Source organism: Alteromonas sp. S167, from assembly GCF_036864375.1.
GTDB lineage: Bacteria > Pseudomonadota > Gammaproteobacteria > Enterobacterales > Alteromonadaceae > Alteromonas.
Genome location: NZ_JAZETR010000003.1, coordinates 115,343 through 173,013, shown reverse-complemented (window position 1 = coordinate 173,013; position 57,671 = coordinate 115,343). Strand labels below are relative to the sequence as shown.

52 protein-coding genes (2 of these 52 running past the window's edge) are annotated in these 57,671 nt (G+C 44.1%); 30 read left to right on the top strand and 22 right to left on the bottom strand.

What is annotated here, in order from left to right; genetic code table 11:
• Positions 1-732, bottom strand: the 5' portion of a protein-coding gene (locus V7R35_RS06705) for a serine hydrolase domain-containing protein (protein ID WP_334013958.1). 414 nt of this gene lie to the left of the window's left edge; only the first 732 of its 1,146 coding nucleotides appear in the window; its start codon is at positions 730-732; the stop codon falls past the left edge of the window.
• Between the two features lie 356 nt (positions 733-1,088).
• Between V7R35_RS06705 and V7R35_RS06700 the strand changes: the two genes are divergently transcribed.
• Genes V7R35_RS06700 through V7R35_RS06690 form a run of 3 tightly spaced genes read left to right on the top strand, consistent with a single transcriptional unit; the run spans position 1,089 to position 3,933 of the window.
• A complete protein-coding gene (locus V7R35_RS06700; RefSeq protein WP_334013957.1) occupies positions 1,089-2,585 on the top strand; it encodes a DNA-3-methyladenine glycosylase 2 family protein in 1,497 nt (498 codons plus the stop codon).
• A gap of 2 nt (positions 2,586-2,587) precedes the next feature.
• The gene (locus V7R35_RS06695) at positions 2,588-3,058 is read left to right on the top strand and encodes a methylated-DNA--[protein]-cysteine S-methyltransferase (RefSeq protein WP_334013956.1); all 471 of its coding nucleotides are present in this window, start codon (positions 2,588-2,590) and stop codon (positions 3,056-3,058) included.
• Positions 3,049-3,933, top strand: coding sequence for a DMT family transporter (locus V7R35_RS06690; RefSeq protein WP_334013955.1), 885 nt, complete (start codon positions 3,049-3,051; stop codon positions 3,931-3,933). Before V7R35_RS06695 ends, V7R35_RS06690 begins: the two co-directional genes overlap by 10 nt.
• Before the next feature lie 18 nt (positions 3,934-3,951).
• Here the strand turns inward: V7R35_RS06690 and V7R35_RS06685 are convergent, their stop codons facing one another.
• Positions 3,952-5,373, bottom strand: coding sequence for a diguanylate cyclase domain-containing protein (locus tag V7R35_RS06685; RefSeq protein WP_334013954.1), 1,422 nt, complete (start codon positions 5,371-5,373; stop codon positions 3,952-3,954).
• Positions 5,374-5,591: 218 nt separating this feature from the next.
• On the opposite strand from V7R35_RS06685, the gene glmU reads away from it, so the two are divergent.
• The 11 genes from glmU to V7R35_RS06630 all read left to right on the top strand — a co-directional run bounded on the left by glmU (position 5,592) and on the right by V7R35_RS06630 (position 21,927).
• Positions 5,592-6,950: a bifunctional UDP-N-acetylglucosamine diphosphorylase/glucosamine-1-phosphate N-acetyltransferase GlmU gene (glmU, locus tag V7R35_RS06680; RefSeq protein ID WP_334013953.1), complete on the top strand. Its 1,359-nt coding sequence runs from the start codon at positions 5,592-5,594 to the stop codon at positions 6,948-6,950.
• A 210-nt stretch (positions 6,951-7,160) separates the two neighbouring features.
• Positions 7,161-8,201 carry a Gfo/Idh/MocA family oxidoreductase gene (locus V7R35_RS06675; RefSeq protein WP_334013952.1) on the top strand — a complete coding sequence of 347 codons (1,041 nt, stop codon included), beginning with the start codon at positions 7,161-7,163 and terminating at the stop codon, positions 8,199-8,201.
• A gap of 137 nt (positions 8,202-8,338) precedes the next feature.
• Positions 8,339-9,142 (top strand): DeoR/GlpR family DNA-binding transcription regulator, encoded by an 804-nt coding sequence (locus tag V7R35_RS06670; protein WP_334013951.1) that lies wholly within the window; start codon positions 8,339-8,341, stop codon positions 9,140-9,142.
• 2 nt (positions 9,143-9,144) lie between these two features.
• Positions 9,145-10,977: a glutamine--fructose-6-phosphate transaminase (isomerizing) gene (glmS, locus tag V7R35_RS06665; protein WP_334013950.1), complete on the top strand. Its 1,833-nt coding sequence runs from the start codon at positions 9,145-9,147 to the stop codon at positions 10,975-10,977.
• Positions 10,978-11,331: 354 nt separating this feature from the next.
• The gene (locus tag V7R35_RS06660) at positions 11,332-12,339 is read left to right on the top strand and encodes an ABC transporter substrate-binding protein (RefSeq protein WP_334013949.1); all 1,008 of its coding nucleotides are present in this window, start codon (positions 11,332-11,334) and stop codon (positions 12,337-12,339) included.
• A 19-nt stretch (positions 12,340-12,358) separates the two neighbouring features.
• A complete protein-coding gene (locus tag V7R35_RS06655) occupies positions 12,359-14,254 on the top strand; it encodes an ATP-binding protein (RefSeq protein ID WP_334013948.1) in 1,896 nt (631 codons plus the stop codon).
• 116 nt (positions 14,255-14,370) lie between these two features.
• Positions 14,371-15,438, top strand: coding sequence for a GGDEF domain-containing protein (locus tag V7R35_RS06650; protein ID WP_334013947.1), 1,068 nt, complete (start codon positions 14,371-14,373; stop codon positions 15,436-15,438).
• A gap of 250 nt (positions 15,439-15,688) precedes the next feature.
• Positions 15,689-16,996: an OmpP1/FadL family transporter gene (locus V7R35_RS06645; RefSeq protein WP_334013946.1), complete on the top strand. Its 1,308-nt coding sequence runs from the start codon at positions 15,689-15,691 to the stop codon at positions 16,994-16,996.
• A gap of 179 nt (positions 16,997-17,175) precedes the next feature.
• A complete protein-coding gene (locus tag V7R35_RS06640; RefSeq protein ID WP_334013945.1) occupies positions 17,176-18,180 on the top strand; it encodes a 5'-methylthioadenosine/S-adenosylhomocysteine nucleosidase family protein in 1,005 nt (334 codons plus the stop codon).
• Positions 18,181-18,282: 102 nt separating this feature from the next.
• Entirely contained in the window at positions 18,283-20,454 is a 2,172-nt protein-coding gene (locus tag V7R35_RS06635) for a TonB-dependent receptor (RefSeq protein ID WP_334013944.1), read from the top strand.
• Between the two features lie 180 nt (positions 20,455-20,634).
• The gene (locus V7R35_RS06630) at positions 20,635-21,927 is read left to right on the top strand and encodes an NAD(P)/FAD-dependent oxidoreductase (protein WP_334013943.1); all 1,293 of its coding nucleotides are present in this window, start codon (positions 20,635-20,637) and stop codon (positions 21,925-21,927) included.
• 68 nt (positions 21,928-21,995) lie between these two features.
• On the opposite strand, the gene V7R35_RS06625 is transcribed toward V7R35_RS06630, so the two are convergent.
• Entirely contained in the window at positions 21,996-22,562 is a 567-nt protein-coding gene (locus V7R35_RS06625; protein ID WP_334013942.1) for a YceI family protein, read from the bottom strand.
• A gap of 22 nt (positions 22,563-22,584) precedes the next feature.
• Positions 22,585-23,112, bottom strand: a complete 528-nt coding sequence (locus tag V7R35_RS06620; protein ID WP_334013941.1) for a cytochrome b — start codon at positions 23,110-23,112, stop codon at positions 22,585-22,587.
• 326 nt (positions 23,113-23,438) lie between these two features.
• Here V7R35_RS06620 and V7R35_RS06615 point away from each other — a divergent pair, with 326 nt between their 5' ends.
• Together V7R35_RS06615 and V7R35_RS06610 are read left to right on the top strand one after the other, a co-directional pair.
• Positions 23,439-23,885 carry a hypothetical protein gene (locus tag V7R35_RS06615; RefSeq protein WP_334013940.1) on the top strand — a complete coding sequence of 149 codons (447 nt, stop codon included), beginning with the start codon at positions 23,439-23,441 and terminating at the stop codon, positions 23,883-23,885.
• 81 nt (positions 23,886-23,966) lie between these two features.
• On the top strand, positions 23,967-24,404 hold the full coding sequence (locus V7R35_RS06610) for a hypothetical protein (RefSeq protein ID WP_334013939.1): 438 nt from the start codon (positions 23,967-23,969) through the stop codon (positions 24,402-24,404).
• Positions 24,405-24,414: 10 nt separating this feature from the next.
• On the opposite strand, the gene V7R35_RS06605 is transcribed toward V7R35_RS06610, so the two are convergent.
• Complete coding sequence (locus V7R35_RS06605) at positions 24,415-25,359, bottom strand: alpha/beta fold hydrolase (protein WP_334013938.1); 945 nt, start codon at positions 25,357-25,359, stop codon at positions 24,415-24,417.
• A gap of 179 nt (positions 25,360-25,538) precedes the next feature.
• On the opposite strand from V7R35_RS06605, the gene arfB reads away from it, so the two are divergent.
• From arfB to V7R35_RS06590, 3 genes are all read left to right on the top strand, one after another.
• Positions 25,539-25,955 carry an alternative ribosome rescue aminoacyl-tRNA hydrolase ArfB gene (arfB, locus tag V7R35_RS06600; RefSeq protein ID WP_334013937.1) on the top strand — a complete coding sequence of 139 codons (417 nt, stop codon included), beginning with the start codon at positions 25,539-25,541 and terminating at the stop codon, positions 25,953-25,955.
• A 126-nt stretch (positions 25,956-26,081) separates the two neighbouring features.
• Positions 26,082-27,035 (top strand): hypothetical protein, encoded by a 954-nt coding sequence (locus V7R35_RS06595; protein WP_334013936.1) that lies wholly within the window; start codon positions 26,082-26,084, stop codon positions 27,033-27,035.
• Positions 27,036-27,218: 183 nt separating this feature from the next.
• On the top strand, positions 27,219-28,229 hold the full coding sequence (locus tag V7R35_RS06590) for a hypothetical protein (RefSeq protein WP_334013935.1): 1,011 nt from the start codon (positions 27,219-27,221) through the stop codon (positions 28,227-28,229).
• A gap of 61 nt (positions 28,230-28,290) precedes the next feature.
• On the opposite strand, the gene V7R35_RS06585 is transcribed toward V7R35_RS06590, so the two are convergent.
• Entirely contained in the window at positions 28,291-29,670 is a 1,380-nt protein-coding gene (locus V7R35_RS06585) for a S8 family serine peptidase (protein ID WP_334013934.1), read from the bottom strand.
• A gap of 261 nt (positions 29,671-29,931) precedes the next feature.
• Here V7R35_RS06585 and V7R35_RS06580 point away from each other — a divergent pair, with 261 nt between their 5' ends.
• The 3 genes from V7R35_RS06580 to V7R35_RS06570 are packed head-to-tail and all read left to right on the top strand — an operon-like array spanning position 29,932 to position 31,806.
• Positions 29,932-30,429, top strand: coding sequence for an RNA polymerase sigma factor (locus V7R35_RS06580; RefSeq protein ID WP_334013933.1), 498 nt, complete (start codon positions 29,932-29,934; stop codon positions 30,427-30,429).
• Complete coding sequence (locus V7R35_RS06575) at positions 30,426-31,283, top strand: anti-sigma factor family protein (protein WP_334013932.1); 858 nt, start codon at positions 30,426-30,428, stop codon at positions 31,281-31,283. Before V7R35_RS06580 ends, V7R35_RS06575 begins: the two co-directional genes overlap by 4 nt.
• On the top strand, positions 31,273-31,806 hold the full coding sequence (locus V7R35_RS06570) for a CC0125/CC1285 family lipoprotein (RefSeq protein WP_334013931.1): 534 nt from the start codon (positions 31,273-31,275) through the stop codon (positions 31,804-31,806). The genes V7R35_RS06575 and V7R35_RS06570 overlap by 11 nt, the downstream gene beginning before the upstream one ends.
• A gap of 212 nt (positions 31,807-32,018) precedes the next feature.
• On the opposite strand, the gene V7R35_RS06565 is transcribed toward V7R35_RS06570, so the two are convergent.
• On the bottom strand, positions 32,019-33,206 hold the full coding sequence (locus tag V7R35_RS06565; RefSeq protein ID WP_334014161.1) for an MFS transporter: 1,188 nt from the start codon (positions 33,204-33,206) through the stop codon (positions 32,019-32,021).
• Positions 33,207-34,192: 986 nt separating this feature from the next.
• Between V7R35_RS06565 and V7R35_RS06560 the strand changes: the two genes are divergently transcribed.
• Genes V7R35_RS06560 through V7R35_RS06550 form a run of 3 tightly spaced genes read left to right on the top strand, consistent with a single transcriptional unit; the run spans position 34,193 to position 35,970 of the window.
• Positions 34,193-34,738, top strand: a complete 546-nt coding sequence (locus tag V7R35_RS06560) for a DUF3299 domain-containing protein (protein ID WP_334013930.1) — start codon at positions 34,193-34,195, stop codon at positions 34,736-34,738.
• 5 nt (positions 34,739-34,743) lie between these two features.
• Positions 34,744-35,226 carry a hypothetical protein gene (locus tag V7R35_RS06555; protein WP_334013929.1) on the top strand — a complete coding sequence of 161 codons (483 nt, stop codon included), beginning with the start codon at positions 34,744-34,746 and terminating at the stop codon, positions 35,224-35,226.
• A gap of 51 nt (positions 35,227-35,277) precedes the next feature.
• The gene (locus V7R35_RS06550; RefSeq protein WP_334013928.1) at positions 35,278-35,970 is read left to right on the top strand and encodes a DUF3299 domain-containing protein; all 693 of its coding nucleotides are present in this window, start codon (positions 35,278-35,280) and stop codon (positions 35,968-35,970) included.
• A 54-nt stretch (positions 35,971-36,024) separates the two neighbouring features.
• Here V7R35_RS06550 and V7R35_RS06545 read toward each other — a convergent pair whose 3' ends face one another.
• From V7R35_RS06545 to V7R35_RS06530, 4 genes are all read right to left on the bottom strand, one after another.
• The gene (locus tag V7R35_RS06545) at positions 36,025-36,810 is read right to left on the bottom strand and encodes a 5'-nucleotidase, lipoprotein e(P4) family (protein ID WP_334013927.1); all 786 of its coding nucleotides are present in this window, start codon (positions 36,808-36,810) and stop codon (positions 36,025-36,027) included.
• A gap of 59 nt (positions 36,811-36,869) precedes the next feature.
• Positions 36,870-37,799, bottom strand: coding sequence for a GTP cyclohydrolase FolE2 (folE2, locus tag V7R35_RS06540; RefSeq protein ID WP_334013926.1), 930 nt, complete (start codon positions 37,797-37,799; stop codon positions 36,870-36,872).
• 48 nt (positions 37,800-37,847) lie between these two features.
• Positions 37,848-38,306 (bottom strand): MerC domain-containing protein, encoded by a 459-nt coding sequence (locus V7R35_RS06535; protein ID WP_334013925.1) that lies wholly within the window; start codon positions 38,304-38,306, stop codon positions 37,848-37,850.
• 68 nt (positions 38,307-38,374) lie between these two features.
• Positions 38,375-38,911, bottom strand: a complete 537-nt coding sequence (locus V7R35_RS06530; RefSeq protein ID WP_334013924.1) for a ZrgA family zinc uptake protein — start codon at positions 38,909-38,911, stop codon at positions 38,375-38,377.
• 129 nt (positions 38,912-39,040) lie between these two features.
• On the opposite strand from V7R35_RS06530, the gene V7R35_RS06525 reads away from it, so the two are divergent.
• Together V7R35_RS06525 and V7R35_RS06520 are read left to right on the top strand one after the other, a co-directional pair.
• Positions 39,041-41,485, top strand: coding sequence for a TonB-dependent receptor (locus tag V7R35_RS06525; protein ID WP_334013923.1), 2,445 nt, complete (start codon positions 39,041-39,043; stop codon positions 41,483-41,485).
• A 31-nt stretch (positions 41,486-41,516) separates the two neighbouring features.
• Positions 41,517-42,917 (top strand): 5-methyltetrahydrofolate--homocysteine methyltransferase, encoded by a 1,401-nt coding sequence (locus tag V7R35_RS06520; RefSeq protein WP_334013922.1) that lies wholly within the window; start codon positions 41,517-41,519, stop codon positions 42,915-42,917.
• Between the two features lie 50 nt (positions 42,918-42,967).
• On the opposite strand, the gene V7R35_RS06515 is transcribed toward V7R35_RS06520, so the two are convergent.
• The 6 genes from V7R35_RS06515 to V7R35_RS06490 form a co-directional block, all read right to left on the bottom strand.
• The gene (locus V7R35_RS06515) at positions 42,968-43,819 is read right to left on the bottom strand and encodes a pirin family protein (RefSeq protein ID WP_334013921.1); all 852 of its coding nucleotides are present in this window, start codon (positions 43,817-43,819) and stop codon (positions 42,968-42,970) included.
• A gap of 12 nt (positions 43,820-43,831) precedes the next feature.
• A complete protein-coding gene (locus V7R35_RS06510) occupies positions 43,832-45,592 on the bottom strand; it encodes an amidohydrolase (RefSeq protein WP_334013920.1) in 1,761 nt (586 codons plus the stop codon).
• Positions 45,592-45,966 (bottom strand): c-type cytochrome, encoded by a 375-nt coding sequence (locus V7R35_RS06505; RefSeq protein WP_334013919.1) that lies wholly within the window; start codon positions 45,964-45,966, stop codon positions 45,592-45,594. Before V7R35_RS06505 ends, V7R35_RS06510 begins: the two co-directional genes overlap by 1 nt.
• A 69-nt stretch (positions 45,967-46,035) precedes the next feature.
• The gene (locus V7R35_RS06500) at positions 46,036-46,746 is read right to left on the bottom strand and encodes a hydrolase (protein ID WP_334013918.1); all 711 of its coding nucleotides are present in this window, start codon (positions 46,744-46,746) and stop codon (positions 46,036-46,038) included.
• A gap of 247 nt (positions 46,747-46,993) precedes the next feature.
• Positions 46,994-47,170 carry a hypothetical protein gene (locus V7R35_RS06495; protein WP_334013917.1) on the bottom strand — a complete coding sequence of 59 codons (177 nt, stop codon included), beginning with the start codon at positions 47,168-47,170 and terminating at the stop codon, positions 46,994-46,996.
• Between the two features lie 148 nt (positions 47,171-47,318).
• On the bottom strand, positions 47,319-47,759 hold the full coding sequence (locus tag V7R35_RS06490; RefSeq protein WP_334013915.1) for a hypothetical protein: 441 nt from the start codon (positions 47,757-47,759) through the stop codon (positions 47,319-47,321).
• A 165-nt stretch (positions 47,760-47,924) separates the two neighbouring features.
• Between V7R35_RS06490 and V7R35_RS06485 the strand changes: the two genes are divergently transcribed.
• Positions 47,925-48,686 carry a sulfite exporter TauE/SafE family protein gene (locus V7R35_RS06485; protein ID WP_438823450.1) on the top strand — a complete coding sequence of 254 codons (762 nt, stop codon included), beginning with the start codon at positions 47,925-47,927 and terminating at the stop codon, positions 48,684-48,686.
• Between the two features lie 59 nt (positions 48,687-48,745).
• Here V7R35_RS06485 and V7R35_RS06480 read toward each other — a convergent pair whose 3' ends face one another.
• The gene (locus V7R35_RS06480) at positions 48,746-50,836 is read right to left on the bottom strand and encodes a TonB-dependent receptor (RefSeq protein WP_334013913.1); all 2,091 of its coding nucleotides are present in this window, start codon (positions 50,834-50,836) and stop codon (positions 48,746-48,748) included.
• A gap of 58 nt (positions 50,837-50,894) precedes the next feature.
• Positions 50,895-51,320: a hypothetical protein gene (locus tag V7R35_RS06475; protein WP_334013912.1), complete on the bottom strand. Its 426-nt coding sequence runs from the start codon at positions 51,318-51,320 to the stop codon at positions 50,895-50,897.
• Between the two features lie 374 nt (positions 51,321-51,694).
• Here V7R35_RS06475 and V7R35_RS06470 point away from each other — a divergent pair, with 374 nt between their 5' ends.
• On the top strand, positions 51,695-53,287 hold the full coding sequence (locus V7R35_RS06470) for a S8 family serine peptidase (RefSeq protein ID WP_334013911.1): 1,593 nt from the start codon (positions 51,695-51,697) through the stop codon (positions 53,285-53,287).
• A gap of 52 nt (positions 53,288-53,339) precedes the next feature.
• Here V7R35_RS06470 and V7R35_RS06465 read toward each other — a convergent pair whose 3' ends face one another.
• From V7R35_RS06465 to V7R35_RS06455, 3 genes are read right to left on the bottom strand one after another with little or no spacing between them, the layout of a single operon-like run.
• Positions 53,340-54,905: a sugar porter family MFS transporter gene (locus tag V7R35_RS06465; protein ID WP_334013910.1), complete on the bottom strand. Its 1,566-nt coding sequence runs from the start codon at positions 54,903-54,905 to the stop codon at positions 53,340-53,342.
• Between the two features lie 4 nt (positions 54,906-54,909).
• A complete protein-coding gene (locus tag V7R35_RS06460) occupies positions 54,910-55,911 on the bottom strand; it encodes a LacI family DNA-binding transcriptional regulator (RefSeq protein WP_334013909.1) in 1,002 nt (333 codons plus the stop codon).
• Positions 55,912-55,934: 23 nt separating this feature from the next.
• Complete coding sequence (locus tag V7R35_RS06455; protein WP_334013908.1) at positions 55,935-57,305, bottom strand: GH1 family beta-glucosidase; 1,371 nt, start codon at positions 57,303-57,305, stop codon at positions 55,935-55,937.
• 216 nt (positions 57,306-57,521) lie between these two features.
• Between V7R35_RS06455 and V7R35_RS06450 the strand changes: the two genes are divergently transcribed.
• A protein-coding gene (locus tag V7R35_RS06450; protein WP_334013907.1) for a sugar MFS transporter crosses the window boundary here: on the top strand, positions 57,522-57,671 show its 5' end (the start). 1,113 nt of this gene lie beyond the right edge of the window; 150 of the gene's 1,263 nt are visible here — the first part of the coding sequence; it begins with the start codon at positions 57,522-57,524; the stop codon falls past the right edge of the window.

Sequence of the window (57,671 nt, the reverse complement as noted above, 5' to 3'; positions counted from 1 at the left end):
GCCCTCGCGCCACTTGTTACGTGCAATTGCAATATGGGGCTGCGCCCACGACGACGATGCTAGCAACTCACCTTTACCCACACTGGCCGTTTTCATGCCTAGCGGTGCAAAAAGTTGGCTGTGTAGCTGCGCTGAGTACGAGGTGTTGTGGTTGCTAAAGTAGTATTCCAGCGCCCCAAAGAGTGCGTTTTGATAGGTATAACATTCACCGGGGCTACAAAGAGGTTCAAGTTCACCTAGCGAAGTTAATACGCGCTCTAGAGAATAGTCTGCCTCAATAAGGTTGTCGTAAGCGTTTGGCATAAAGCCGCTTGATTGCCCAACAATATGCTGAAGCTGAAGGTTTTGCATACCCTTACCGGTAAATGGAATAGTCGGCAGTAACGTTGTAATAGGGGTTTGCCAAGACAATTGGTTTTGTTCTACCAATTTTGCAGAAAGAATAGAGGTGAAGGTTTTAGACACAGAAGCTAAACGGAAAACCGTGTCTTTGGTTATGCTGCTTCCATTGCGTTTACGCGTTTTACCATACACATAAACGCGAGGCGCCTTTCCTTGCTCGTAGAACACAAAGGCGTATCCAGGAACATTGTATTTGGTGGCTTCTTTTTTTACATAGCCAGCATAGTCGTCAAGCCAATCTGCTGAGGTGTGCGAGGTAAACAACAAGCACAATAGTGCTATGCACATAAACGGTAAGCGCCACTTCAATATGCGCATGTAATTCAGCATAGGTTTAGTTCGTTAACCTCGGTGATGTATGAATAAAAAATATAGGCGCGTTGGATTTTTGTTTGCAATCTCTTTATTTGCAATATTATGCGGATAGCGCGCTCAATGATCAAATGTGCTTCAAATTGAATACTTTGCTAGCACACTGAAAACTTCAGTTGCAACGCATAATAGTGAGTTCTGATTTTGTCGCACGTTGCTGATTAAAGCGCGTTACACTTGTTTGCACATTACAGAGTGACAAGGCCAGTGGCGCTGAACTAATGTTCGTTAGAGTATTTTGAATACTATTGACTTCGTAAGCTAAGGCGCTCAAAAGCTATTGATCTCCAAAACAAGGGTGCAAGAAAATACCAATGCAAGAGAAAAGCCTCGCAATAACTAAAGTTAACCAAGGTGTTTATGCTAAAGCGCGCTTAAGTCGCGACCCCAGGTTTGACGGTCAATTTTTTGTGGCGGTAAAAACCACAGGTATCTTTTGCCGACCTATTTGCCCAGCCAAATTGCCAAAAGAGGAAAATGTAACGTATTTCACCCATGCTACAACGGCGATGGCGAAGGGTTTTCGGCCGTGTTACCGATGTCGCCCCGACAGTGCACCACAATCAAGTGCATGGGAAGGTGTAAATACAACGTTAAGCCGTGCTATGAAATTATTATCAGCATTGCCCATACAGTCTGTCGCGCATATTTCATCGCGCCTTGGCATTAGCGAACGCTACCTAAATAAACTAATGATTAGCGCTGTCGGCATTTCGCCCAAACAGTTTCAAAACATGCAGCGAGCGCTGTTTGCTAAGCAGCTAATTCAACAGTCTGCGCTTTCGTTTACCGACATCGCGCACACCGCGAGTTACGATTCGCTTCGCCAGCTTCAGCGCGCCATTGCACAGTACTGCAATACCACGCCATCTGCACTGCGAAAAACTAAGGCATCAGCGCACAATGACATAACACTTTTTCTATCTTATCGACCGCCCTATGACTGGGCGTATGTGAGAGCGTTTTTAAGTATGCGCGCTATCTCAGGCATGGAAAACGTAACCGAAAACAGTTACCAAAGATGGTTTAACCTTCAGGGTGACGTAGGATATGTTCGCGTTGAGCATGTAAACGCTAGAAACGGCTTTGCGGTAACCATCAACATACCTGATTTATCGCATTTACACAGTATTATTGAAAACATTAAAGGCATGCTAGACCTTAATGCCGACCCCGCGCTTATAAAGCACAGCCTAGTTCAGGCGGGCTTATCGGAAAACGAGGTTTTAAGTGGCATTCGACTGCCCAGTGCATGGAGTGTTTTTGAAAGCGGTTGTAGAGCTATTTTAGGTCAACAAGTAAGTGTAAAAGCCGCTATTGGGCAGGTTTCTTTGTTGGTACATACGTTAGGTGCTAAAGCCAAAACCGCAAAAACGGATAATCCTGACACTATTCACACTAACGCCAGCAATTGCAGTGTTAGCGGTGAAAACGCCTATTGTTTTCCTACACCTGAATCTGTTGCTTTAGCTGATTTACGTTTTCTACGAATGCCTGATGCACGCCGTGAAGCCTTGAGGCGCTTTGCTCAGCTTTTTACAGAGAATAGTTCACCAGAACACAGTGAGATATTGGCCTTGAAAGGGGTTGGGTCTTGGACGCTAGACTATATAAAAATGCGCGGCGAGCGACAGCCAGATGTGTATCTAGAGGGCGACCTAATTGTAAGAAAAATGGCCGCATTACATCCCGTTGAGCCTGAAAAAGCTGCACCATGGCGAAGCTATTTAACGCTTCAACTTTGGAAATTAAGCGATAACGCGCAGGGCAAAATAGAAAACAAAGAACGAAAAAAAGAGAAGGATAAATAGCCGTGGAATTCACGCAATGTATTGATACAGCAAAAGGCCCACTGCTGATAACAGCAAACGATGAAGGCGTTACGGCAGTCGCTTTTTTAGATATGGCGCCAGAAAGCGTGTGCCCGAATACCATTACGCAAGAGGCGTCACGTCAGCTTACAGCGTATTTCAGTAGGAAGCTTCAAAAATTCGATTTGCCGCTTAAACCCAATGGAACAAAGTTTCAGCAACAGGTATGGCACGCATTACTACAAGTACCCTATGGTGAGACAGCCAGCTACCTTGATATTGCCAAAGCAGTTGGTAACCCTAAAGGTGTTCGTGCTGTAGGTATGGCGAACGGTCGTAATCCTATTGCTATTATAGTGCCTTGCCACCGTATAATCGGCAGCAACAAAACATTAACTGGCTATGCTGGTGGGCTTGAACGAAAGCAGTATTTGCTAAATTTGGAGGGCGCCCAAGGGGTACTATGGCAGTAAAACATATTATCGCGCTTTTGGTACTGGCAGGTATTTGGGGGGCGTCGTTTATTTTTATGCGAGTTGCAGCGCCTGAATTTGGTATTTATGTGCTGGTTGCCATCCGAACATTGTTGGCTACCGCTGTGTTATTGCCGCTGCTATTACTCACCGGTTCGGTGAAAGATATAAAACAGCATTGGCTTGCAATTATGCTGGTGGGGCTGGCAAATACCGCAATACCTTTTGTACTGTTTAACTACAGCAGTTTGCATTTAGAAGCCGGCGTTAATGCCATTTTAAATGCTACTGCACCTATGTTCGGTGCCATTGTCGCGTGGAGCTGGTTAGGCGATAAACTAAGTAAATCGGCTATTGTCGGCTTGTTTATCGGGTTTGTAGGTGTCTCGGTCATTAGTCAGCAAAAGCTAGGCGAGGACGAGATAAGCTTTCTGCCCATTTTAACCGCCCTATTGGCAACGCTAGGTTACGGTATTGCAGCCAGTATGATGAAGAAATGGCTGCAAGGCGTGAAGCCATTAGTGGTTGCAACGGGGAGTCAGGCAATGGCAACGGTTGTGTTGGCCCCCTTCGCACTAGCAACACTTCCAGATGCTATGCCCAGTACTAATGCGTGGTTTAGTGCGGTAGCGTTAGCTATTGCAGGTACAGGTGTTGCGTACATTTTGTACTTTAAACTAATAGCTGATATTGGCCCAGCCAAGGCTATTACTGTGGCTTATTTAGTACCACTGTTTGGCATTATTTGGGGCGTGGTGTTCTTGCAAGAGCTGCTTTCTGCTCAAACTATTGTGGGTGGTAGTATGATTTTGCTGGGTGTTGCACTAACTACTGGTGTTGCAAAAAAGCCGCGATTCAAAGCGAAGCGCGGCTAGTGAAGACATAAAGTATGCTTAGTCGATAAGTTGAGAGCGTACTAAATTACAGCCGTCTCTTTTAGCTTGGTAAAGCGCATCTTCAGCGTGCGCTGTCACCTCTTGCATTGGGCGAGTTGACGCGGTGTACGATATGCCGATTGACGCAGTAATTTGCAAATCAGGGTGTTCCACCAAAGGAGGCAGCGTAGCAACGCCATGACGTAAGTTTTGCGCAAGATCAAAGGCTACGTGAGGGCCTGTGTTAGGTAAAAGTACGATAAATTCAGTGCTGCTCCAACGGCCTAAAATATCTTGTTCGCGAAGCTTTTCTGCTAAATAAGACACTACTTTTTCTAATATATCGTCGCCGGTGTTTCGGCCGTGCGCATCAATGATGTCAGATAAATGGTCTACATTAATCAACATCACGCTAAGTGAATTATGCTCTGAAAGAAGATTTTTGTAGATAAACTCTAAGTTGTCTCTTTCTGGAAGGCGTGCAGTATGCCTAACCACTAATTCAGGCTGCATGTCTTTTCTAAAGTAGTACAGCAAGTTGTAAATAAGCAAAAACAATGAAAACACTACAACCAGCAAGGTTACAACGCTAAATATGAACGCTTGAGAAATTTCAGCTTGTCTATCTTCTAACGGGCTTAACAGAAATACCGTCCAGCCAAACTGGTTCAACTTAACTTCAGCTATTAAATAGTCTTTTTGATCGATGGTAACCAATTTATTGTTAAGCGCTTGTTCGTTTTGAATAGTTAACGGAAGGCTTGAATACCAAGGAAGCTCAGATAGGTTGGTAAAGTCTGAGTACGATGCAATTAGCGACTCGTCAGACGACAGCATAATATCGCCAGAACCGTCGACAAACAAAAAGTCGTATCCGTACTCTTGCTTGTATGTATCAAAAATCTCTATAAAACTACGCAAGCTTTTGCCCACACCGAAGAACCCTAAAAAACGTTCTGCTTCGTCGTGTATTTTTATGTCGATATAAAAATGCGTGTCTTCCCATTTACCAATATCGGCAACCGAGTCTTGTGGGGCGTCTTTATATTTAAAATACCAGCTTACTTCACCTTCAATAAGGTCAATGATGCTGCCGTCTGAGTTATATTGTTTGCGTTCTGCTTCACTGGCGATAAAAAAGGATAAGCCAAATTCTTTTTCAAGACGATCCAGTGTCTTAAAAACGGCGGATTCGTTAACCTTTTCACCATCCATTAAGTCAACCAGTTCTGTTGAGTGGCCTAGTGCTTCGGAAATATGCAAAGGCTTAAGTATCTGCTCAACAATAAGCGAGATAGCAGGCGAAAGAGACTGCTGTTGTGCGCGGCTTTGCTCGGCAACAATTTTTGAAATACTGAAATGAACCAGCGTTACAATTGCGATTACCACTACCGCAAATAGCACTAGTATGCTTCGATGAAGTGTTCTAAATGTGTTCACAGACTGCGCATGCTCCCTTGCCTGACTGAACTTCTCTTAATGTCAAGTATACCTGCTGGTAAAATGAACTACTAGGTAAATAGCTTAAACTTTAGATTAAAAACTTTTTTGTCCTTTTCACCCTCCTCGTGTCATTAAAAACAATGAATCGCTGACATCTCTATGCGCCTTCGTTAAACTATGCGCGTTTTTATTATTTTGCACAAAAAAGGAATGATATGGCTTTCTCAGTGGTTGTTTTGGCGGCGGGCAAAGGTACGCGAATGAAATCTGACTTGCCCAAAGTACTACATAAAGTTGGCGGTGTACCGATGGTTCAGCGCATAATCAATACTGTGAAGTCGTTGGGTGCAGATGATATACACCTAGTTTATGGACACGGTGGAGAGCAGCTTCAAGCCACAATTAAAGAAGATAACCTAAACTGGTGTTTACAGGCAGATCAGTTGGGTACAGGTCACGCAGTGCAGCAAGCCGCTCCGCACATTAAAGACCAAGAAGACGTATTGATTCTAGTGGGTGACGCCCCGTTAATTCGCGAAGAAACATTAAGCGCATTAAAAGCGGTGAAAGCCAGTTGCGATTTAGCGCTGCTTACTGTTGAACTAGACGACCCAACAGGTATGGGTCGTATTGTGCGTGAAAACGACAACATCACCGCTATTGTTGAGCACAAAGATGCTACAGACGCGCAGCGTGAAATTAAGGAAATAAATACTGGCATGATGATGATGTCAGGTGCCGACCTTAAGCGCTGGTTAGGTAACTTAAGCAACGACAACGCACAAGGCGAATACTATCTTACCGATGTAATCGCAATGGCTGCTGCCGAAGGCAAACGTATTCAGTCGGCACAGCCTGAATCTCCTGTTGAGGTAGAGGGCGTGAATAACCGATTACAGCTTTCTAATTTAGAGCGTGCTCTACAGCGTCGTCAGGCAAATGAGCTTATGATGAACGGCGTAACCCTTCTTGATCCTGCGCGTTTCGACCTTCGCGGTACACTACACACTGGCAACGATGTTGTTATAGACGTAAACGTAATTGTGGAAGGCAATGTTACGTTAGGTGATAACGTGACCATTGGTGCAAATTGTATCCTTCGCAACTGTCATATTGCCGATAATGCGGTAATAGAAGCTAACTCGATAATAGAAGAAGCGCAGGTGGGTGAAGCATGTAATGTGGGCCCCTATGCACGACTTCGCCCGGGTGCAGTTATGCACAAGCAGGCGAAAGTTGGCAACTTCGTTGAGATGAAGAAAACCGTATTAGGCGAAGGTGCAAAAGCGAATCATCTTACTTATTTAGGCGATGCAGAGGTTGGACCTAACGCGAATATTGGCGCAGGCACTATTACCTGTAACTACGACGGTGTTAATAAGTCACAGACACGTATCGGAGAGAATGCGTTTATAGGCTCTAACTCTTCATTAGTAGCGCCTGTTGTAATAGGCGATGGAGCTACGGTAGGTGCTGGTTCGGTGATTACCACCGAGGTTGAAGACAAAGCGCTTGCAGTTGCGCGCGGCAAACAGCGCAACATCGCTAACTGGCCTCGACCTACAAAGAAGTAAAAACAAAAAGTTAAAAATAACTAGCTACTCACCAGCGGCAAAACCTGTTTCCTTGGTGTTAAGTTACGGTTTCAAAAGCGGCACACATTATCTTTTCAATGCGTGCCGCTTTTTTATTCCGCTATATTCCACTGTCTGATTTACGGATGTGTAAAATGGGTTTGTCTGCTTTGAATATGCTTTACTAAGGCTTAAATTTAAGGAGTCGCTATGATTTCTACACTGTTAGTTGGGTTTGGCTTTTCTGCACAAACCTTTCATCTTCCTTTTCTGTCCTATCTTTCTGATTTCTCGATTGATGGAGTAGTGTCATCGCGACCAAGTGAAGTAAAACACGTATTACCCTTGGCAAAGGTTTACAGTTCTCTAGACGAAGCACTTGAAACAAATAACCAAGCTCACCCTGCGTTCGATTTAGTCATCATCACCACACCTAATCATTTGCATGCGCCACAGGCAGAGCTTGCACTTAACCATGGTTGCAACGTTTTAGTGGAAAAGCCGTTTACGCTAAACGCCGCACAGGCTAGTGCATTAGTTAATTTAGCCAAAGAAAAGCAAAAGCATTTGTGTGTCTATCACAATCGACGTTTCGATGGCGACTTCATTACCTTGCAATCACTTATCAAAGAAGGCGCTTTGGGCGAAATCAAGCGCTTTGAAAGTCGCTTCGACCGCTTTAGACCCATACCTAGAGACCGCTGGCGTGAAAATGCAGGCCCTGGCAGCGGCATTTTTTGGGATTTAGGGCCTCATCTTATCGACCAAGCGCTTCAGTTATTCGGAAACCCTTTGTCAGTGTCTTCCGATATTTATACATTACGCGACCAAGGGCAAAGCGACGATGCGTTCGACATTACGCTTTACTACGCAGATAAGGTGGTGAAGTTGGGGAGCTCTGCATTTCAAGGAGGGCAAACCCTTCGATTTGATATACAAGGTACAAAAGCAAGTTACCGCAAGTTCTATTTAGATCCTCAAGAAGACCAATTGCGCCAAGGTAAGGAAATAAACAGCAGTGATTGGGCAAATACACCTAGCGCGCAACACGGTGTATTGGCTAACGGCGAGTCGAGTTCAGTGATTACAACTAAACATGGAAAGTATTTAGCATTTTATGAAAAACTCGCCAACGCTATACAAAATGACACGCCGCTGCCAGTTAGTGCAGAGAGTGTTATGCCCGTCATTCAGATAATAGAAATGGCTATAGAGGCAAACAAACAACAGCAGCGACTGATGCTTATATAAACAAAAAGCTTGCACTCTGTTTCACATTAAATTACGATTCTTTCGGTTTGAAAATCATAACTTTCGTTTTGAAAGTTATGATTTGGTTTCAGTGAATATATTTTTATAAATTATTAAGTATTGTGGGTGCTTGTTAAGTGAAAAGCAGTAAATCGGTCGAGCTACGTCGCAATAACATTGTTGCTCACGTGAACCAGCACGGCCATACGCAGGTCGAGACACTTGCATCTCAATTCAATACTTCTGAAGTTACCATCCGTAAAGACTTAGCTGCACTTGCAGAGCAGGGCAAGCTTATTCGTCAGTTTGGCGGGGCGGTACCCGCTTCAGGTTACACAAATAGTGCAATAATCGAGGGTGATGCAACAGAAAATGTTCATCAAAAATCAACAACATCCTTATCGCCTATCGGTAAAGCCGCAGCCGGCTTAATTAAGTCAGGGCATAAGCTAGTGATTGACTGCGGTTCAACAACAGCAAGCTTGTTGCCATTTTTATCAAATATAAACAGTTTAGTGGTTATGACCAATGCGCTGGCTACCGCGAACTTTCTTACTCGTTGTGAAACCGAGCCCACGGTGCTGATGACCGGAGGTACTTGGGATGCACAATCACAGTCTTTTCAGGGCGCAATGGCCGAACAACTTGTTAGTGCATACAACTTCGATGTTGCCTTTGTTGGCGCGGCAGGTATTGACGTAAACCGAGGCACAACTACTTTTAATGAACTCACTGGCGTAACTCGCGCGATGGCGAAGGCGGCTACCAAAGTGGTCGTAATGGCCAGTTCATCAAAACTCAATCACAAAATGCCTAATTTAGAGTTAGGTTGGTCACAAATTTCAGTCTTGATCACCGATGAAGGTATTCGGGATGAAGATAAGCAAAATATAGAAAATCAAGGCGTTGCAGTTATTGTTGCACCGCAAAATGGAGAATAACTATGTGTGGAATCGTTGGCGCTGTAGCCGAACGTAATGTTGTTGAAATACTTCTTGAAGGATTAAAGCGTCTTGAATATCGAGGCTATGACTCGGCTGGTGTTGCGTTACTTCAAGATGATGGCAGCCTGAAGCGAATTCGTCGTACAGGTAAAGTACAAGAACTGGCTGATGCCGTAGCACAAGAAGAGGCATTAGGCGGCACAGGTATTGCGCATACACGTTGGGCAACTCACGGCGGCGTAACTGAGGCGAATGCACACCCTCATTTCTCTAATGACCGCGTTGCAGTTGTTCACAACGGTATTATTGAAAACTACGTAAACCTTAAGGCAGACCTTGCTGATAAGGGCTACACATTCACTAGCGACACTGACACTGAAACTATTGCCCACACTGTGCATGAAGAGCTTAAATCGGGCAAAGCGTTGCTAGAAGCTGTGCAAAGTGCGGTTAAGACCTTCCACGGTGCTTACGGCACGGTAATTATGGATAAAGAAGACCCAAGCCGTGTGGTAGTAGCGCGTTCTGGCAGCCCATTGGTGATAGGTCTTGGTTTGGGCGAAAACTTTATTGCTTCAGACCAGATGGCACTATTGCCCGTTACCCGTCGTTTTATCTTCTTGGAAGAAGGTGACGTTGCAGAAATTACGCGTCGTGAAGTGAAAATTTTCGACAAAGACGGCAATGCCGTTGAGCGTGAAGTTATTGAATCTAATATCGAGCATGATGCCGGTGATAAAGCAGGTTACCGTCACTACATGCTTAAAGAAATTCACGAACAACCTACCGTTGTACGCAATGCACTTCAAAATCGTATAGACGAGAATGGCCTAATGTCTGGCGTATTTGGCGAAGGTGCGGCAGAAATCTTTAGCAAAGTAAAACACGTTCAAATTATTGCCTGTGGTACTAGCTATCATGCCGGTATGACAGCACGCTACTGGCTTGAACAGTACGCCAATGTTTCATGTAACGTAGAGATTGCTTCTGAATTCCGCTACCGCAAGTCGGTGGTACATCCTAACAGCTTGCTCATTACTATTTCTCAGTCGGGTGAAACAGCAGATACCCTTGCAGCATTGCGCTTAGCAAAAGAGCTAGGCTATATGTCTAGCCTTACAATTTGTAACGTACCTGGCTCATCTTTGGTGCGTGAATCAGACCTTGCGTTTATGACCCGCGCAGGTGCAGAAATTGGCGTAGCTTCAACCAAGGCATTTACCACTCAGCTAACCGCGTTCCTAATGCTTACGTTAGCGCTGGGTAAAGAAAATGGCATGACCGATGCCGACAGTAACGCCATTGTGTCTGCCCTTCACAGCTTGCCGGCAAAACTTGAAGAAACCCTAGCAATCACAGGTGGAATTGAAGATTTAGCAGAAGAGTTTGCTGATAAACACCACAGCTTGTTCTTAGGTCGTGGCGATCAGTACCCAATTGCAATGGAAGGTGCGCTTAAGCTTAAAGAAATTTCTTACATTCACGCTGAAGCGTACGCGTCTGGCGAGTTAAAACACGGTCCACTTGCGCTTATTGATGACGAAATGCCGGTAATTGTTGTTGCACCAAACAATGAGTTGTTAGAAAAGCTTAAGTCGAATGTGGAAGAAGTAAGAGCACGTGGCGGCATTATGTATGTGTTTGCCGATAAAGATGCTGCTTTTGCGGGCGATGAGACTATGCGTGTTATTGACGTACCGCATTGTGAAGAACCCATTGCACCGATTATCTACACGCTTCCGTTACAGCTTCTGTCTTACTACGTAGCGTTAATTAAAGGTACCGATGTTGACCAACCGCGTAACTTGGCAAAGTCAGTTACGGTTGAATAAGCTGCGCAGTAAATTTAATACCCTTTAAAATCTCGAACACCATTTTTATCGTGCTCTCTGTCAGTACGTGAAGGTGGTGTTCGTGTTTCTGCTTAGCCCAGAAGCATTCATTGCGTCACTTTTGATTACGCTTTTGTACAGCGTGAAATTTCTTTTATTACCTCTTTGTTCTCTTGCCTCAATAGCCAGTAACAGCACGTTGAAAACGCTGTTTTTTAATAGCGACTACGCTAAAAGCGCCCAAGTTGTGAGGAAAAGGCCAATATTCGCTACGAACTTCCTTTGAAACCTAAGCGATTAAACATATGATGCACAATATATTCTGTTGTTTTCATTAAATTAAATGGGCAAGCAATGATAAGAATTTTAAGTGCCTTGTTCTTTTTGTCGTTTAGTTCTCTCTTAGTAGCTAAAGAAACGGTGAACATTGCCATTATTGAAACGCTTTCTGTTGATATTGTGACAGAGTCTCGCCAGGCATTTATTGATGAGTTGCAGCGTTTATTACCCGATAAACACATCCGGTTTTCTGTTCACAACGCACAGGCTTCAGAGCAAACTGCAGCCGATATTCTGGCTTCAATAGCGTCGCAACCTTTACCTGATCTTGTGGTTTCTGTGGCAACACTGGCAACAAGAGCGCTGCATAGTGCCGATGCACTTATTCAAACACCAAAACTCTTTATGGTGGTTTCTGCACCTGTAGAAGAGGGTATTGTTTCCGCATTAGGTGAAGTCAGTTCTCGCAATATTACAGGCGAGGCTCATGTGCTTGATGCAAAGGTTAAATTAGACATGCTTGACGGTATCTTAAGGGCATCCAATATCTCTGAACCGCTATCGATTGCCCTTATTCACTCAACATATCCTTCATCCACCAATTCGGTGAATCAGCTGATGGCGCTTGAACATGAGTATGAGAACATTGACCTAGTGGCCATTAGTACGCCCTTTATAGAAGGGCGCGACGGCCTATTACGCATGTCATCAGACATAACCACGTCGCTGCATCAATTTGAGGGAAGACTTGATGGATATTGGCTGTCATCTGGCCCGTTGGTAGAACTAGACGGTTTGGTAGATAACATTTTTAACGAGACTGAGTTACTGCCGCTTTTTGCTGAAAATATAGAGGCAGTGCAAGAAGGCGCACTGCTTGGTGTGGTGTCTGAGCCTCAAAGTATTGGTAAGTCAGCGGCAAAAAAAGCAAAGCGCATTTTAGAGCGTAAGTCGGCAGAGGGTATTCCAGTTACAAAAATGGACACTTACACGGTTGCTGTTAATGTTTCTACCGCCATAAAACTAAAGCTGCCAATTCCTTCGAATTACCTCAAGCTTTCGAAAAATCACATTTATCAGTAGGGCCGTTAAAGAAATTTTTATGCGTATTAAGTCAAAGCTTCTTGTGATGTATATCCCTATTCTGTTAATCGGAATGGCATTAACGGGTTACTGGGCGTATTTAACTGCGTATGAATCGGTGCGAGAACGCGAATACAAGTTGCTAACTCAAACACTCACCCTCTCTGTGTTAGCGTTGATAGAAGAGCGTAGAGAACTGTTGATTGATTCTGGGTTGGAAAATGAACCTGTATTTATTACGGCTTATCAAAAAGAGGTGTTTGAAGAATTAAACGCTTTGCATATCGCTACCGGTAGACATTTTTCGATAAGCAGCAAAGAAACAGATACTATCGTTTTTAGTACCTTAGATGAGAGCTTCAGGCCAAATACAGGAGGTGCACAGAAATCAACAATTAGCGGGCACTTGGTGGCCTTTGGTGAGTCGCTATCAAATGGACAAGATGTACTTTTTGCGTGTGCTGAATCCGACCCATGGAAATGGAAAGTTACGGTTATACAACAGGCCGATGCACTACAAGCGTCTTTATCAAAAATTGCGTGGATGACGGTACTGGTCATATTGTTCGCTGTGGCTACTGTAAGTTTAATTATGGGGCGTGTTACACAAGTATTGGTGCTATCTCCCATAGAAAAAATTAAGTCTGCAGCCAGTCGAATAGCAAGCGAGCACAAAGCAGTACAGATTGACTTAAATCAGGACGATGAATTGGGCGAGTTAGCCCGTGATGTTGAGTTAATGTCTGCCAAAATTGAACAATATGTTGACCAGGCTCAGCAAGCCAACAAAGCCAAAACGGATTTCTTGGCGGTAATGAGTCATGAAATAAGAACCCCACTTAACGGCATTCAAGGTTTGGCAACGCTGCTTTTAGACACTTCTCTTTCCGATAAACAGCATAAATATGCTACTGATTTACGGGCTTCATCGACTATTCTTGCTAACGTTATTAATGACGTACTCGATTTGTCAAAAATTGAATCGGGTATGTCAGAAGTTGATGTTACGGAATTTGATTTAGACACTATGCTGAGCGACCTCATCACGCTTCTAGGTACCAATGCCAGCGCAAACAGTACGTCGTTAAGTTATCAAAGCAAAAACTTGGCATCTGTTCGGGTTACCAGCGATATCACTAAGCTGCGTCAAATTGTGATCAACTTAGTAAGCAATGCTATTAAGTTTTCTCACAAAGGCAGTGTTTTTGTGTCTGCGAAACTGAAAAAGCCGGTTACAGCCTTATCATCACCGAATAATCTTGTGATTGCTGTGAAAGATACGGGTATAGGTATTGAGCCTGAACGCCTGAGTCACATTTTCGACAAGTTCACACAGTCTGATTCGTCTATCACTCGAAAATACGGTGGAACCGGCCTTGGACTATCGATTGCCAAGGAGCTTGCGCAGCTTTTGGGAGGCGATATTAAAGTAGTGAGTACCGTTGGCGAGGGGTCGTGTTTTACGGTAAGCGCCGAGGTGCAGGCTAGAAGCTTACCCGAGAATACACTATTAGAGTTGGACCCGGGCGCAAAAGGTATTAAAAGTGTACCTGAGGGGCTACGTGTACTTCTTGCTGAAGACAACGCAATTAATGCAGTGGTTGCTCAAGCCTTACTTGAGCAGCTTAAGTGTAATGTAGAGCATGTAGACAACGGCTTAAAAGCAGCATCTCGGGTTGAAGAGGGTGGCATAGATGTAGTCTTTATGGACGTGCATATGCCGGTTATGGATGGCATTGAGGCCACACGTCGCATTCGCAAAATGAATAGCGACAACGCAAAGGTACCTGTTATTGGCCTGACGGCAGAGGCGTTTAAAGAACGTCATACGCACTTTAAAGAAGCAGGAATGGACAGTATCGTTACCAAACCTGTTACGTTAGAAGCACTTAGGGAAAGCTTACAATCGCTCTAGCGAGTTAACCTTTATTGTTAGCAAGCAGGCAAAGGCACGATTTGCACGTTATACTCATTTAAGAGTATTGCGACACCAGTCGATAACATAAGCGCCAATTGCTATGGGTGAAATACGTGAAGCTAAATAAAGCCAGTGAATTAATTCGCCTGCGTATTGCGCTTATTATCGGAGGATGTCTTGTTGTAGGCTTTATGGTGGCTGACTATATGTTACTGCCAGCAGACATGCACCAGCTGTATACCTTCGACCGCCTTCTTCTTCAATTACCAATTATCTTCTTAATGGTTGCGGGCTCATATTGGCGTGGTTTTGCGCAGTATAAGCACTACCTTTTTACCTTTCTCCTTATTGCGCTTACCTACAGCAATTACTGGCTTATTTGGGTATGTTGGCATAATTTTAAGTTCGATTTCCCCTACGAGGGCACAATTCTATACGCCTATTACTGTGTTTTTGCGTTAGGCATTCCATTTAAAATGGCGCTAATGGCCAGTACCGTAAACGTCATTGGCTTTGCCGTTTTAATGTACATTGCGCCTGTGTATGGCGATAGAGTGCTTATATCGACGGCATTTGTCAGTGGTTCGCTTTTTGTGTGTGCTTACGCTAAGTATCGATTAGATAGAGGCCTTGCCCTACTTGAAAAAACAAATCACAAGCTACTAAAGCTAAGTAAATACGACCCCCTATCTAACCTCTTGAATAGAAGAGCGTTGCGAGAAGAAAGTACTAAATTACTTGCGTTCAGTAGACGTCACAATGCATCTATCGCTATTTTAATGATCGACCTAGACGATTTTAAAAAATACAACGATAGTTTTGGCCACCAACAAGGTGATGAAGCAATTCGACGTCAGTCAGCCATGATGAAGGCGGTTTTTAAACGAGAGGCAGATATACTGGGCAGATACGGCGGTGAAGAATTTATCGTAGTGTTAAGTGGTGTGACTGAAGCACAGGTAAAAGAGCGTTGTGAAGCATTATTACAGGCGTGGGAAGACGAAGAAATGCCCCATGCAAAGGACGCAAAGCATAATAATATGAGCTGTTCTATAGGCGCTGTTCTAATAAACAATACTGAAAGTACAAACATAGACTTGCTCATTGATGATGCCGATAAAGCGCTGTACCAGGCTAAAGAAGCAGGGAAAGCGTGCTACGTGCTTTCGCCTCGTCGATAACATCCTCTTTTCCTCCGATGTTATCAAACTTTAATAAGCCTTAATCAAGCGCCATTAAAGGTTTGTTAACAAGGTTGTGATCCCAGATTAACTTTGTATTATCAACTTTGTTCGTAAATGCATCGAAGTTGCAGCTAAAGTTGTGAAAAATGCGATAAATAAGCGTAAATGTCGTTAACTTACATTGAACAAAAGAACTCATGTCCGTAGAATGCCCGCTGCATTTTTTCCCGTCAACCATGAGTATTTTATGACGCAACAGTTCTCTTTACGTACCTCAGTATGCATAGCGTTAGCTACACTAGCTTCTTCTTCTGCGCTTGCTGCTGGCTTTCAAGTTAACGAACACAGTGCAAATGGCTTAGGGCGTGCTATGGCCGGTCAGGCAGCGAAGCCAGAGAATGCTTCAATCCTTGCAACAAACCCTGCCGCCATTGGCGTATTCAAAGATGCTGAATTTAGCAGTTCAGTAAGTTTCATCGACCCAAATGTTGATGTAAATGGAACCGTTAACTATGCGGTAGGTGGCCAAGTGATTGCAGTGGCTGACGCAAGCGAAGATGACATTGCCGACACAGCCATTGTGCCTAGCTTTTTCTATACGCTCCCTATTAATGAACGCGTTTCTGCAGGTGTAGGCGTTTTCACTACCTACGGCTTAACATCAGATTATTCAGACGACTTCAATGCATTGCATTTTGCAGATACAGCCGAAGTTAAGTCGGTAACCTTCAATCCAGCGGTTTCATACAAAGTAAACGATACGTTGATGATTGGCTTAGGATTAAGTGCCACCTTTGCTGACGCTCAAATTAACTCTGCAGTATCGGAAAGCCTGTCACCAATTTTAAGTGCAAATGCGCAGACAACCATCCCTGCTACTGCGTCTATCTTCAAGCTTGAGGGTGATGATTGGGGCTATGGTTGGAATGTGGGTGTGTTTTGGCAACCTACAGAGATGACTAACATCGCATTGTCACATCGCGCTGAAACTAAGTTAACACTTGATGGTGAGGTGACGTCTAGCTTAACAGCATCACTAAATCAGCCTGGTAGCCTAGATCTAAATTTAGCTGCTAGTACAGAATTCGCTATCGATCAGAAAATAAATCAGCAATGGTCGGTACAAGCAAGTGCTGTATTCACTGACTGGAGCACATTTGAAAAGCTTGAAGCAAACCTAGCGGACGGTACTGATTTTCTTATTAAGCAAGAGAACTTTGACGATTCGTGGCGTGCAGCGTTTGGCGTTACTTATATACTCAACGACGAGTTTACGCTTCGAGCAGGCTATGCCTATGACGATGGCGTTGTGACGGTAGAGAATCGCTCATTGAGTATTCCTGACACAGACCGTCATTGGGTGTCGGCTGGCTTAACGTATACTGTAAGCGAAGATACGTCTATCGATGCGGCTTATGTGTACATCAATGGTCGTGAAGCAAATATTGATAAAACGCGCGCGCTAAATGCAGAAGGTACATTCACTTCGACATATACCGGAACGCAGTCGGCAACAGCCCACATCTTAAGCGTTCAGCTGAATACGCGTTTCTAAAATCGCGTTTATTTCCATTTCAATCAAAGGCAGCAATTTATGCTGCCTTTTTTAATTTAAGCTTCTTACTCTCCTGTTTTTCATATCGTTTTAAAACGCATCCTCGCTGTTTTTGTCATTTTTTAATCTGCATTTAGTGATACGTTATGTGTACATTGAAAATGTATAGCGAGAAAAGAATGAAACGCATTGAAAACACAGCCTTTATTTTACTTATTTTATTTTTTCTAAACGGCTGCGTCATTGTTCATAAATCGGCAAAGCCGTCGTTTGGCACGCAGGATTTTACCCAGCCAAGCTTTACTGCAATTACAGTAGCCTATGCGCCAGAAATGGACGGTATTTTAAATCGTATAGAGGCCGACCCTAATGCCGACATTCATACTACTACCACCATTAAGGGCGTGACCTATCGTTTAGGTACTTATCACGACGAGCCTATTTTGGTTTTTGCAACGGGAATGAGCATTGCGAATGCGGCCATGACAATGCAAATGGCGCTAGATTACTTTCCCGTAAAGCAAGTGGTGTATATGGGTATTGCTGGTGCCGTAAACCCCAAGTGGCAGCCTGGTGATGTGATTGTGCCAGAGCGTTGGTACTACCATGACGAGAGTGTATATACCAACGCAGATCCAAAGAGACCTGGCGAATACATTTTGCCTGAGTATTACGCCGTGTTTATGAGTGAGCAGGAAGAAAGACGTGCTAAAGACCCACACATTCCAAACTACAAGCCTTTTCATTTTATTCACCCTGACGAGGTACTAATTGTAAAGGATGGTATGGATGAGCCTAAGGATACGGCATATTTCAGTGCAACACCTACGCTTCTAGACGCTGCGAGAAACGCTATGGCAAATATGCAAACTCAACGTGTGCTAGATGAGCGCGACGCCAAACTGCATGTTGGAGGAAACGGCGTTACCGGCTCGGTATTTATGGATAACCGTGAATATCGCAAGTGGACACATGAGGTTTTTAATGCCGAAGTAACAGAGATGGAATCTGCCGCGGTGGGACAAGTGTGCACGGTTAACAATGTCGACTGGGTAGTGATACGTGCAATTAGTGACTTAGCCGGTGGTCAAGAAGGTGTGAATGTAGAGCACCAATATGACAAAGAGGTATCGCGAATTGGCGCAAACGTACTGTTCTCTGTGCTGGATGAATTGGCAAAATAAACACAGCTTCGTCTTTAAATTATAGAGTTTTAACGTATGCAAACACGCTTATGTTGCACAATGTTCTACATTACCGCCGATTTAAATTTGTAAGGATAAAAGATGACCGCAAAGCCGTTGTTTCCAAGGTCGCTTCTAGCGCTATGTTTTACCTCTATTTATGGGGCTGCATTTGTGCCAGCCATTGCCTATGGGCAAGACACATCCACTGCGCCGCAAACAAATCGCGCAGAGCTTACTGAAAGCACTCCACGCGGAATACAACGTTTTGGCAGTGACGCAGAAAACATTGAGCGTATAGAAACAACGTCGTCGCGCTTAATAGGTAAAGCAAATGCAAACGGCTACGTTGTGTCATCTATTAATGAAGATACGTTGTCTTTTTTATCCTTTCAGCATATTCAAGAAAGCCTTAACTACGTTGCAGGTGCAGGTGTTCAGCGTGGTAATGGCCAAGAATACTTACCCGCACTTCGCTCGCCCGTGTTAACAGGTGCCGGTGCCTGTGGCGGCATTTTAGCCGCTGAAGACGGCGTTCCTTTGCGTGCCGCTGGGTTTTGTAACATTAACGAGCTTTTTGAAGCTCATGGCGAAATGGCCGAACGCATTGATGTAGTAAAAGGGCCAGCCTCTGTTTTGTATGGTTCTAATGCTATACACGGCGTTATTAATGTTATAACCCCAGATACTACACGAGGCGGTGGGCTTGCGGCTTTTGACTATGGCTCGTTTGGATATCATCGACTTAAGTTTCGCCAAGGGAAAGACTTTGGCAACAGCGGTATAGGCATTAATGCCAGTATCACGCGCGACACTGGTTATAGAGACAACGAGGGTGTCGATCAAGAAAAAGTAAATATTCGCCATCGTTTTGAAAGCGATGCCTTTTCTGTCACTACGGGAATGACCTACACCAACCTCGAACAAGACACAGCGGGTTTTATTGTTGGTGAGGATAGTTACAAAGATGAAGATATAGCACAAAGCAACCCTAACCCTGAAGCGTTTCGCGATGCCACCAGTTTGCGATTGTGGAGCAAGCTAGATATGACATTTGACGGTGGGCATGCGCTTACTTTTACACCGTATATTCGCGATCAAGAAATGGATTTTCGTATGCATTTCTTACCCGGCAAGCCGCTTGAACAAAATGCACAAGACGGTTTTGGTGTGCTGTCGCAGTTCAATTATGTAGTGAATTCCGCGTTTAATATCGATATGGGTTTAGATGCAGAATCTACTGATGGTGAGCTTATGCAGGCACAAGATAGTGAAACTGTTGGCTCAGCGTTTTTGGTCGAAACAGTGCCTGTTGGAAAGCATTACGACTACACCGTTGATGCAAGGTTAATCGCACCGTTCTTTGCTTTAAATTGGCAGCAAAATACATGGTTGTTGTCACTTGGCGGTCGTTATGAGGATATGCAGTACCGCTACACCAATAATATGAATGTTGGGCGCGTAAGAGAAGATGGCACTGCCTGTGGATTTGGTGGTTGCAGATATTCACGCCCAGAAAGTGGCGAAAACAGCTTTAGTAATTTCAGCCCCAAGTTTTCAGCAAGCTATAAACTTACCGATAAAACCCAATTGTACCTGGGAGCATCGCGTGGTTATCGTGCGCCGCAGGCTACAGAGCTTTATCGTCTGCAGCGAGCGCAACAGGTTGCCGATTTAGACTCAGTTAAAGCAACAAACTACGAGGTAGGTGTAAAAGGGTTAACTGAAGGTGGACGCTATACAGTTTCTTTATATAGCCTTAGAAAAGATAACGTTATCTATCGCAGCAGTGATTTCTTCAATGTAAGTAACGGAGAAACATGGCACCGCGGTATAGAGCTAGAGTTAAGCCAGGCTTTCGGTAACAGCTGGCGTATTGATTTCGCGGGCAGCTATGCGAAACACACCTACGAGCATAGCCAGCTTTCAGGCGAAGTTGATATTAAAGGCAATGACATTGATACCGCACCAGCGCTCCAGTTTAATACTAGGGTGAGCTATGCGTTTAGCGACGCATTACAAGGCCAGTTAGAATGGCAGTATGTTGATGACTATTTCACTGATGCAGAAAATCAGAATAGCTACGAAGGTCATGACCTGCTGCATGCTCGCATTAGCTATGCACTGAGCGACACAATTACCCTATTTGCTAGAGTAAATAACGTGCTAGATACGCAATATGCAGAGCGTGCCGACTTTACTAGTTTTACTGGTCCACGCTTTTTTCCTGGGCGTCCTCGAAACGTTATGTTTAGCGCGTCTGTCGCATTGTAATTTACCAAAGCTATTGCCTGAACTACTTGTTATTCAAGCGGTTCAGGCGTAATCTTAGCGTTATTAATACCTACACATTTAGTATCCGTAACGCCTATTCGCATGGGTTACAGTCTTGCCTCGTATAACGGTTTTCAACGCAGTCGTTATACGTGGAATGATTGTTAATAGGTAAAACCCATGCAAAAAATAGTTGTCGTTGGTGGCGGTGCTGGTGGCCTTGAGTTAGCCAGCCGTTTAAGCCGCACGCTCGGGAGAAAAAAACACGCTGAAATCACATTAGTCGACCGTAGTCGAACGCATATTTGGAAACCCTTGTTACACGAAGTAGCAGCGGGCGTCATAGATAAACACTCAGACGGTGTGGATTACGCTATTCACGCTGCGTCTCACCACTATCGTTTTCAGCTAGGCGAAATGTGCGCCTTGAATACCGATAATAAAACCATAACGCTGTCGCCACTGATGGACGAAGAAGGCTGCCAAGTGCTGCCTGAACGTGAAGTGCCTTACGACCAGCTTGTTCTTGCCATAGGCAGTGTAAGTAACGACTTCAATACGCCGGGCGTAGCTAAACACTGCTATTTTTTAGATTCACTAAAGCAGGCAGAGCGCTTTCACCGCGCGTTGTTGAATCAGCTTATCCGCATTAATCAGCAAGAAGATAAAAATGCAAAAATTGATGTGGCTATTGTGGGCGCTGGCGCTACAGGCACTGAACTTGCCGCGCAGCTTCACCATGTTGCTAACCTATCAAAAGCGTATGGCATGCCAGACATGTCAGCATTACGTTTGAAAATAACTATTGTTGAAGCCGGAGAACGTATTTTACCTGCGTTACCAGAGCGCATTGCTAATTCAGCAAGAAAAGCACTGTATAAACTGGGTGTAGACATAAAAGAACAAACCATGGTGGCAGAAGCTGATGCAAAAGGCCTAATTACCAAAGACGGCTCACGCATTGATGCCGATTTAATGGTGTGGGCAGCAGGCGTAAAAGCGCCTGATTTTATAACAGATATGGATATCTTTGAGACCAACCGCGCTAACCAAATATTAGTAGATAAACAGCTAAGAAGTACCACGCATCGCGATATTTGGGTGTTAGGTGATTGTTGTGGATTTCAGCAAAATAACGGTAAATGGGTTCCGCCGCGAGCGCAGTCTGCGCATCAAATGGCCGATGTAGTTGCACATAACATAACATCGTTATTTAACGGTAAGTCGACAAAAGATTTTACTTATCAAGACTACGGCTCGTTAGTGCATTTAAGTAAATACAGTACGGTTGGCAGTTTAATGGGCTCGCTGTCTAACAGCAGTATGTTTATTGAAGGGCGTTTGGCTAAACTGGTTTACGTGTCGTTGTATAACATGCATCAATTTGCCGTTCACGGAAAAGTTAAAGGTGCGCTAAAGCTGGTGGTGAAAAAACTCAGTCACGCGTTAAGCCCTAAACTGAAACTACATTAAGCGCTTATTTTCTAGTAAAAATCAAAAAAGCCCCATTGTTTGGGGCTTTTCAGAGATGTGATAGGCAATTACTTCTTAACACCTTCAACGTGTAGCTCAAGCTCTACCGTTTGAGATGCAGGACCAAGGTCGTAATCAATACCATAGTCTTTTAATGCAATGGTGGTTGTGCCCATAAAGCCAGCACGGTATCCACCCCAAGGATCTTTACCTTCGCCAATCTTCTTAGCTTCAATAGAAATAGGCTTGGTTACGCCGTGTAGGGTAAAATTACCCATTACATCCATCATGCCATTGCCTTTATCTACAATCTTAGTGCTTTCAAACTTCGCTTCAGGGTAAGTGTCTACATCAAGAAAATCATCGCCCTTTAAGTGCTTGTCGCGTTCAGCGTGATTTGAGTCTACGCTTTCGGTATCGATAGTTACCATAATTTTAGCATTGTTAGGCATTGCTTCGTCATAGCTAAACGTACCTTTAAAATCGTTAAAACGGCCTGTTAGCCACGAATAACCAAGGTGTTGAATTTTAAAATTAATCGACGCGTGAGCGCCTTTACTGTCAATGACATAGTCTGCGGCGTTCGCAGTACCTAATGAAAGCGCAGCAGCAAGTGCAAGTGTTAACTTCTTCATTGTATCTCCTTACGTTCTATAATTAGCGAAGCCGTAACATCTGCTTCATGGTGTCGTCTTTGTTAATGAAATGGTGCTTTAATGCAGCGAGCGCATGCATTACTGCAAGACCAATCAGTGTCCATGCGAGGTAGAAATGTATATCACCCGCTACGTCTTCTTGATTCTCAACCAGTTCGCCAAGTGCAGGCACCGATACCCAATTAAACACTTCTATGGCGCGTCCATCTGCAGTCGAGATAAGGTATCCCGATATAAATAAGCTCAGCAAAACTAAATAAATGGCAGTATGTCCGACCTTGCTTAAGCGCTGTTCAACTGCAGAGCCGTGGGTTGCTGGGCGTTTACTTCTAAATCTCAACAACAAGCGAAACAGCGTAGCGGCAAGTAAAATTAAGCCAACGCTTTTGTGCCAATGGGGCGCAGTTTTATACCAGTCACTGTAATAAGTTAGGTCAACCATCCATAGACCTGATGCAAACATGCCGATAACAACTAATGCAGTTATCCAATGCAAAACAATGATGGCTATTGGCCAACGGCTATTCATATTCGTCCTTAACGAAAGATTATGCTGCAAAGTATATTTTTTGCTGTACAGATTGAATATTGCATTCTTTCAGCAGTTTTGTTCTATTTTTTAGAACAAACCGCGAGGCATTGATAAAAATTAAATATATTTTCATGATTTGCTTAAACGAATTGGTGTGCAATATGGTTTAGTGCTATCGACTTTTTCACTTGGGTTTGCGTTAACTGCTTTTCGTTGGGCTAATTGTCTTTTTCGATGAATATAGACCATACTGAAATAGATAAAAAAAGTTAAAGAATCGAAAAAGCACATGATTTCGAATTGTTTTATGGGGCGAGAAGATTATGCGAAGTGCGCATGGTGCTTATGCAATAACAAGTTGCGGTGATGTAATGGCTGTTCAGGCGCATGGTCCTTGGAATGCTGAATGTATAAAGCAGTTCGCTAAAGATTACCGCGAAGTGCGAGCCATCTTTGAGAATAAGCGCTGGGCAGACATTGTCTCGCATATTGGAGAGTCTTTATTTGTCCCTGATGCTGAAGCCGTGTTGAAAGCTGCTATTACAGCGGTAGCGCAAGAAGGGTTGTGCCATGTAGCCGTTGTACTAGGGCGCTCTACTACACGATCGTTAACGAAGTCTCAACTGAAGAAAATGTATGGGAAAACAGGTGTTGAATTCGCTTTTTTTGATACTGAATCGGAAGCAGTGGTGTGGCTTTCCGAAAATGGCTACGCAATAGACCAATCAAAGCTAGAAGAGCACTTAGCGAAAGTTCCTGTCACACCCTAAAAGTAAACGCCATTGTGGTATGTTTTTCGCACTGGATCTTTACCTTATAGAGAAACCTATCAGTACAATGGAGCAAGAAGTATGTATAAAACACTCTTCCCCACCAGCGTTGTAACGAAAGCGTTCACATGGGCCTATCAAGAATTAGGTTTAGAGTTGTCTCAAGCATCTGAAATACTTGGAATTTCGTCAACTTCACTTGCTCAGACCACGCTTCTTGGGTTTGAAAGCAGTACGCCCGAATATAAAAAGCAGCTAGCGTTTATCAGAATGTATCATTTACTCATTAGTGTGTCAGAAGGGGACACGGCGTATATGACGCGATGGTTTGCCCAATTCAATATTGCTCTAGAGGCATCGCCATTTGACTGCTGTAAAACGCACGAGGGGATTGAGCAAGTTAGCGACCTTCTGCGTTCGGTGAAGCTACGCAGTGAACTTAATCACGAATCATACTCGGCAATAGGCGAGAAGCTGTTTGCATCAACACTTGGCGGTGAAAGGGGACGCGTGCATTAGCCCTATCTGTTCATGCACACGCATCTTCACTGTCAAATAACACTTCCTCAATAAAGTTTGCACATAAAGCAGGCTGAGTCATGGGTAACATATGGCCTGCATCGGCAACAATACGAGTGCGCGCTGAAGGCAGCTTATCCACCACAGCTTGGATATGCTCTTTGGGGTTTAATATAAGGTCTTGCTCCCCATACAGTACGCCAACAGGGCACGTGATACTGCCGTACACTGATGACTGCCTATGTAAGCTTCCTTGCGCGGATACTGTGTCGCGGCTACCTTCGTAAAAATGACGGCTATGCAATGAAAGAAGGCCTCCACCAGTAATTGCAAAGTCCTTAGGAACAGGTTCTGGAAAAAATATTTGCGCAATTTGTTTTCGGCCCATGACTACCCGAAGTGGGCTCGCGATAGTTTTTGAGACGGCGCGTCTTGCAGTATGGTTTGGTATGTACAACATTGACAAAGGGCCCGCACCGCCTTTGAGCATAGTGGTTAAAGGGCATATTAAGGTGACAGCACGAATCTTCTGAGGTGCATCAAGGGCCATGCGCAGTGAAATGCCTCCTCCCATTGAATGGCCTACCAATGCCGCTTCGGAAATATTTTCCTTTTCCATCCATTCAAGTAGCATTTGGCTTTGCTTCTCAAATGTTGATGGCGTTGAAGTCATCCTGCTGGAAAATCCGCTTCCAGGACGGTCGACAGAATATACCGTGTAGTGTTGCGCTAGAATGTTTGCCAGCTCATAGAAGTTTCTACTGTTACCAAGAAGACCGTGTATGAGTATTATGGCTGGGCCGCTGCCACTTACTTGCCAGTGAATAACGCCACCGTTTACTGTTGTAAGCTTGCCTGGCGGTGAGAATTGAGACTCTATGCCTTTATCAATTTTCTGAGTGTAAAACACCGCAAGGCCAATAAGTAAAACGATAACCAGCAACACAACAAACATATTATTTCTCTGCATACACGTATGAAATTCAAACTATCTGCAATAGTGCTACGCGTCAACTAGCAAGGTGCTATCACTGGTCATAAGCTTCATTTATACTGGATAAGGTTTAAAGATAGAGATCCTTTTAACCTGCGATGTCTATTAAAAATTCAAAGCAAATATGCTCAGGAATGTCGATGGAAATAAACATAACTGCAAAGTTATCAATTGATGAAAGTGAAATTGATATGCAGGCAATTCGCGCTCAAGGCAGTGGCGGTCAAAACGTAAATAAAGTGAGTAGTGCAATTCATCTTCGATTTGATGTGAACGGCTCCTCTTTACCCGACGATTTAAAAGATAAGTTGCTCTCACTTAACGACAGCAGAGTAACAAACGATGGTGTGTTTGTTTTAAAAGCGCAAAATTTCCGTACCCAAGAGCAAAATAGGGAAGACGCAATAGTGCGCTTGTGCAACTGGATAAAAGCGGCAACGGTCGAGCAGAAGCCCCGAAAAACAACAAAAGTAAGCCGTGCAGTAAAAGCAAGGCGTGGAGATGCCAAAAAACAGCAAAGCGCCAAGAAAAAGCTAAGAAATAAAGTAGATTTTTAACGCAAGCTAACAACCTTCCAACGTTGAGCTTTTAGATGTACATACAAAAAATTTCTAACTAAGCGGAATAAAAGCGCTGCGTTATCCGTTATCTCATTGTCCTTATCAATAAAAGGAGATAACAGGATGAAATCACTTAATACAGCAGTACTATTTGCCTTAGGTTTAGCCACTACACACACTGTTGCACAAGAAGTTAATTTTACTTCTAACGCATCGACAGAAAATTCTGTTTCAGCCTCTTTGTCGCTATCACAACCTAGCGCGTCAGCAAGCGCAGATCAGAATGCACAAGTTAACTCTGAAATTAACAGTGAAGAAGGGCAGCAAGATGAGGCAATGCCTTCAGAAGATACTGTATCCAATGACACAACCGAACAGGCTAACAATAATCTTAACCTGGTTACTTCTGTAACCCAAAATGCTTCTTTATTAACTTCAGCTTCTACGGTTTCAACGGTAACGTCAAGTGGCTTACAGGCAGCGGCTGGTGCAACACAAGCTGTGCAAGGTTCTGTACAAGGAACTATACAAGGTGCGGCACAAGGAACTATACAAGGAGCTATACAAGAGCCTTTGCAAGCCACGCTGCAAAATATCACCTCTGCCAATATGAACAGTATGGAAAACGGTTCTGCTGATGGTGCAGGTACAGCTGAAAGTGCAGCAATGGGAGAGGTTGTTGCAAGCATCTCAGGAACGGCTCAGGGCACGCTGGATGGCCCTTTAACAGGCGTAACTTTAAACAGCGGCGCTTTAGGCAGTACTTCCGAAGGTGCGCTTGATGCAAACGCTCAAAATATAGTTGGCACGTCAGCAGAGGAAGCAATTGGCTCGTCAGTTCAAAATACCGTAGGCACAGCGGTTCAAAACACGGTAGGGGCATCTGTTCAGAACGCCGTAGGGACTTCTGTTGAAAGCGCCGTAGGCACTGTCGTCCAAAATACCGTAGGTGAGTCTGTAGATGGCGCTATTGCATCTACAGTTGAGCAAACGGTATCTGGTAGCATAGAGGAAACCGTAAATGCAACAGTAACCAACTCGGTTACCTCGGCAGTTGATGGCGCTCTCGGCCTCTAAATTAGCAACAAGCATAACAAGCCATAACATTGTTATGGCTTGAGTGCCTCTTCTATGCAAGGCGTTTTACTTCTCGCCGCTTTTCTTCAGTTTTTATGTACTCCTAACCGCGCTATCCATTAATCAGAAATCTAGATTTTATGATGTTGCGTTACAGGGGCTCGTGTTTGGAAGGTTACAATTATGAATGCATTTCATTGTAAACAGGTATTGAACAGACAAACTAATAACAAGTGTACTCTTGTTGTAAGTGTTAGCGTGTTATCTTCTATCGTGTTATCACTCTCTGCCAGCGCTAATAATAGCGCTAACCAAAGCGCTAACCAAAGCGCTAACAATGACGCAAAGTATACGCTGTCTGGATCAGCATACGTAGGAGTTCGTCACGATTCTAACGTTAGCGTAAGTGAACTAGATACCAATACTGCATTGTCGGATAACGCACTACAAACTGAGGGTAAACTTCAACTAAAGCTCGCACCTACAAAGAAGTGGACGTCTACATTTTCGATATCTCGTGCCGACACCCACTATAATAACTTAGATGACTTCGATTTAGGACTAACCACTTATTCTGTGCAAACCGACTATGCTTTCGAAATAGCAAAGCTTGGTGCGCATTATTACCATGCAGACGCTCACTTAGGCGGAGAAGGTTTCCTTACCTATCAACAACAAGGCGTTTCGGCTGGTAAACAATTAGGTAAACAGGCCTATTTAAGAGTAAGCGCAGATAATATTGATAAGCAGTTTGATGTAGCAAAGGGGCGTGACAGCGAAGCAAATGCATTGCGCAGCGACGCTTTTTACTTCTTCGATACGAGCGACTTCATTCAACTGGCTTTGAAGTATCAAAAAGAAGATGCAGTCGACAACGCCTTTGATTTTACTAGTGTTGGCGCCGACGTGGCGTATACCCACCCATTGTCGATGTTGAATAAGCCGTTGTCGTTATCTTTCACTTATACATTTGACTCACGCAGTTATAGTCGCGCGTCACAAAGTGATTTACTTCGAGAGGATGGCAGGCGCCGAGAAGATGACAGGCACCGCGTTGAGGTAAAAATGAACTATGAAGTGCATAAGCATGTGAAACTGTCGTTTTCTACAGAATATGGTGACTATGCCTCAACGTTCACCGGCGCTGACTATGAAGAGACTATTGCAGAGCTTGGTGTAAATGTGCATTTCTAACTCCCAACACTAGTAAGCGGCAAACGCCAAACACTCATGAGAGGACCGTGGTTTGTAGAGGCTATTTTAATAGAATGCCAAAACCAAAAACCGTATCGCGACCAGGTTCTCCCGCATCAATGGCGCTTCGCTGCATTGCCGCTAACGCACTGTGTCTATTTTTGTTTTTTCGCAAAAAGCATGCATATTTTGCAGCAACTAGTGGGGCAGCCATAGACGTACCTGTCTGTCGTATTGTTTTGTTTGGAGGCAATGCGGTTTCGACAGATACGCCAAGCGCTGCAAAATCAACATATTCGCCTTGATTTGCCCAACGATAAATTCGATTGTCGCTGTCTACCGCTGTTGCGCCTAACGTTTGTGGGTATGCAGCAGGATATAAAGGCAGTGACGCTGGCCCTTCGTTTCCAACAGCGGCAATAACCTGTATTCCTAACTCGTCAAGTTGAGTGATAGCGGCCATTAAAAGCGGGTTATTTGGCCCAGCCAAACTCATGTTAATAGCATCCACTTGTAACGATGCTAAATGGTTTATCCCCTTCAATAGTGCCGAAAGCGTTGCGCCTCGACTTATGCTGTTGCGAGTATAAAAAACATTGGCATTGAACAACTGGCTACCTGGCGGCAATACATTGGCCATTAAGCTTGCAACTGACGTTCCGTGTTCACTTGAGCCTTCTGCGCCCTCAATTAAGAACGACGCTTGCTCTATCTGTATATGCGAAAACGCAGGGTGATCACTGGTGATGTGTGTATCTATCATTCCCATTCTTAACGGGCTGTCACATTCGATATAACCCGTGCGGCTATCTTCCGCTTCAGTGCTTTCAGTTTGTGCGTGGTTAACAGACCGGTGTTCGTTGGCAGATTTAGGCAATGAAGCTTCACGCTTGCTTTGTGATAAATAAATGTGATTCCTAACAACTTGTGCTAGAAGCGGTGCTGGCAAATTGTAGCGAATTAACGACACCGTATCGGTATCACCTTCCACTTTTACACGAAAAAGCCATTTAGAAAGCGACGACATAAACTGCTTTTCAAGAACCGAAATAGCTGGGTGGTTAAAATAGTCGATGTCACTTTCTTCTCCCATGAATAACCACTCTTTTTCTACCGCGATAAAGCCGTCTTCAACCGATATTTCTTGAATTATTGGTTCGCCATCAACCGATAAAATGGTGCTTGCATTGGGAACAGTAAAGCGTGGTGTCGCACTGTTTATTGTATTTGAAACAAGAGTTTGTGTTGCTAATGAGCCTCTTTCTAACTTCGTTTTGGCATTGTTTTCAACTTGCTCTCGCAAGCGCGACAAGTTTGAAGGTAATCGCTCTATAACTGGTGTAACGGGTGTAATGACTTGACCCGCTGCAGGAAGTATTTGAGCAGATATTGCGGTGCTAGCGAACGACAATAAACAAGCGTAGAGTTTTGCATATTTCATTATCTTACCTCATCAACAATAACTGCCATGCAAACAACAGTAAGCATGGCACAAATTGTGCCATGCTCTATATGGTTTCACTTTCTTCTTGCACTAGTTGCAACTAAAAGAATAACGCTAAACAAGCAAAAAAATTCCATAAGGTAGGAATAAAAATGAAAGTGACCCGTTAACTAGAGTGTGTTGACCTTTACTGCAAAAACGTACCGAAAAGGTCAACACGCTCTAAATAAATCGGTTCATTAGCATAGGGCTTTAAAAATGAAAGATGAGTTAACCAAGCTCGTACCGTCTTTAAGAAAGTTCGCGTATTCGCTTACAGGCAACATGCACGATGCTGACGACTTGCTTCAGAGCACACTGGAAAAGCTATTAAGCAAATCGGTGCCCGAGGGAGCAACATTAATGGCATGGTCTTTTCGGGTTTGCAGAAATTGCTGGATTGATGAGTATCGAGCAAAAAAAGTACGCGTGAACGCGAAAGAGGCATTAGAACACGAAATAAAAGAAGGACGGATTCAGGTGGAAATGGATGAAGCTATTACGCATGGTGTTACGCTAAAGCAAGTGTCTAGTGCAATGGATGAACTGCCCTACGAACAGCGAGAAACTCTGTCTCTGGTAGCCGTGCAAGGAATGAGTTACAGCGACGCTTCTGAAGTACTTCAAGTGCCTACAGGCACCATTATGAGCAGGCTGGCGCGTGCTCGAGCTAAGCTCTCAAGTTTGTTAAATGGTCAAAACGAGGTGCTGTCATGAAAGTAAGCGATGAAATGCTATCTGCGTTTTTAGACGGGGAGCTATCAAGCAGCGACATGGATAACGTGCGTGATGCAATAGCAGAAAATGTTGCTATTGCCGACAGACTAGCGGCGTTGGCTGAAGTAGATATGGTAGTGAAGGCAGCGGCAGAAAAAGCAACGGCCACAGCATTACCAAAAGAGATTATTGATTTACTGGCAACGGATAGCGACAACGCTGTTACAAACGTGACTTACTTAGCGAAGCCCGATTTAACTGCACCCGAGTTAGTAAAGCAGGAAAAATCGTCGGCGAAAGAAAGTGTAAATACGCAAAGTGAATCGGTAGCCAAACTTCAAAGCAATAATGAAAAGGCTTCTTGGGTCAAAATGCCAATGGCATTGGCCGCCAGTGTTGCCTTACTTGCAGGCTTAGTTTTCTTTCAGTTAGGCGAAGAGAATCAACCTATACCGCAAGGTTCCCACTGGGCTAACGTGTCTAGTGCTCTCAATAACAATTTAACTGGCGAAACAGCGCGCTTTGCCGGTGATGTCTCAGTAACGCCGCAGCTTTCGTTTGTGAATGTTAAGCTTGAGTATTGTAGGCAAGCCGAAGTGGTATCGAGTGAAGAGCTAAACGTAATGATTGCTTGTAAGGATGAATCAAACGGTTGGCAGTTGGTTGCAAGCAAATTAGGTGCCTCGGGCACAGATGATGCGCTTTATCAAACGGCAAGTAGCGCTAAGCTTATGGAAGAGGAGCTGGATGCACTAATGGTTTCTGCGCCGTTAACGCGTGAGCAAGAACGAGGCGCGGTGAAACAAGGTTGGTTTGTTCAAAGCAACAAAGAAGGAGTTAAAGATGAAAACTAATATATTTCGGTTAATGCTGACAATGTTGATCACACTTTCTGTGTTTGGCTGTGCCAGTCAGCCTGATTATAAACAGGCTGCAAACGGCGGTTATGGCTACACAGAAAGTAAGCTTAGCGACACACAATACAGAGTTCACTTTAAAGCAAAAGGTACTGATAAGAGCAAAGCGATGGATTATGCCATGCTGCGTGCGTCGGAACTTACGTTATTGGCAAGCTACGACTGGTTTGTAGTAACAAGTCGCGAAACGCTAATAGACAAAGAGACGGTGCAAACTGCTCCTGTTAGTGGTTTCAATCAGCGTTATACTCGCGTTAAATCATGTGGGTTGTTGAGCTGTCGTACCTCTTATCACCCTACTACGCAGTTTGAAACTGGCGTGTATGTTGGTGGCGTTCAACAAAGTGAAATTGAAACGGTGCTAAATATTGAGATGGGCAAAGGTACAAGACCAGCAGGACAAGCCAGTTTTGACGCCCGTGAAGTGCAAGAGAATTTAGCGCCTCAAGACGACGAGTAGTGTTAAAACAAACATTTAATTAGCCAAAGAAAAAGGGGCTATATAGCCCCTTAAAAACCACAACATAACTTGGAAAACACATTTACATACATAAAGCCGCACACTCAACGACCTTATGTATTATTTAAGATAGCGTAAAAACAAAAAGGTTCCGCTTGTTTGAAAATAAATAGGTAAAATTTTTAATACCTATAGACGTTTGAAAAACACGGTTACTCAGCGATATTTTGATGCTTTACTGCACGAAGCGTCATAAATACAATGCAGGTTATGAGAGCAATGGTAATAGCACTAGCCAAAAATGGAAGCGCAATGCTGTATTGATAAAGCAGTGCAGCTACGGGCGGACCAACCACATATCCCATCGCGGTGGTAGCAGTAATTAACCCGGTAATTTTAGCTTGTTGTGCAGGTGTGCAATAAGTTGTGGCAGAAGCCGCTAAAGAGGGATAAGCCATACCCATCCCCAAGCCCATAACAGCCATTGCCACATACATCATGGAAATAGATTGCTGAAAAAAAAGCAGAATGTATGCAATGACTAAAAGTGGTAACGAAACCTGTATCATAGCCTCGGTACTCACTCGGGCTTTTTGCACCACAAAAAACTGAACCGACAGTGAGGTTACTGCGCTAACCATCATTGCAAAACCCACTAGCCTTGCACCTTCAACAGGTGATAACGAATAAAAGTCTATAAAAAAGAAACCTATTGATTGCTGCATCATAGCCATAGCACAAAATACACAAACACACGCTACAACAAATACATACGGGATCTTCGAGGGTGGCGCTTCATTTACCGTTTCATTCGCGTTGCTATGCTGCGCTGAGCTAGGGGTAAGTACAGGAAGTTTGAAATAAACAAGCACTAATGCCAGTAGCGTAAGTAGAACAATGCTGTACAGCGGCGCAAGAAGCCCAAAACCTACCAATAAACCAGCATAAGCGGGCCCAATGATTTGCCCTACACTGCTGGCAGATGTAACTTTACTTATAGCGCTTACTCTTGCCTTAGGTGAGCTTATTGCTACGGCGTAACCCACAGCAGAGGGTGGTGTTGCCGACATAATAGTAGATTGCATACTGCGCGAGAAAAGCAGAGCTAAAAACAGGTTGGTGCCGCCTATAATGCCTGAAAATCCTGCCATCCAAGCACTTGCAAAAGCGAATGTACCTAAACTGTAGCCAGCCAAGCCCACCATAAGAATGCGCTTGAACCCCGCCCGTTTGGCTACTTTGCTCCATACACTAGTGCCTAGCGCAAATATAAGCGCAGAACTCGACATGATCGTTGCAATATGGAACTCAGAGAGCGACGCTTCACGGCCCAACGATGGAAGCGTAGTTAACATGACACTTTGCCCAACAGATGTCGCAAGTAATGCGCAAAAAAGCACTTTAAAAATTATGGAGCTGGAAGCTGTCGATTGCAAAAAAGGAACGCCTTAATGAAGGTGAATTGATCCACGGCGAGTATAACACAGAGATTGCTTTGTCTTTTGTGGCATTGCGAGAGCCGGGAGCGTGGTGTAAAAAAATGCCCGCCAGAGGCGGGCCAAAATCAGAGGTTTGTAAAGGCCGGGATAAGCCTTTGAGGGGAGAGGCATGTTGCACTGTGGCAACGCACTGATAAAAGGTTACCAGTGTCCTCGCATGGTCTCGCTGAAGCAACACACATTTACATCCAACGAATCCAAATAGGGTTACAATCCTTTGCTCTGCAAGACATCAATGTCGAACTTGTGGTGTAGGTACTCAGCGCTTAGTTGCAATCCGTATACAACAAGTGCCTTGCGTCCTGCGAGTTTCGTGAAGTCTTCACTGACTTCACCACATCACCATCAAGCGATACGACGAACCTTCAACAAAATCCTAATAGTGATAACCGCAACATCCTTTTATCCGTGTCGTTTAATCCTTTGAAAAAAATCGCCCTAACTGCGTATTCTTTCAACAACCTCGCTATCGCTATGTGTATTTCGGTCTTCCCTTACTAACGCGTTCCGTACGTCGTGATACACATTGTCTTTGTCCGTTACCTCTGTGTATGCGTTATCCGTGCCATTGCTTAAATATGATTCTGAAAATAAATTAAGTTATTGAAAATTAATGTTTTTATGTATTTTAAGCTGATTGATTGACAAGAGATAAAGTGAAATGAACCTAAGAGATATGTACTTTTTTCCTACCACTATGTAGCGTTTTACACACAGCGTCGCTTTTTGCAAAACATGCGATAAGTACAAATCAAACATCGATAAGCGTTTAGCGCGAGCTGTCATTTAGTGTTATGTTATATCGTGTTTAATTTTTGAAAAAAACGTAGGTTATGATTACTGTGTGTCGTGCTTTTTTAACAAGCGTCGTGTTGATGTGCTTTTTAATGCAAGCCACGCCAATATTTGGTCCAAGTAATGTGGCACACGCGGCTGGTGCGCCAGAATATGAGGAAATCGATTGGGTAGCACTCATGCCAGAGGATGACTTAAGCGCACTTATGAATCATCCTGAATTTTTAAATGATATTGCTGATGGTTCTGCACAAGACTCGGTAGACGATTTTAAATCTCAAATGTTAGAAGATGAACAAGCGCAACGTTATCAATCGGCCCTTACTTCTACTCGTGTTATCGATGCTTTTAACGGAAAAGCGGTCAGAATACCTGGGTTCATTGTTCCTCTAGAACAAAATGAGAACCAAGAGGCTACCACGTTTTTTATTGTTCCTTATTTTGGCGCATGTTTACACATGCCACCACCTCCGCCCAATCAAATTCTATTTGTTGAGTTTGAAGAAGGGATTGAAATAGAAAATCTCTATGATCCTTTTTGGTTTGAAGGGACCATAGAAATTGAGCGTCACGAGAGTGCGATAGGTACATCAGCTTACTCGTTGAACCTTCATCACTTTGAGTACTACGAGGAGTAATAATAATGTCACGCGCTACTACACATAACTTACCTTTTATACTTCGTAAGCGCTTTGTTATAGGCCTAATGTGCTTTTTTACCACGTCCTTTTCAGGTGTAGGGTGTGAGCTTCACGCTGGCATGGAAGGAATGGGGTTTGGCTTTCAGCACCCGTTGATGCAGCAACATTTAGCGCCAAAACGCGATGCGGTAATTGGATTACGTATCGATAGAAAACGCACAATGCAGCAAAATGAATCATTAGACATACCATTACGATTCACCGTACCGCCTAGTTACGAGCAAATTAATGTTGATGTTACTACTAGTGATGGTTTGGCCTTGTTGTCGCAAGAGCGTTTTAAAATAAACAGTGCGATGGGTAAGGAAAACATTAGCTTTAAAGCGCTTTCGCAAGGAACGCATGAACTGACCTTAAAAGTATACGCACTTAAAAGTAATGTGCCGGTAACCTACACACGCAAAGTAAAGGTTATCGTAAGCTAGTCAACGCGCTTTTAGGCAGTCAATACGGTTATGCAGAAGGGAAACTTCACAATGACGCTTAAACAATTGATGTTCGTTGTGGTGTTTTTGTTGTTGGGTAGTGCTACAGGGTTATGGATAACTGGGCAAGGCGCCGGGCTGGTAACTGGGCTATTAACCCTGCTTTCGAGTAATAGCACTGCTATTTACCAAGCATCTGATAATGGCTTTAATCGTGAGTCTTACCCAGATATAGAATGGGAAGCGTTACTTCCTGAAAATGAAAAAGCACTTATCGGTAGGCAAGCCACCGAACCGTCTACTTCAAGCGAAATTCCGCTTCACGAGCAGGTATTTCAATCTATTCAGCGAACGTTTGATAGCAACTATCAGCAGGCCCTAGTTTCAACCAATACAGTGTCAGCACTCAACAACACGCCTGTGAGTCTGAACGGTTTTATTGTACCCGTAGAGGCAAATGCAGAACGTGAAATCACGGCTTTTTTCGTAGTGCCTTACTTTGGCGCATGTATTCATTATCCACCTCCGCCGCCCAACCAAATTGTCTTTATTAACTTAGGCTCGGTGGGGTTAAGTGGCATTGATATACAGCAAGCTTACACATTTTCAGGTGTGTTAACGACAGGGCTGTATGAAGATCCGCAGGGAACATCAGCCTATATTTTGGATGCGGTTCATATCGCAAAGTATGACGGAAAGAACGCGCAAGGCTCATTTCATTTAGAAGGAGCCTTGGCTAACTAAGAAACGCTTACGTTCTGCTTTTAATTATTCAGGATGAGAAGATACTTGGAATAACTACCAAGATCCGTACATCGGGTTAGGCAGTAGGAAAAGCGTTTTGCCTATCTCAGGAAGCAGTTCATCAACATTGGCAGATTCCTGCGTTGTGTTTGCAAAGTCTTCAATGTTGTCGCCCACTTGCATAACAATGTTATGAGGTGTTGACCATGCTTTCTGGTTTGTCGAGTTACTACAGTAAACCGTTCCCTTTTTAACCGACATGCGACGTAAGTCTTTATCGTTAATTATGCCCTCTTGGCCCATCGCCGCTTTATCTGCCGGTGTTCTTCCCAGCATGCACGCATTCTCAGGGGTTAAGGGTAAACCTAGAGCAAGTAAGTTTTCCCACGTGTGGTTATCAAGCGATTTGTCTCTGTTCGTAATCAAGGCTATTTTGCCGCCCCTTTCAATTACGCGTTCAATAAAGTTGCTTACGCCGGGCACCAATGTGGCCTCTTTGCGAACAACCCATGCATTCCAGCTTTCAGACGAATATCCTAACCCAGCCGATTCGCGCTCTCGTTGATATTGACTGTTGTCTAATACTGTTTCATCAACGTCCATTACCACCACATCGTTGTTGTTAAACGTCGATGGCAGCGCCGAGACAGCGTTTGAATACACATACCGCGCTAGCGCTGGGTACTCTTTACTTTCTGTTTGATATATAACAGCAGATGATACCGAATGCGCTTTTGCGCCGGTCAGAGATGTAGTCGGTGTGCTTGAGCATGCGGTTAGCAACATAGCAGCGCTGCTAATCAAGCAAGTAGCAGGTAAGTTAAGCGACAAACGTAACAAAACAAAATCCTTTCTATAAGTATTAAGCAGCAATAACCTTAACAAAAAACACTGTGTTTTTAACGCTGTATAACCGTACCGCTGCTTTGTGCAATGGCGTCATGTGCGTGAAGGCTTTCTTGATGCTCTACTTTTACATGAAAATACGTTGCTTGGTAATACGTACTAAACGCGTTGTGTAAGCGTCTTACCGCATCTTCAACAAACATCAAATTTTCAGCATTACGCTTGGCAAAAGCTTGCTCGTCTTCGCGTTTCACTGCCGTTTGCAGCGGCGTGCCTAATGTGTTTTCGATTAAATCGATGATGTCAGTATAGTCGGGAAGTTCAGGATCTCTAAGTGTCAATGTAACATCTGCAAAGGAGCGCTGTGCATGCGCCGTTGCTATACTTCCTTCTTTTGAAGCAAGCCATGCACTTACTGTTTCTGCATCGATGCTCTTATCCTTAAATTTCTGCGTAAATGCATCGGCAAGTGCTTTTCTTGATAGCGACGCCGAACAAGGGCACGTACTTGAGTAGGGTACGCTTATCGCTAGCGTTAAATTTAAATGCGCTTTTTGTTGGTGTGCAGTAATCGCCATTTTGTAGCTTTGATAGCCCGATGCTTTGCTGATCAGCGCAGGTCGCAGCAATACTAAGTCAGCATGCAGCGTTAAAATTGCTTCAGATGAAAGTCCCGCTTGTGACTCGATAAGCGCACGCATAAGTGGCTTGAGTGTATCTGTGGTTAATGTTTGGTTACTAAGGTGCATTTGTAGCAAGTTATATAGGCGTGACATGTGAATGCCTTTGGCATCAGCATCATCAAGACTTACAGTTACATCTACCGTTACCTGACTTGCCAGTAATTGGTCGTTACTACTTTTAATTGAAAGCGGAATAGCTATGCCAGCCATGCCTACTTGATCAATCTTTCCGCCTAATTGCGTGTTCTTTTCGGTGGTAATATCAGGAAGTGACGGTACATTCGAAGTGTGTGAAGACAAAACTTATTCCTCAGAAAATCAGAAAAGTAGAAGAAGGCGTGCTGTTTATTATGCCTGCGTATATGACGTGTTGGTTTGGCGTAGTCGATAATTAGCAGTGTGAGCAATTACCACAAAAATTGAAGCAACAATGGTGATATAGGTTTCGCTGTTTTCTCCTAAGTCGTGTAGGTCTATTTGCAAAGACGACATCAGAGCGCTTTCAAGCAACATTGGTGAGCACAACAGAACTAGGCCAACCATGCCCATACTTAATACCCATGCTTGTTTGTGATGACGAAAACCCAGTGTGAGAGCGAGAAGACCAGCAGGTAAGATAAAGAATAAAAGCGCATTATGAAGGGTTTCGCCGCTAAAAATGCTATATGCGGCTAGAGAGGGCACAGCTACCAGTAATAAAGGGGTAGCAATACAATGCAAAATACAAAGTGACGACAGCACCATGGCCAATCGGTCGGACATGATTTGTGTTTTACCAGTGCTATTTTGATAGGTTACGAGTGACATTGTCGCTCCTCTTTAAGATATGATTTCGGGTTTAAAGGTTAAAAGAGAAATAAGCCTTAGCGTACTGCTTAAAATCTGATAACAGCCTGATTACCTGATAACTTTACAGCGCTTTGTTGATTCATTGTTACCCAATGAGCATTCACCGTATGTAGCGCTTGCCATATCGCAAAGCCATTAAATGTTGCTGTGTTGATGCCGTTTGCACACTTAAGTAAATAGGCAGCACGAAAATCTTCATGTTTATCGTTTTCATGACTATGTTCTTCATGCTCATGCTCATGCTCATGCTCATGCGTTGTGGCAGCGGTAAGAATTGTAGGCACTTCTACCACTGTCTCTACAACGGAACATTTTTCATCGAGAGTAAATAAAACATCGAAATCGTCGAAAGTATTTCTGGAAGCGGCAACGGCTGAATGTTGTGCTTCGGTTTGCGGTGTATGCTCGAAACCTAGCACATCAGACGCAGGAAGTTGCAAAACAAACTGCCAATCCTTGCCTGCCTGCAAAACCTGAAGCGTACCAACTCCATGCTGATGCACAGCAGCATAAGATGGTGCAGAAAATAGGGCCATAACGGCAATTAAACGCAAAATAGTCATCGTCACCCTTCTCTTAAAACCTCACTTATTGCAAATGATTTTCACTCAACCCTTGCTTAATTGTTACATTGTAACATAACATATCCAGTAATTGTTATATTATCACATTTATTTGCAGAGGCTGTATTGATGAAACTTAGTCAGGTGGCAATAGGTATATCACTGTTATTGCCGGCGTCGCTAATGGCGCAAACCTTGAAGGGTGTTGTGACGAATACTCAGGGTAAACCAGTTGCGCAAGCAACAGTGGAAATTGAGCGTTTAAAGCGCTCTGTTTCAACAAACGAGAAAGGCGAATTTGTATTTTCTGATCTGTCTGCAGGAGATTATGACCTACATATTTTCGCACCAGGCTTTGCGCACTTACACAAAGAAACTGAAGTAAATGCCACCTCTGACAGCGTGGCAAACTTTGTACTGGCAAACAGTGCTATTGAGGTGATTGATGTTCATGCAACGCCTATGCACCTATCGGTAATGGAATCGGCAACACCAGTGAGTGTATTGTCGGGCGAAAACCTAAGGCGTCAGCAAGCTGCAACACTAGGTGACACCCTTGAAAAGCTACCGGGAGTTCAAACAAACTTCCACGGTAACGTTGCAAGTACACCTGTAATTCGCGGTCTTAGTGGTCCTCGCGTGCTTATTACACAAAACGGTTTAGATGTAAGTGATGTATCGCGTGTTGGTCCAGACCATGCGGTAGCGGGTGAAGCGTCTACAGCACAGCAAATTGAAGTACTTCGCGGCCCAGCAACATTGTTCTTCGGAAGCGGCGCTATTGGTGGTGTAGTAAACGTTGTAGACAAGCGTGTACCTACCTCTTCAGAAACTCGAGGTGAGTTCCTTGTTGAGTCGCAAAGTGTGAACGATCAAAAACTAGCCACGTTTAACATGACAACAGGCACAGACAATATTGGCGTGTATGTTGATGGTTTTTATCGTGATGCAAACGATTATGAAACACCAGTGGCCCCAGATATCGACGACCCAGATGGCGAGCGCAAAGTTGAAAACAGCGGTGAAGAGTCGAACGGCTTTACCCTTGGCACCAGCTATTTGTTTGATAAAGGCTATGTTGGCGTAGCTGTAGAGCAGTTTAATCGTGAATACGGTATTCCTGGCCACAGTCATGGTGGCGTAGACTCTGTTTTTGCTGACCTTGAGCAAACCCGTGTGCAGTTGCTTGGCGAATATGACGTGCGTGGTGAGTACATTCAAAGTGTTCACGTTCGAGCAGGCGTTACCGATTACGACCACGTAGAAATTGAAGGTAATTTTGCCGGTACGGAATTCAGCAACGAAACCGAAGAACTGCGTTTAGAAGTACTTCATCAGCCTTTCATGGGTTGGCAAGGTGGCCTGAGTATCCACTACAAAGGCAGTGATGTTTTCGCACAGGGCGAAGAAGCTTTCACACCACCTTCTGAAATGGAAATGTTCGCACTAGCGCTTATGGAAGAGCGTCATTTCGGCGATTTACTTATTCAACTTGGTGCAAGAGTAGAGCGTGTAACGCTAGATGCAGCAAGTGTACTACTTCCTGAGCTAGACGCACATGAGCACCATGATGACCACGATCATGATGAAGAAGGTCATGACGATGAGCATGACCATGGCGACGACCACGATCATGATCACGGCGAAAGCGAGCTAATTCGCCAGTTCACTACCGACCAAGAGTTCACTCCTGTGTCATTGTCAGCGGGTGCTGTTTATACAATTAATGAGAACTACAACGTAGGTATCTCATTATCGCGTTCACAGCGAGCACCGTCAGCGCAAGAGCTTCTGTCTTTTGGCCCACACATTGGTACACGTACCTATGAAATTGGTGCGCTGTTTGATTTGTCTGAAGAAGGCGAGTTCGTGCTTTCTGAGCAGCCTATCGACCTAGAAACCGCCAATAACATTGACCTTACATTCAGAAAAACTCAGGGCGATGTGGGCTTTGTATTCAACGCTTTCTACAACCAAGTAGATAACTACTACTACCAAGATGGAACAGGCTTATTCGCTGAAAGTGGTCACGACCATTCCCACGGTGAAGAGCACAGTCATGGCGATGAACACGACCATGGTGACGAACTCGGTGATGAAGGCCATGACGAGCACAGCGATGAGTTGCCGGTTTATTTATTCCGTTCAGCCGATGCTATCTTGCATGGATTTGAGTTCCAAATTGGCTGGCAAGCTACTGAAGCACTGAAAGTAGATGCATTTGCTGATTACGTTAAGGCGCGTCTAAAAGATGGCGGTGCGCTACCTCGTACGTCACCAATGCGTGTTGGTACACACATCCAGTACACACTAGATAACATTCGTGCTGATCTTGAAGTTACCCATTTCGCGAAGCAAGACGACATTTCGTCTTTCGAGACCGAGACCGACGGTTACACACTGGTCGATGCCACTGTAACTTACGACGTGCCGTTAGGTGACGTAGATTTATCGGTTTACTTAAGTGGTAAAAACTTAACTGACCAAGAAGCACGTGTTCACACTTCATTTCTTAAAGACATTGCACCACGCCCAGGTAGAAACCTAGCGTTTGGTGTTCGTGGCTATTTCTAAGAATTAAACAAAATAAAAAGGACCATTTTTCATGCAAAAGACAAAACTTTTCTTAGCCATAACGAGCGCCCTTATTCTGGTTGGTTGTGGTGATGCAGATACGACCATTGTAGAGCTTCCGCCTGTAGAAGCACCGGATGATGATCACGACCATGACCACGATGATGCTCATGATCACGGCGATGATTTTGAAATAGACAGTGAAGGCCGACTGGTTGTTACCGACGCGGCTTCGAATACGCTTACCGTATACGATTTAGACGACAATAGCGTACTAGACACTTTCCAAGCTACCTTCGACGGAAGCAGTGTAGTGTCTTCAGCAGATTTTCGTTTTGCTGTAATCAATAGCCGTAGCAACGGTGTTACTGAGTTTTTAGACGGCGGCCTGTGGCGTGAAGACCACGTAGAGCATTTACATGACTACGAAGAAGCGCCTTCATTTTCTGACTTTACCGTAGAAGGCAGTCAGCCTACGCATATTGTGACGTACGATGGTCAAATGGCTATCTTCTACGATGGTAATGCTGACACAAGTATGCCAGCTGGCGTGAAAGTGCTAACTGATATGCAAATTGCCAACGAAACGTCTGACGTACCTACGCTAGAATTCACGGTAAATATGCACGGTGTTGCCGAGCCTCGTGGCGATATGCTGATTAGCAGCGTGCGCCGTGACGATGCAGAAACAACCTCAACCAACCCAATACTTCCAGACAGTGTTGCGGTATTCCACTTCCACGATGGTGAATTTGAAGAAGAGCAGCGTTTCGACGGTGAGTGTGCAAACTTACATGGCGCAGCGCAAAACGAACTAGCAGTTGCGTTCGGCTGTAGCGATGGTGTGCTTGTGCTTAGTGAAGAAGACGAAGTATTCACAAGTAACTTGGTTGAGAATATCGACGCACTTGGTGAGCTTCGCGTAGGCACGCTGTACGGTCATGAACACGCACATGCTTTCATTGGTATTGCGTCTCAACACGGTGGCGGTAGCGCAATTCTTACTAACATTTCAGCTGAAACGCTTACGATGAGCGTTATCGATTGGCAGCCTGAAGAAGATGCAAAAGCGGTTGCTTACAGCTTTTCACATGAAGGTGAGTACTTCGCAATTCTAGACGACAAAGGTTTCCTTACGTTATTAGAAGCGCATGAAGAAGAAGGCGATACGCACTGGGAGTTTGCACATAAAATTGATGTAGCAAGCGCAAGTGCTGCAGACCTTGGCGAAGACCAAGCGTTCAGTATGTCTGCTTCAATGCACCGTGATGCAATTTATGTAACAGACCCAGTAGCACAAACAGTTATTGCGGTAGATGCAGAAACTGAAACAGCAGAAACGCTGCTTACGCTTGATTTTGTTCCTGGCAGTGCAGTGTGGTTAGGTATTGCTGAATCGAACGACCACGATGATGATCACAATCACGATTAATCGTTGATTGTATTAAGAGAAAGGTCGCCAATTAGGCGACCTTTTTTGTATCAGGGCAGCGGAATAAATTCGCGGTCATCGCCGGGAATGGTGGGAAACTGTCCATTCTTCCAACGTGCTTCAGCTTCTTCAATTTTCTCTTTTGAATACGCAAGAAAGTTCCACTTTAAGATAGGTTGTTTAGGCAGCGCGTAGCCGCCCAGTAAAAAGTAACGGCTATTTTGTAAGGTGGTGATATGGCTCTCATCGTCAAGCAAGACAAACTCGCCGGCTTCAAAATTACTATCACCAATTTCCACACTTCCTGAAATAACATAGCAAGCGGTTTGCGATGTGCCGCAAGGGCGTTCTATTGCGGCACCGGCTTCTGTTATGACGTCTAGATAAAACATAGGTGAATAGGTTTTTACCGGTGAAGTATAGCCGTAGGCCTCACCTGCAATTAAGCGCATAAGTACTTTTTCACGGTGTATATAGGGCAATTGAGCTTTATTGACGTGTATAAAGCTGGGCTCCATATCGGCTTTCTCTTCCGGTAGCGCAATCCAGCATTGAAGGCCGTTTAACACGTGGTCGCTACCACGCGTTTCTATGGTTTCCCTTTCCGAATGCACTATGCCCTTACCTGCTGTCATCCAGTTAACATCGCCGGGCTGAATTTCTTGAATAGTGCCCAAGCTGTCGCGGTGAAGCATACTGCCTTCCATCAAATAGCTTATGGTGGCTAACCCAATATGCGGGTGGGGTCTTACGTTAATCCCGCTGCCAGCAGGAAAGTGTGCGGGCCCCATGTGGTCAACAAAAACAAAAGGCCCTATGCTTCTTGCTTCAATATGAGGAATGATTCGGCTAACCGAGAAACCGCCTAAATCTTTTTTGTGTGATGTAATCAATTTTGCCATGGGTAAACTCGCTTAGCGTTGTTCAGTGAAATTAACCGGCGACCACGAAGGTATCGCTTTTATTGGCGCTTTATGCAAATGCGTAAATTCATCTTTATCTGCAAATACAACCTTACCACCTACAACGGTAAGTTGAGATTGTGTGTTAAGCAATGCTTCTTCGTTAACATTCAATATGTCGTGATTAAGAATAGCAAAGTCAGCATAAAATCCGGGGGCTAATTGGCCTTTTACATTTTCTTCGCCCGACAGCGCAGCACTTCCTTGAGTAAAAAGCTTGAGTGCTTGTATACGGCTAATGGGTTTACTGCCAATATCAAACTGCCCAATCGTTTTACCTGTTACCGCCCAGTAATACGTGGCCCACGGGTTAAAACTGGAAACCCGAGTGCCATCGGTACCTAAGCCCACTGTTATGCCTGCATCTAACATAGCGTGAATGGGCGGTGTTCGGGAAGCTTGTGTTTTGCCATAGCGTGAAACAAAGTCTTCGCCAGCAAATGCCATACGACCTTGCACCGCAATAGCGCCGCCTAACGCTTTAACACGCTTTATGTTGCTCTTGGAGATAGTTTCAGCGTGATCAATTATCCAACGTACACTGTCTACACGCTGTGTCTTATTAACCTTTTCCAAAACATTGAGTATTCGAGTTATCGATTCATCATAGGTAGCGTGTAGTCTAAACGGCCACTTTTCAAGAAGATGAAGTCGAATAACTTCTTCTAGGGCGTGCTCGGCCTCACTTGGAAGTTCAGGACGCGGGGCACGGAAATTCTCATAATCAGACGCTTTGTAGGTAAGTAATTCACCGCCACCTTCTATCACATAACCATTGTCTAAATGCGTATGATGGTTTTCGTTGGCCTCAAATTTATGCATCCACTGCATAAAGTGCAGCATTTCATTAGCGGGCACCTGCGGAAAAAGGTAGTTTGATACACGCAAAGGTAATTCGCCTTGCTTCGCTAAAGTTTCGCTAGCTGCGTAATCATCAGGGAAACTGTGACCGCCGCCTCCAGCATCTACCACGCTGGTTACGCCAAGACTCAGTAATTTACGATAAAACTGACGGCTAGAATTTAACTGCTCTTCTGCATCCATTTGAGGCAAAGCGGCAATCGTTTTATACAAAATCATTGGGTTTGGCTGTGCCAGCAAAACACCAGTAGGAACACCGTTTGCGTCTCGTTCAATAACGCTACCCTCTGGGGCTTGGGTTTCACGCGTAATACCCAATACTTCTAATGCTTTTTGATTGAGCACTGCACCAGAGTATAGATGCAGCACAAAAACTGGCGTGTTCGGTGCGATAGCGGTTAACTCTTGTGGGGTAGGCAAACGCTTTTCTTTAAATTGGTAAGGGCTGAAACCGCCAACCACTCGTACCCACTGTCCTTCAGGCGTGCGTTCAGCCTGCTCTTTAATCATTTGAAGGCCTTGTTCTAACGTCGTGATACCTTCCCAGCGGGTTTCTAAATTATAAAATCGGCCACCCCGTGTAACGTGAAGGTGTGAGTCATTAATACCTGGAATGAGTCGCTTGCCCTTGGCATCAATTATGGTGGTACTGTCGTCAGTCTCGGCTAGTAAAGCATCTGCGTTATTTGAAAAATGGCTAAACACGCCATTTTCAACACTCACTGCAGAATAGTGATTACCATGAAAATCGGTGATGTTAGCGTTAACAACGATAAGCTCAGGAGCGGCCATTAATGCTGCACTAAACAATGACGTTGTTGCCGTTATGGCAGTAAGAAGAGTTTTAATCATTACTTTTCCTTAGAAGTTAAAACCTGTGCTTGTTTGCCTGCTTGTGATGAAAAGTAAGTAGCAAGCGCATTGATTTCAGCATCGCTTAAACCCGATGCATTGGGGCGCATGATGCTTGCCATCCCGCCTTTGCGTTTACCATCTCTATAAGCTTTTAACGCATACACTAAATACTTTTTGTTTTGCCCTGCTAAATTCGGGTTGCTTTCGATAGTAGAAATGCCCGTTTCGCCGTGACAGCCCATACAGTATTGTGAAAGCGCCCGCCCTTGGGCGTATTGCGTATCCTCTGCATTAGCGTTGGCAGCAAACGCATTGGCAGTGGCCAAAACCGTTAAGTTACAGAATATGAAAAATAGAGTGATCGCTTTCATCACATGCTCCTTACTTTGAAGGCGGCAGCCTTTTATCTGCTGCCGCAAAGCGTTTTGTTAGCGTAAGGTTTACTGGCCTTCTTTGGCGTTAAACATTTCAGTAGCGTAGATAAGACCTAGGCCATAACCACCAGCGTGTTCTTTTGCAATGTCTGTAACATCTACGTAGGTGTCAGTGCGAGCCCAGTCACGTTGTAGTTCAAGTAGGTATTGCAACCACGTTATTGGCTGTGCGCCGGCTTGTATCATGCGCTGAACCGCCATATCGTGTGCTTCTTTCGATACGCCGCCAGATGCATCAGTAACGAAATACACTTCGTAACCTTCTTCAATGGCTGATAATACTGGGCCTACGCCACACACTTCAGTCCACAATGCAGCGATAACAATCTTGTTCTTTTTAAAGCTTTTAACTTTGTCTGTTACGCGCTTGTCTTCCCATGTATTCATGGTTGTGCGGTCGATAGGTCGTTGTTCTGGAAACACCGCTTTTAACTCAGGGAAAAGAGGACCGCTAAACGATTTCTCTGCAACCGTCGTCAAAATAGTCGGCACGTTAAACGCCTTTGCTGATTTAGCTAGGCCGGTAACGTTGTTGCGCACATCTTCTATAGAGTGAGAACGAGTAGCAAAGGCCATTTGAGGCTGATGGTCGATTAAAATAACTGTGTGGTTATCCGGAGTAAGTAGGCTAGATGCTGGTTCGCCTGCGTGAACAGATGGAGCAAGTAGTGATAAGCCCGTTACAAGTGTTGCCATAGATTTTTTAAAATTGAACATGATGCTTTCCTATTGGTTAAAGAGAATGAGGTACTTCGTAAACCTTGGAAATAATCTTACGTTCTATTTGTTGTGTTTAAAATGCGTAAAAAACACTCTTATTATTCTAATAAATAGAATTCATATTTGAGAAGTAAGGGGACTAATAAGCTATGAGAGTATTAGAGCGCTGAGTGAACCTAGCAAAGCTGGCGACGCTTGGTGAGAGCCAGCAAATAGAGCAGGTAGTGGAAACAAATATTTAGGTCTAAGCTTCAAAGATATAAACGACAAAAACGGTACGCTGTTCTATACAGTCTTGAATATCCTTTTCAGTTAGTCCGCTGTTAGCCAATACTTCTTTAGCAATGTCTTTAGCACCTTCGGTGCTATCTTCATTGAGTAGCGTTGCTAACGCTTTATCTAGATAAGGGGCTGTAGGCATACAAATACACCAGAACAACGGTTTCAGGCTTAAACGTGCGGTGAATAAGGCGCGATCATTAATTTTTGCAATGACTGGCTAAGCTTTTAATTATCAAAACAATTAAAAAAGGGCACTAAAGCGCCCTTTTTTGCAAAGCAATATAAACTTAGCCATTAAATGCTTTGTTGTACTGCTTAGCGAATTTTGCAAGTGCCATACCGTTACAAGCTACTTCAGATGGGTTAACGTTAGTTGCTAGTTTAGCTTTAGTGAACTCAACGTTAGATGTAGCAGCTGCAATACATAGTTTGCTTTCGAAAGACTGAGTCGCTTCTTCGAAAATTGCATTAATATTTGTATTGCTTTTCTCTGCTTTTTTGTAAGCACGTGCGAAATCAGCAATTGGTGTTTCGTTGCACAGTACTTGGTCTTGGCTGATTGTGCGAATGTTGTTTTGGCGAAGTACGTCTTCAAGTGAGCTGTTAGATTCTACAGCTGCAACGCAAGCCTTTGTAAATTCAGAGCTGTCGCTTGGTTCTAACTCGAAAGCATTAGCAGTAGATGTGATTGCAGTAACAGCAAAAAGCGGCAATAAAAATTTAAACATGACCATTCCTGTAGGGTAAGTGTTAATCAAAAAATCATCAAAAGCTGTGCGCATTTTAACCATTTTCTCAACTTAAGCAATTGAGTATTATTTTTATTTTGGATTAGATTTTCTAATCTAAATGATCCCAAATTGTCACATTTGTAGGGGAAGTGTTAATTGGATATGTTGGAAACGTTATTAACGGCAAATGAAGCCGTTGCTCCCTCAGTAGTGCTGGTTCTTATTGTGGCTTCTTTCTTCACGTCGTTAATGACAGCGACGGTTGGCATTGGCGGCGGTGTGCTACTTTTGGCAGTTATGGCCGGAAGCCTTCCTGTTGCGGCGTTAATCCCCGTTCACGGGCTTGTTCAGTTAGGTTCTAACGGCAATCGAGCTGTGATGACACTTAAACATATAGATTGGAATATGCTTAAGTTTTTTGCTTTAGGTGCGGTAATTGGGGCCTTTCTTGCGTCATTTGTTGTCGTTCAGCTGCCGCTTGTGTTTATTCAGTTCGCTGTAGCGACATTTATTTTATTTTTGGTCTGGGGGAGTAAACCTAAGGCACAAGAAATGAAGCCCGCAGGGCGAGTTATGGCCGGTTTTGTGACTACATTGGTGTCGATGTTTGTAGGTGCTACTGGGCCGTTGGTTGCTGCTTTCGTTCATCGGAACAATTACAGCAAAATGCAAATTACTGGCACTTTTGCTAGCTGCATGACGCTTCAACATGGGTTAAAAGCCTTTGTGTTTACGTTTGTTGGGTTCTCTTTTGTGCAATGGGCTGGGTTGATAGTCGCCATGGTACTAAGCGGCGCGTTTGGCACTTACATTGGTTTGAAAGTGTTAAAGCGTGTTCCAACACAAAAATTCATGGTGGCTTTTAAGCTGGTAGTCACCTTACTTGCTTTTAGGCTGTTATGGCAGGCTTTTCAAAGTATGTAGATTGGGTAGCTAACGATTGTTTGCCCTTTATGAAAGGGCAAACAATGTATGCTACTCATTTAAAATTGATAGCTGAATGACATTTGCAATTCCTGACCTGCCCCTGGCAGGCGCTCACCTACTGCAACTGATGTATTCATTATTCTATTAACGCCACCCGTATGCGGTGTGTAGTGTTTATCGAATACATTATTCGCACTTACCGTAATTTGCATGGCAGGTGTTACTTGCCACAGTGCGCTTAAATGTACTAGCCCATATCCTGCGGTTTCTTGTTCATTTTGCAGCATAGACACATGACTCTGTCGCCCTGCAAGTTCAGACGTTACATTAAAAAACGCAGGTGAATCAAACAGTGTAGATGCCCACTGAAGGCGAGTAATCAATTGTTCAGGCGCGATTCTGAATAATGCATCATCAATGTCGTCTCGATTTCCATGTTGAAAGCTTGCAACCATGTTAAGGCTAAGCGAACCCGAAATATCGCCGGTTACGGTAATGTCAGCACCTTTAATGACGGCATCGGTATTTGTCCACTGAAAAGGCGCTCGTCCTGACATCATAGTAGACACCATGTTTGCTGCCATGTTCATACTAGGGCTACCTGTAATATAGTTTTCAATATCTTGGTAGAACAAACGAGGGGAGACAGTCCACTTGCTAAATGACATGTCCAGTCCAATTTCAAACTGTCTTGCTGTCTCATGGGTTAAATCAAGTCTGCCAATATAATTAAACCCATCTGCCATACCGCCCGTTATTCCTAACGGCAGCCATGTATATCGCTCGAAGTACGTTGGCGCTCTGTTTTTCTGTGAAATGCCCAGCACGATGTTAGTGTGCTCAGTAAAGTGATATGCCGTGGTAGCTGCAATATCAATCATGTTGTCGCTTTGACTACGATCTGCACTGTTGAAAGTATTTACTAGTGTAGCGATGGCATCGTTCATCATTACCATATTTGAGCCAGCAAGGCCTGCATCAGTTTCAACACGGGTGGCGCGGATACCCAACGTACTTTCATAAGTTGATGATGCGATATCCCATTGTGCAAACACACTCCCCGTGTCACGCTCTACCTTCGTGAAATTATTTACGAAAAACATGGCATTGTTCGGATTAGTGATAACGGAGTTATTTCTGTGATGTTGTACGTCAACACCGAGTGTTAGTGTGCCAGACAAAAGTAGCTGTGTGTAAGTAGCATTTATGCCCTGAGCCACTGAGTCGGTGTCATTTTGCCGTGCCATGGCTGGGGTCATTGGCATGCGCTGTGAAAAATTATCCATAATATGCTGGTTGTCATTGCCAAACACACTAATTGATAATAAACGATCTTCAGTATGACTGTATTGATACCCAAGTCGATACCATGCTGCGTCAATAAACTTGATATCCATCGCAAGTGCTGGTGTGCCGCTTTCATTCGTATTTAGCGTTTGATAACTCACATCGAATTGATGTTTGCCTAACTCGTACCCCGCCCGCAGTTTCGCGCCATTACGTAGGTAATTGCTGTTGGGTATCTCAACATCATTTCCTGATTCACGCTTATCTCGCTGCTGGTACATAAATGCGCCGCTCACAAATGCATTATCAGAGGCGTAGAAAGCGTTGCTCTGAAACTGCTGTGCACTACCGGGAGTTGTGAAGCTGGTATTTATATTACCTTGAAAACCGTTAGCCATAGAAAAGAGGCCAGCTGCGTCTGACTGAATATTCAATTTGCCGCCGAGCGTTTGTATGCCCGCGCTCACGGGAGCAATTCCTCTGTACAGCGTTGCCGTAAGTCCTGGTTCGGGAAGTACATGAGATAGTGGAGAGTCCATCGCATTTGGCCCTGCGCCATTAATATCGACACCATCGATAGATACGCCAACACGATCGCCAAATAGCCCACGATATTGAATAAGCGCGGTAACCGGTCCGTTTCGTGAAATAGACAAGCCTGGAAGGCGCACAAGCTGATCGCCAAAATCAGCTTGTGTATTGGTGGTAGGCACAATGGTAGCTTGTTCGGTAAGCGTTATAGGTGAGCCTATAACAGTGATAACTTCAGTGGCCAGCGCCGAGCTTGGATATAAAGTAATAGATAGCAATGAAGTAGAAAGCGCAGCAGACAATGCTGTTGCAACAACAGTTTTTTTCATAACAGTTCCAAAAAATACTAAAAAAGAGGCACGTAAAAATTGTGCGATACGATTTTATTTACAGAATGTTATGAGGCGGGGCGCGGCCATGAGGCGCGGCATACGCAAATGCAGTGTAGGGATGCTGTGCAATACGTGTCATCAGAGCTTGATGACGAAGTTCTCTCGTTACAAGCGTTAGGTCCGCGGTAAGTGTAATAGGTTGGGGAATATCAGCTAACGTACTGTTGATACAATCAACATTGTGTGGCGGTGGACTTTCGAATTCATCTTCAAAGTCTGGACTAATAAAAACAAACCTACCCTCAAGCTCAGAAGCACTTACTGAGATGTAACGCATGTGCTTACCAGTACAGATCAACTCGATATCATCATCAGTGAAGGCTTGAGCTCGCTGCATCGAAAAAGAAGCCAGTCCAAATGCCAAAGCATTTTGAAATATGAGGCTCAAGCAAAGCAGTGTTGTGATGATGTGTCGGATCATTCCATGTCGCGGCTGTGTGTTATTCCCTAATAATAAACATAGCTTTGATGTTATGGCTAATTATTATTTTTCGCCGCAGTTGAGTGCTTCGTATATTTAACTACAAAGCGCGACATGCAAAGGAACGTCGACAGTACCAAAAAACAAATAAACCCTAGATTGCAACATCTGCAGCTAAGGGTAACTACCTATTTTCTTTTCACGCGACAATACGCAGTCTGTGTTTACGGTTTGTAAGTATTTTTGAAGTGTAAATGTAAGCTTACAGCGTAAAGTCGCTAAGCAGTATTTTGTACACAATGGATGATAAAACTAACTGCTCAGCACCTATACCAAGCATCGCAATGCGATGAAAAAACAAAATAGGTTGTACCATGTTGAAAATGAAATCTAGCAAAACTCTTGTTTTTGGTGCCGTAATGTCTGCATTGGGCGTATCTGCAACATCAAACGCACTTGGCCTTCCTAGGCATTTCCAAACAGAAGATTTACCCGGGATTATCGCACCAAGTAACACACCAACCGACAGGTACCTTGTAGAGGTTAGAGCTTCTGCTCTTACACACTCATCACTTGAAAATGTAGCAAACACTTTAACAGCGTCCTTAGGCGGTACGGTTAACAAAGTGCTTGATAAACATGGGCTCATTGCAATCTCATTAGACAAACAAGCGTTCAATGCAATTCTGAACCACCCATTGGTAGAAAGCGTTGAACTTGATGTAAAGCGTTACCTGAAAGCGCAAACGACCCCTTATGGCATTCCGATGGTACAGGCCGATCAAGTAAATCAGGCCGACACACAAGCCAAACGCGTTTGTGTTATCGATTCCGGATATAATTTAGGGCATCCTGATTTGCCGACCCAAAATGATGGTTTAACTGGTGAATCGAACAACTTTGCTGTGGGCAGTTGGAATCGCGACGGTAATGGCCACGGTACCCACGTTGCAGGTACGATTGCTGCAATAGATAACCAAGAAGGTGTAATTGGTGTTTACCCTGGTGTAAACATGCATATCGTCAAAATTTTCAATGATTTGGGGCAATGGACATTTGCGTCTGACCTGATTGATGGTATTGACCAGTGTAAACAAGCAGGGTCTGATGTTGTTAATATGAGCCTAGGTGGCAGTGGTTCATCTCAGTCTGAGGCTAATGCTATGCAGCAGTTCGTCGACGACGGCATGATACTGGTTGCTGCGGCAGGTAACGACGGTAACAGCGATAAATCTTATCCGGCATCATACGATGCAGTAGTATCGGTTGCAGCATTGGATAGCAGTGAAACGGTTGCGAGTTATTCACAGTTTAACGACCAAGTAGAGCTATCTGCGCCTGGTTCTTCAGTGCTTTCTACCTATCCGTCATCACGCTATGCGTCACTGAGTGGTACTTCAATGGCATCACCGCATGTAGCTGGCGCTATGGCATTGGTATGGAGCTTCTATCCACAGTGCACAGGAGAAGAAATAAGAAGTGTTATGGCCAGCAGTGCAAAAGATTTAGGCGCTCCAGGTTACGACATTAACTATGGTCATGGTCTTATTCAAATTACAGACGCACTTGCTACGCTTGCCAATGAGGGATGTGAAGCGCCTGCATTACCTGAAGAGCCTGTTATAGAACCTACACCTGAACCAGAACCACCAGTAGAAGAGAATGCCTCGTTAGACGAGACCGTAACAAACCTTAGTGGATCACGTGGAAGTTGGAAGCGTTTTGAAGTCGATGTACCAGCGACGGCAACAGTATTGAGAGTAACTATTGAAGGCGGTAACGGTGACGCAGATCTATACCTTAACTTTGGCGCTCAAACTCAGACCAATCGGTGGGATTGTCGTCCATACCGTTATGGCAATAATGAAGTGTGTACCTTCACTAATCCAGAAGCGGGTACATGGCATATTGGCGTTAGAGGCTATGACGCTTACAACGGCGTTACGCTGAATTACAAATACGAATAAAATGGATGTGGGAAAAGCGTTTAGCAAAACGCTAAACGCTTTTTTCTCGTTATTATCTAGACGCTAAAGACAGTGAAATCTCTTCTAATGTTCTTCCCTTGGTTTCTGGGAAGTACCTTACCACTAGAAATAAACTGATGACTGCGAATGCGCCATACAGTGCAAAGGTGATGGCAGCGCCAAAATTCATTAGTTCCCAAGGAAATACTAGCTGTACAACAAAGCTGGTTAGCGCGTTAACAACACCCACTAACGATATGGCAAGGCCGCGCGTTTGGTTGGGGTAAATTTCTGCAAGCATAGCCCACATAACCGGGCCAAGTGACACTGCGAAAGACGCTACAAACGCTATGATACCAAACAGTACCAAAGGTGCATTCATGCTAATACTGCCGCTTAAAAAAGTCTGCTGAAGTACATCATACTCTTGTTGCGAAAGTGCACTTAGCAGCGCCTGTTTGAATGAAACATCGGAGTAATACGTTTGATTCACCATGCTAGCAATTTTTTGCGCTACGCCTTCCATGTTTTGAGTTGCTGCTACAACAGTTTCATTGGTAAGTGCATAGGTTGCATTGTTAAACCCATACGCACATATCGCCATGCTGATAATAACGCCACATAAGCCAACAATAAGAAGAGGTTTGCGTCCCCATCTGTCTATGGTAGCCATGGCCACAATGGTAAAAACCACGTTAGCAATACCAATCCATACTGCTTGCATGAAAGCCGCATTGGTACCTACACCGCTTTGCTCAAAAATGGTAGGTGCGTAGAAAAAGATAACGTTAATACCTGTGATTTGTTGGGCGATGGCAAGAATAACGCCAATCATCAAAGGGAAGCGCATGGCCTTTGCTGTCAGAAAACCGAAACGCTCCTTTGTAGACCAAGATTTTTCAGATAATGACGACTCAATGTCGTTAAGCTGAGCCTGTGCCTGATTTTCATCAAACAAGATAGCAATAACTTGCTTTGCTTCGTCGTGTTTTCCTTTGAGCATTAACCAGCGAGGGCTGCGTGGGACGGTTAGCAATAGCCCAAGCCACAGTAAGGCTGGAAGCACCTCAAGGCCAAGCATGTAGCGCCAAGTTTGTGTGCTAATACCTAGCTGCATTATCCAGTCAGCGTCACTGTAGCTCAGCTGTAATAAGTAATAATTGGTGAAGTAGGAAATCGCAAAGCCCAAAACAATATTGAGCTGGTTAACCGAGACCATTTTTCCGCGATTTTCTGGAGCGCTTATCTCTGATATGTACATAGGCGCGATAATGAGCGAGCAAAATGCGATGCCACCAATAAACCTTGCTAACACTAGCAGCTCAAAAGAGGGCGCAAGCGCAGAACACACAGCGGAAACAACATAAAGCGCGGCAATAATAATAAGTGCTTTGCGCCTACCGATAGCATCGCTTATGGCGCCAGCGAAAATCATCGCGATAAGTGCACCTAGCGTTGGAGAGCTAACAACAATGCCCTGTTGCCAATCACTTAAACCAAATTCAGTATCAATAAAGCCTATTGCACCCGATATTACGCTGGCATCGAACCCGAATATAAAGCCTCCCAAAGAGACAATAAGGGTATAGTACAGCGAAGGTGGAAAGGTTTTATTCATATTTTTATACTGCGGCTAAGGTATCTCGTTTCACGATTTGTGGAACGAATAAATGCTTTATTGGAGTTTGGCTCTTTATGTCGTAAACATGCTCTAACACCCAGTGTGCAGCCATCTCACCCATCGCCTGAATAGGGTTATCTACCGTGGTAAGTTTAGGGTACAGGTAGCGTGAGAAAAGCACGTTATCAAACCCAACAATGGAAAGCTGTGAAGGGATCTCTTTACCGGCTTCTCGTGCTGCGGTCATTGCACCAGATGCCATTTCGTCATTTGCGCAAACAAGCGCGGTCATCTGTGGAAATTGTTCACTAATACACTGCATGCCCTCTTGGCCTGATGATTCGTGATAGTCTCCTTCAAACAACGCGCCTTCTGAAAAGGTAATGCCTGCTTCTTCAAGTGCTCGTTTGTGGCCTTTCAGGCGGTCGCTAGCATCTTTCTTAAACAGCGGGCCGCTAACGTAGCCAATGTGTTTATGACCCTGTTCTATAACCGCTTTCGTGGCAATGTAACCACCAGTTTCGTTATCAACAAAAAAACAATTGTCATCAATATCGTCAATTTTACGGTTAATTAAAACAACAGGCACCTTGCCGTCTACCAAACTTTTAAGGTAGTCATCAGATACAGCCTCGGCGTGAAGAATCAATGCATCGCAGCGCCGACTCTTTAGGAACTCTATCGCTTCCTTTTCACGGGTTTCATCAACGTGGCCGGCGGTAATGACTACATGCTTACCATTCTTTTTAAGCACTTGCTCAACGGTACTCATTAAATCACCAAAATACGAGCCATGTAACTCAGAAACCAGAAGGCCTACGCTGTTTGTGCGATTTGACGCAAGCGACTGTGCAATGGCGTTAGGCTGATAGCCCAACTTTGCCATGGCGTCTTCCACTTTCTTCCTTGTGCGTTCACTGACCTTTGCGTTGCCATTCATCACTCTACTGACAGTAGCAAGAGAAACGCCCGCCGCTTCTGATACTTCGTATATTGTTGCCATGAAATTCGGTACTTATCCTTTATTTATACTGCTAATGTACCATTAATTCTGTTCTTAACCAGTTCTGAGTAAACATGTGCGCTTTGTTTGAGTGTTCTTTTTTGAGTGTCGTAGTCAACATGAACAATGCCAAACCGTTTTGAATAGCCTAAAGCCCACTCGAAATTATCCATCAAACTCCACGCAAAGTAGCCTCTTATGTCTACGCCGGCTTCAATTGCTACATTGACCGCATTTAAATGGCTGTTGAAATAGTCAATGCGATCCACATCGTTTACCTCACCGTCTATCATTTCATCGTCCATGGCTGCACCATTTTCGGTGATGTAAATAGGAGGCAACGCATATTGCTGGTGCAAGTTTACAAGTAACTCAGTAAAGGCATCGGGTGTTATCTCCCAGCCCATTGCTGTAAGAGGCGTGTTTGTAGGCTCAACTATTTCAAAGCCAAAGTTAACGTCAGCGCTATCGCTCGGCGTGGCTTTGTACACAGTGCGGGTGTAATAATTTATGCCAAGGTAATCAATAGGTTGAGAGATAATATCCATATCACCTTCTTCAATGTCGGGGCGATCCACATCCCTCAGTTGATGGATTATGCTGGGGTACTGGCCGTCAATGACAGGCTTTAAGTACCATTGATTGTGATATTCATCAGCCAGCTTTGCTGCAATTTTGTCTTCTTCATTGTTTGTTGCAGGGTGGCAAGTACTAAAATTAAGTACGATCCCATGAAGACTATTTGGACACGTGGCGCGCAATGCTTTCATAGCAAGGCCATGGGCTAAAAGTAAATGATGGGCAGCTTTTCTACCCTTTCCCACGCCGGTTAAGCCTGGTGCGTGTACACCTAATTCGTAACCCAAATAAGCAGAGCAAAATGGTTCGTTTAATGTTGCATAGGCGTATACTTTATCGCCTAGGGTGCTTGCAACTGCGGTAGCGTACTTCTCAAATGCATAGGCTGTGTCACGATTTAACCAGCCGCCATTATCTTCTAAATGCTGTGGCAAGTCCCAATGATACAAAGTGACAAATACTTTTATGCCTCTTCGGACAAGTTCATCAACCAAATTTACATAGAATTGCATGCCCATTTCATTGACGTCACCATCAATGGTCATAACGCGCGGCCACGATATGGATAGTCGATATGCATCAACGCCCAGTGAACTAATGAGTTCTACATCATCTTTCCATTTCTCAATGTGCCGACAAGCATCGTCACCGTTGCTATTATCTGAAATTTTGCCGGACTGCGCACAGAAAGTGTCCCAAATACAGGTCTCTCGACCTTTCCTGTCTCCCTCAATCTGAAAGCTAGATGTCGCTACGCCAAACAGAAAGTCTTTTGAGCGCATTAATGAGTTGGCAGGAAGGTTGAACGTTCGCATTTGCTAGCTACCTTGGGGTTAACGAATCTCTACTATTTGCACTATTCTTATACTAGTGCGGTTTAAGTAAATAACATGATATTTACATTGAATTTAGAATTACTTCATGTAATTATCCATTTTATGTAAGCGCTTACAAGCTTGTTCGTGTTGAGTTGTAAGCGCTTACACGGTTAATTTAACATTTAATACAAAAATAGCAAACAGAGGTTACTCGTGGACACGCCAGCGCAGCCAAACAATACGGTAGCGGATAATGCTACAGCGAACGGTGGATACCGCTTTGCACTTATCTCTCTTACCACGCTGTTTTTCATGTGGGGGTTCATAACCTGCCTGAACGACATTTTAATTCCCTACTTGAAA

Bases quoted from the DNA above. Each gene is read 5' to 3' on its own strand.
- V7R35_RS06515 (WP_334013921.1), bottom strand. From the start codon at position 43,819: ATGGCAAAATTGATTACATCACACAAAAAAGATTTAGGCGGTTTCTCG.
- V7R35_RS06570 (WP_334013931.1), top strand. From the start codon at position 31,273: ATGAAAACTAATATATTTCGGTTAATGCTGACAATGTTGATCACACTT.
- V7R35_RS06675 (WP_334013952.1), top strand. From the start codon at position 7,161: ATGATTTCTACACTGTTAGTTGGGTTTGGCTTTTCTGCACAAACCTTT.
- V7R35_RS06475 (WP_334013912.1), bottom strand. From the start codon at position 51,320: ATGATCCGACACATCATCACAACACTGCTTTGCTTGAGCCTCATATTT.
- V7R35_RS06630 (WP_334013943.1), top strand. From the start codon at position 20,635: ATGCAAAAAATAGTTGTCGTTGGTGGCGGTGCTGGTGGCCTTGAGTTA.
- V7R35_RS06580 (WP_334013933.1), top strand. From the start codon at position 29,932: ATGAAAGATGAGTTAACCAAGCTCGTACCGTCTTTAAGAAAGTTCGCG.
- V7R35_RS06495 (WP_334013917.1), bottom strand. From the start codon at position 47,170: ATGCCTACAGCCCCTTATCTAGATAAAGCGTTAGCAACGCTACTCAAT.
- V7R35_RS06525 (WP_334013923.1), top strand. From the start codon at position 39,041: ATGAAACTTAGTCAGGTGGCAATAGGTATATCACTGTTATTGCCGGCG.
- V7R35_RS06470 (WP_334013911.1), top strand. From the start codon at position 51,695: ATGTTGAAAATGAAATCTAGCAAAACTCTTGTTTTTGGTGCCGTAATG.
- V7R35_RS06560 (WP_334013930.1), top strand. From the start codon at position 34,193: ATGCAAGCCACGCCAATATTTGGTCCAAGTAATGTGGCACACGCGGCT.
- V7R35_RS06590 (WP_334013935.1), top strand. From the start codon at position 27,219: ATGAATGCATTTCATTGTAAACAGGTATTGAACAGACAAACTAATAAC.
- V7R35_RS06505 (WP_334013919.1), bottom strand. From the start codon at position 45,966: ATGAAAGCGATCACTCTATTTTTCATATTCTGTAACTTAACGGTTTTG.
- V7R35_RS06490 (WP_334013915.1), bottom strand. From the start codon at position 47,759: ATGTTTAAATTTTTATTGCCGCTTTTTGCTGTTACTGCAATCACATCT.
- V7R35_RS06460 (WP_334013909.1), bottom strand. From the start codon at position 55,911: ATGGCAACAATATACGAAGTATCAGAAGCGGCGGGCGTTTCTCTTGCT.
- V7R35_RS06535 (WP_334013925.1), bottom strand. From the start codon at position 38,306: ATGTCACTCGTAACCTATCAAAATAGCACTGGTAAAACACAAATCATG.
- V7R35_RS06530 (WP_334013924.1), bottom strand. From the start codon at position 38,911: ATGACTATTTTGCGTTTAATTGCCGTTATGGCCCTATTTTCTGCACCA.
- V7R35_RS06485 (WP_438823450.1), top strand. From the start codon at position 47,925: ATGTTGGAAACGTTATTAACGGCAAATGAAGCCGTTGCTCCCTCAGTA.
- V7R35_RS06640 (WP_334013945.1), top strand. From the start codon at position 17,176: ATGAAACGCATTGAAAACACAGCCTTTATTTTACTTATTTTATTTTTT.
- V7R35_RS06635 (WP_334013944.1), top strand. From the start codon at position 18,283: ATGACCGCAAAGCCGTTGTTTCCAAGGTCGCTTCTAGCGCTATGTTTT.
- glmU (WP_334013953.1), top strand. From the start codon at position 5,592: ATGGCTTTCTCAGTGGTTGTTTTGGCGGCGGGCAAAGGTACGCGAATG.
- glmS (WP_334013950.1), top strand. From the start codon at position 9,145: ATGTGTGGAATCGTTGGCGCTGTAGCCGAACGTAATGTTGTTGAAATA.
- V7R35_RS06520 (WP_334013922.1), top strand. From the start codon at position 41,517: ATGCAAAAGACAAAACTTTTCTTAGCCATAACGAGCGCCCTTATTCTG.
- V7R35_RS06465 (WP_334013910.1), bottom strand. From the start codon at position 54,905: ATGAATAAAACCTTTCCACCTTCGCTGTACTATACCCTTATTGTCTCT.
- V7R35_RS06555 (WP_334013929.1), top strand. From the start codon at position 34,744: ATGTCACGCGCTACTACACATAACTTACCTTTTATACTTCGTAAGCGC.
- V7R35_RS06700 (WP_334013957.1), top strand. From the start codon at position 1,089: ATGCAAGAGAAAAGCCTCGCAATAACTAAAGTTAACCAAGGTGTTTAT.
- V7R35_RS06660 (WP_334013949.1), top strand. From the start codon at position 11,332: ATGATAAGAATTTTAAGTGCCTTGTTCTTTTTGTCGTTTAGTTCTCTC.
- V7R35_RS06455 (WP_334013908.1), bottom strand. From the start codon at position 57,305: ATGCGAACGTTCAACCTTCCTGCCAACTCATTAATGCGCTCAAAAGAC.
- V7R35_RS06595 (WP_334013936.1), top strand. From the start codon at position 26,082: ATGAAATCACTTAATACAGCAGTACTATTTGCCTTAGGTTTAGCCACT.
- V7R35_RS06585 (WP_334013934.1), bottom strand. From the start codon at position 29,670: ATGAAATATGCAAAACTCTACGCTTGTTTATTGTCGTTCGCTAGCACC.
- V7R35_RS06575 (WP_334013932.1), top strand. From the start codon at position 30,426: ATGAAAGTAAGCGATGAAATGCTATCTGCGTTTTTAGACGGGGAGCTA.
- V7R35_RS06610 (WP_334013939.1), top strand. From the start codon at position 23,967: ATGTATAAAACACTCTTCCCCACCAGCGTTGTAACGAAAGCGTTCACA.
- V7R35_RS06480 (WP_334013913.1), bottom strand. From the start codon at position 50,836: ATGAAAAAAACTGTTGTTGCAACAGCATTGTCTGCTGCGCTTTCTACT.
- V7R35_RS06645 (WP_334013946.1), top strand. From the start codon at position 15,689: ATGACGCAACAGTTCTCTTTACGTACCTCAGTATGCATAGCGTTAGCT.
- V7R35_RS06655 (WP_334013948.1), top strand. From the start codon at position 12,359: ATGCGTATTAAGTCAAAGCTTCTTGTGATGTATATCCCTATTCTGTTA.
- V7R35_RS06690 (WP_334013955.1), top strand. From the start codon at position 3,049: ATGGCAGTAAAACATATTATCGCGCTTTTGGTACTGGCAGGTATTTGG.
- V7R35_RS06620 (WP_334013941.1), bottom strand. From the start codon at position 23,112: ATGAATAGCCGTTGGCCAATAGCCATCATTGTTTTGCATTGGATAACT.
- V7R35_RS06510 (WP_334013920.1), bottom strand. From the start codon at position 45,592: ATGATTAAAACTCTTCTTACTGCCATAACGGCAACAACGTCATTGTTT.
- arfB (WP_334013937.1), top strand. From the start codon at position 25,539: ATGGAAATAAACATAACTGCAAAGTTATCAATTGATGAAAGTGAAATT.
- V7R35_RS06615 (WP_334013940.1), top strand. From the start codon at position 23,439: ATGCGAAGTGCGCATGGTGCTTATGCAATAACAAGTTGCGGTGATGTA.
- V7R35_RS06605 (WP_334013938.1), bottom strand. From the start codon at position 25,359: ATGTTTGTTGTGTTGCTGGTTATCGTTTTACTTATTGGCCTTGCGGTG.
- V7R35_RS06550 (WP_334013928.1), top strand. From the start codon at position 35,278: ATGACGCTTAAACAATTGATGTTCGTTGTGGTGTTTTTGTTGTTGGGT.
- V7R35_RS06500 (WP_334013918.1), bottom strand. From the start codon at position 46,746: ATGTTCAATTTTAAAAAATCTATGGCAACACTTGTAACGGGCTTATCA.
- V7R35_RS06625 (WP_334013942.1), bottom strand. From the start codon at position 22,562: ATGAAGAAGTTAACACTTGCACTTGCTGCTGCGCTTTCATTAGGTACT.